The organism is Streptomyces sp. NPDC059861 (assembly GCF_042731435.1).
In the GTDB taxonomy this organism is placed as follows: domain Bacteria; phylum Actinomycetota; class Actinomycetes; order Streptomycetales; family Streptomycetaceae; genus Streptomyces.
The window spans coordinates 1-57,671 of sequence record NZ_JBHWJQ010000019.1 but is presented as its reverse complement, the minus strand read 5'-3'; the positions used below and the strand labels follow the sequence as shown (position 1 = coordinate 57,671).

General features: G+C 71.7%; 46 protein-coding genes and 1 tRNA gene (1 of these 47 running past the window's edge). 14 read left to right on the top strand and 33 right to left on the bottom strand.

Annotation, left to right across the window (positions count from 1 at the left end; all coding sequences use genetic code 11):
- Positions 1–2,259, bottom strand: partial view of a BTAD domain-containing putative transcriptional regulator gene (locus ACFV6X_RS18520; protein ID WP_385384790.1) — the 5' portion only. It extends 1,341 nt beyond the left edge of the window; only the first 2,259 of its 3,600 coding nucleotides appear in the window; it begins with the start codon at positions 2,257–2,259; its stop codon lies off the left edge, out of view.
- A gap of 485 nt (positions 2,260–2,744) precedes the next feature.
- Between ACFV6X_RS18520 and ACFV6X_RS18515 the strand changes: the two genes are divergently transcribed.
- On the top strand, positions 2,745–3,704 hold the full coding sequence (locus tag ACFV6X_RS18515; RefSeq protein ID WP_385384607.1) for a D-2-hydroxyacid dehydrogenase family protein: 960 nt from the start codon (positions 2,745–2,747) through the stop codon (positions 3,702–3,704).
- An 18-nt stretch (positions 3,705–3,722) separates the two neighbouring features.
- On the opposite strand, the gene ACFV6X_RS18510 is transcribed toward ACFV6X_RS18515, so the two are convergent.
- From ACFV6X_RS18510 to bldG, 14 genes are all read right to left on the bottom strand, one after another.
- Positions 3,723–4,391, bottom strand: coding sequence for a histone deacetylase (locus ACFV6X_RS18510; RefSeq protein WP_385384604.1), 669 nt, complete (start codon positions 4,389–4,391; stop codon positions 3,723–3,725).
- The gene (locus ACFV6X_RS18505; RefSeq protein WP_385384601.1) at positions 4,388–4,993 is read right to left on the bottom strand and encodes a TetR/AcrR family transcriptional regulator; all 606 of its coding nucleotides are present in this window, start codon (positions 4,991–4,993) and stop codon (positions 4,388–4,390) included. The genes ACFV6X_RS18510 and ACFV6X_RS18505 overlap by 4 nt, the downstream gene beginning before the upstream one ends.
- A 104-nt stretch (positions 4,994–5,097) precedes the next feature.
- Entirely contained in the window at positions 5,098–5,565 is a 468-nt protein-coding gene (locus ACFV6X_RS18500) for a hypothetical protein (protein WP_385384598.1), read from the bottom strand.
- 87 nt (positions 5,566–5,652) lie between these two features.
- Positions 5,653–5,726 (bottom strand) — tRNA-Thr (locus ACFV6X_RS18495).
- Between the two features lie 107 nt (positions 5,727–5,833).
- A complete protein-coding gene (locus ACFV6X_RS18490; RefSeq protein WP_385384595.1) occupies positions 5,834–7,441 on the bottom strand; it encodes an alpha/beta hydrolase in 1,608 nt (535 codons plus the stop codon).
- A 168-nt stretch (positions 7,442–7,609) separates the two neighbouring features.
- Positions 7,610–8,815: a DNA polymerase III subunit delta' gene (locus tag ACFV6X_RS18485; RefSeq protein ID WP_365450374.1), complete on the bottom strand. Its 1,206-nt coding sequence runs from the start codon at positions 8,813–8,815 to the stop codon at positions 7,610–7,612.
- A gap of 110 nt (positions 8,816–8,925) precedes the next feature.
- Positions 8,926–12,159, bottom strand: a complete 3,234-nt coding sequence (gene tmk / locus ACFV6X_RS18480; protein WP_385384592.1) for a dTMP kinase — start codon at positions 12,157–12,159, stop codon at positions 8,926–8,928.
- Positions 12,160–12,331: 172 nt separating this feature from the next.
- Positions 12,332–15,154, bottom strand: coding sequence for a type I DNA topoisomerase (gene topA, locus ACFV6X_RS18475; protein ID WP_385384589.1), 2,823 nt, complete (start codon positions 15,152–15,154; stop codon positions 12,332–12,334).
- Between the two features lie 266 nt (positions 15,155–15,420).
- Entirely contained in the window at positions 15,421–15,618 is a 198-nt protein-coding gene (locus ACFV6X_RS18470) for a hypothetical protein (protein WP_385384586.1), read from the bottom strand.
- 617 nt (positions 15,619–16,235) lie between these two features.
- On the bottom strand, positions 16,236–17,756 hold the full coding sequence (locus ACFV6X_RS18465) for a methyltransferase (protein ID WP_385384583.1): 1,521 nt from the start codon (positions 17,754–17,756) through the stop codon (positions 16,236–16,238).
- A 38-nt stretch (positions 17,757–17,794) separates the two neighbouring features.
- On the bottom strand, positions 17,795–18,385 hold the full coding sequence (locus ACFV6X_RS18460; protein ID WP_385384581.1) for a small secreted protein: 591 nt from the start codon (positions 18,383–18,385) through the stop codon (positions 17,795–17,797).
- 193 nt (positions 18,386–18,578) lie between these two features.
- Positions 18,579–20,990, bottom strand: coding sequence for a sodium-translocating pyrophosphatase (locus ACFV6X_RS18455; protein WP_385384578.1), 2,412 nt, complete (start codon positions 20,988–20,990; stop codon positions 18,579–18,581).
- Positions 20,991–21,302: 312 nt separating this feature from the next.
- Positions 21,303–21,743 (bottom strand): ATP-binding protein, encoded by a 441-nt coding sequence (locus tag ACFV6X_RS18450; RefSeq protein ID WP_385384575.1) that lies wholly within the window; start codon positions 21,741–21,743, stop codon positions 21,303–21,305.
- Between the two features lie 103 nt (positions 21,744–21,846).
- Positions 21,847–22,188 (bottom strand): anti-sigma factor antagonist BldG, encoded by a 342-nt coding sequence (gene bldG, locus ACFV6X_RS18445; protein ID WP_024885807.1) that lies wholly within the window; start codon positions 22,186–22,188, stop codon positions 21,847–21,849.
- 79 nt (positions 22,189–22,267) lie between these two features.
- Between bldG and ACFV6X_RS18440 the strand changes: the two genes are divergently transcribed.
- Complete coding sequence (locus ACFV6X_RS18440; protein WP_385384572.1) at positions 22,268–24,778, top strand: DEAD/DEAH box helicase; 2,511 nt, start codon at positions 22,268–22,270, stop codon at positions 24,776–24,778.
- 110 nt (positions 24,779–24,888) lie between these two features.
- On the opposite strand, the gene ACFV6X_RS18435 is transcribed toward ACFV6X_RS18440, so the two are convergent.
- From ACFV6X_RS18435 to ssd, 7 genes are all read right to left on the bottom strand, one after another.
- Positions 24,889–25,326 (bottom strand): Rv3654c family TadE-like protein, encoded by a 438-nt coding sequence (locus ACFV6X_RS18435; RefSeq protein ID WP_385384569.1) that lies wholly within the window; start codon positions 25,324–25,326, stop codon positions 24,889–24,891.
- Positions 25,327–25,568: 242 nt separating this feature from the next.
- On the bottom strand, positions 25,569–25,958 hold the full coding sequence (locus ACFV6X_RS18430; protein WP_385384566.1) for a TadE family type IV pilus minor pilin: 390 nt from the start codon (positions 25,956–25,958) through the stop codon (positions 25,569–25,571).
- Positions 25,945–26,154, bottom strand: coding sequence for a DUF4244 domain-containing protein (locus ACFV6X_RS18425; protein WP_365450396.1), 210 nt, complete (start codon positions 26,152–26,154; stop codon positions 25,945–25,947). The genes ACFV6X_RS18430 and ACFV6X_RS18425 overlap by 14 nt, the downstream gene beginning before the upstream one ends.
- 123 nt (positions 26,155–26,277) lie before the next feature.
- Positions 26,278–27,066: a type II secretion system F family protein gene (locus ACFV6X_RS18420; protein ID WP_385384563.1), complete on the bottom strand. Its 789-nt coding sequence runs from the start codon at positions 27,064–27,066 to the stop codon at positions 26,278–26,280.
- Positions 27,063–27,923: a type II secretion system F family protein gene (locus ACFV6X_RS18415; protein ID WP_385384560.1), complete on the bottom strand. Its 861-nt coding sequence runs from the start codon at positions 27,921–27,923 to the stop codon at positions 27,063–27,065. The genes ACFV6X_RS18420 and ACFV6X_RS18415 overlap by 4 nt, the downstream gene beginning before the upstream one ends.
- Entirely contained in the window at positions 27,916–29,160 is a 1,245-nt protein-coding gene (locus ACFV6X_RS18410) for a TadA family conjugal transfer-associated ATPase (protein WP_385384557.1), read from the bottom strand. The genes ACFV6X_RS18415 and ACFV6X_RS18410 overlap by 8 nt, the downstream gene beginning before the upstream one ends.
- Positions 29,157–30,260: a septum site-determining protein Ssd gene (ssd, locus tag ACFV6X_RS18405; protein WP_385384554.1), complete on the bottom strand. Its 1,104-nt coding sequence runs from the start codon at positions 30,258–30,260 to the stop codon at positions 29,157–29,159. The genes ACFV6X_RS18410 and ssd overlap by 4 nt, the downstream gene beginning before the upstream one ends.
- A gap of 590 nt (positions 30,261–30,850) precedes the next feature.
- On the opposite strand from ssd, the gene ACFV6X_RS18400 reads away from it, so the two are divergent.
- Complete coding sequence (locus ACFV6X_RS18400; protein ID WP_385384552.1) at positions 30,851–31,684, top strand: HAD family hydrolase; 834 nt, start codon at positions 30,851–30,853, stop codon at positions 31,682–31,684.
- 357 nt (positions 31,685–32,041) lie between these two features.
- On the opposite strand, the gene ACFV6X_RS18395 is transcribed toward ACFV6X_RS18400, so the two are convergent.
- Complete coding sequence (locus tag ACFV6X_RS18395) at positions 32,042–32,866, bottom strand: oxidoreductase (RefSeq protein ID WP_385384549.1); 825 nt, start codon at positions 32,864–32,866, stop codon at positions 32,042–32,044.
- A gap of 99 nt (positions 32,867–32,965) precedes the next feature.
- On the opposite strand from ACFV6X_RS18395, the gene ACFV6X_RS18390 reads away from it, so the two are divergent.
- Positions 32,966–33,946 carry an ATP-binding protein gene (locus ACFV6X_RS18390; RefSeq protein WP_385384546.1) on the top strand — a complete coding sequence of 327 codons (981 nt, stop codon included), beginning with the start codon at positions 32,966–32,968 and terminating at the stop codon, positions 33,944–33,946.
- Between the two features lie 6 nt (positions 33,947–33,952).
- On the opposite strand, the gene ACFV6X_RS18385 is transcribed toward ACFV6X_RS18390, so the two are convergent.
- Positions 33,953–35,215 carry a hypothetical protein gene (locus tag ACFV6X_RS18385; RefSeq protein WP_385384544.1) on the bottom strand — a complete coding sequence of 421 codons (1,263 nt, stop codon included), beginning with the start codon at positions 35,213–35,215 and terminating at the stop codon, positions 33,953–33,955.
- 410 nt (positions 35,216–35,625) lie between these two features.
- On the opposite strand from ACFV6X_RS18385, the gene ACFV6X_RS18380 reads away from it, so the two are divergent.
- The 6 genes from ACFV6X_RS18380 to ACFV6X_RS18355 all read left to right on the top strand — a co-directional run bounded on the left by ACFV6X_RS18380 (position 35,626) and on the right by ACFV6X_RS18355 (position 44,257).
- On the top strand, positions 35,626–38,481 hold the full coding sequence (locus ACFV6X_RS18380) for a SulP family inorganic anion transporter (RefSeq protein WP_385384541.1): 2,856 nt from the start codon (positions 35,626–35,628) through the stop codon (positions 38,479–38,481).
- 274 nt (positions 38,482–38,755) lie between these two features.
- The gene (gene acs / locus ACFV6X_RS18375) at positions 38,756–40,711 is read left to right on the top strand and encodes an acetate--CoA ligase (RefSeq protein WP_385384538.1); all 1,956 of its coding nucleotides are present in this window, start codon (positions 38,756–38,758) and stop codon (positions 40,709–40,711) included.
- 216 nt (positions 40,712–40,927) lie between these two features.
- Positions 40,928–42,349 carry a Na+/H+ antiporter NhaA gene (gene nhaA / locus ACFV6X_RS18370; RefSeq protein WP_385384535.1) on the top strand — a complete coding sequence of 474 codons (1,422 nt, stop codon included), beginning with the start codon at positions 40,928–40,930 and terminating at the stop codon, positions 42,347–42,349.
- An 89-nt stretch (positions 42,350–42,438) separates the two neighbouring features.
- Positions 42,439–42,954, top strand: coding sequence for a phage holin family protein (locus tag ACFV6X_RS18365; RefSeq protein WP_385384532.1), 516 nt, complete (start codon positions 42,439–42,441; stop codon positions 42,952–42,954).
- The gene (locus ACFV6X_RS18360; protein WP_385384529.1) at positions 42,951–43,889 is read left to right on the top strand and encodes an alpha/beta fold hydrolase; all 939 of its coding nucleotides are present in this window, start codon (positions 42,951–42,953) and stop codon (positions 43,887–43,889) included. The genes ACFV6X_RS18365 and ACFV6X_RS18360 overlap by 4 nt, the downstream gene beginning before the upstream one ends.
- A 188-nt stretch (positions 43,890–44,077) precedes the next feature.
- Complete coding sequence (locus tag ACFV6X_RS18355; protein ID WP_365450424.1) at positions 44,078–44,257, top strand: hypothetical protein; 180 nt, start codon at positions 44,078–44,080, stop codon at positions 44,255–44,257.
- 36 nt (positions 44,258–44,293) lie between these two features.
- On the opposite strand, the gene ACFV6X_RS18350 is transcribed toward ACFV6X_RS18355, so the two are convergent.
- The 3 genes from ACFV6X_RS18350 to nth form a co-directional block, all read right to left on the bottom strand.
- Positions 44,294–45,493: a MarP family serine protease gene (locus ACFV6X_RS18350; RefSeq protein WP_365450427.1), complete on the bottom strand. Its 1,200-nt coding sequence runs from the start codon at positions 45,491–45,493 to the stop codon at positions 44,294–44,296.
- Between the two features lie 77 nt (positions 45,494–45,570).
- Positions 45,571–46,266, bottom strand: a complete 696-nt coding sequence (locus tag ACFV6X_RS18345; RefSeq protein WP_385384525.1) for an NUDIX hydrolase — start codon at positions 46,264–46,266, stop codon at positions 45,571–45,573.
- 81 nt (positions 46,267–46,347) lie between these two features.
- Entirely contained in the window at positions 46,348–47,373 is a 1,026-nt protein-coding gene (gene nth / locus ACFV6X_RS18340) for an endonuclease III (protein WP_385384522.1), read from the bottom strand.
- A gap of 330 nt (positions 47,374–47,703) precedes the next feature.
- Between nth and ACFV6X_RS18335 the strand changes: the two genes are divergently transcribed.
- Positions 47,704–48,378, top strand: coding sequence for a Crp/Fnr family transcriptional regulator (locus ACFV6X_RS18335; RefSeq protein WP_351138581.1), 675 nt, complete (start codon positions 47,704–47,706; stop codon positions 48,376–48,378).
- A 679-nt stretch (positions 48,379–49,057) separates the two neighbouring features.
- Here the strand turns inward: ACFV6X_RS18335 and ACFV6X_RS18330 are convergent.
- The 5 genes from ACFV6X_RS18330 to ACFV6X_RS18310 form a co-directional block, all read right to left on the bottom strand.
- Complete coding sequence (locus tag ACFV6X_RS18330) at positions 49,058–49,522, bottom strand: SRPBCC family protein (protein WP_385384518.1); 465 nt, start codon at positions 49,520–49,522, stop codon at positions 49,058–49,060.
- 77 nt (positions 49,523–49,599) lie between these two features.
- Positions 49,600–50,430 (bottom strand): MBL fold metallo-hydrolase, encoded by an 831-nt coding sequence (locus tag ACFV6X_RS18325; RefSeq protein ID WP_385384515.1) that lies wholly within the window; start codon positions 50,428–50,430, stop codon positions 49,600–49,602.
- Positions 50,427–51,335, bottom strand: coding sequence for an NUDIX hydrolase (locus tag ACFV6X_RS18320; protein WP_385384512.1), 909 nt, complete (start codon positions 51,333–51,335; stop codon positions 50,427–50,429). Before ACFV6X_RS18320 ends, ACFV6X_RS18325 begins: the two co-directional genes overlap by 4 nt.
- Before the next feature lie 69 nt (positions 51,336–51,404).
- Positions 51,405–51,872: a RidA family protein gene (locus ACFV6X_RS18315; protein WP_385384510.1), complete on the bottom strand. Its 468-nt coding sequence runs from the start codon at positions 51,870–51,872 to the stop codon at positions 51,405–51,407.
- A complete protein-coding gene (locus tag ACFV6X_RS18310) occupies positions 51,869–52,030 on the bottom strand; it encodes a DUF4177 domain-containing protein (protein WP_003975360.1) in 162 nt (53 codons plus the stop codon). The genes ACFV6X_RS18315 and ACFV6X_RS18310 overlap by 4 nt, the downstream gene beginning before the upstream one ends.
- Before the next feature lie 107 nt (positions 52,031–52,137).
- Between ACFV6X_RS18310 and ACFV6X_RS18305 the strand changes: the two genes are divergently transcribed.
- Entirely contained in the window at positions 52,138–53,115 is a 978-nt protein-coding gene (locus tag ACFV6X_RS18305; protein WP_385384507.1) for an ArsA family ATPase, read from the top strand.
- Positions 53,112–54,470, top strand: coding sequence for an ArsA family ATPase (locus tag ACFV6X_RS18300; RefSeq protein WP_385384504.1), 1,359 nt, complete (start codon positions 53,112–53,114; stop codon positions 54,468–54,470). Before ACFV6X_RS18305 ends, ACFV6X_RS18300 begins: the two co-directional genes overlap by 4 nt.
- A gap of 48 nt (positions 54,471–54,518) precedes the next feature.
- Here the strand turns inward: ACFV6X_RS18300 and wblA are convergent, their stop codons facing one another.
- Positions 54,519–54,857, bottom strand: a complete 339-nt coding sequence (gene wblA / locus ACFV6X_RS18295; RefSeq protein ID WP_167529677.1) for a transcriptional regulator WblA — start codon at positions 54,855–54,857, stop codon at positions 54,519–54,521.
- A gap of 418 nt (positions 54,858–55,275) precedes the next feature.
- Between wblA and ACFV6X_RS18290 the strand changes: the two genes are divergently transcribed.
- Complete coding sequence (locus ACFV6X_RS18290; RefSeq protein ID WP_385384501.1) at positions 55,276–57,579, top strand: transglycosylase domain-containing protein; 2,304 nt, start codon at positions 55,276–55,278, stop codon at positions 57,577–57,579.
- The last annotated feature ends 92 nt before the right edge of the window (positions 57,580–57,671 follow it).

Below are 57,671 nucleotides of genomic sequence, written 5' to 3'. Positions count from 1 at the left end.
ACCGGAATCGGCGGACCCACCATGAGCGAGCCCAGAGCCGTCGGCCGCGCGATGGGCGGGCCCAGGGGTGGCGCCCGTGGGGTAGGTGTGGTCGGTCGTGGTGGTGGGCGCGTCCGCCGGGGGTGCAGTAGGTGGCTCGGTCATGTCGGTGTGCTCGTCGCCGCAGGTCTCCCGGCGATGCCCACGCGCCGACGGCGCAGCAGTCACCCCGGTGGGCCCCGTGCCGTCGTCCTCGCCGCGTCCACCCGCCGCGGCGAGTTCGCGGGCGAAGTCGCGGACCAGGTCATGGGGTGCGTAGCGGGCGTACGCCGTCTCCTCCAGGAGGGCCACGTCGACCAGCCGGTCCAGCGCGGCCTCGGCGCGACGTTCGCCGGTGCCGGTGAGGCGGGCGATCAAAGGTGCGCCGTACGAAGGCAGGTCGAGCGCGCCGACGCGGCGCAGCGCGAGGGCGGCGTCCCGGTCGGCCTCGCGGTCGGAGGCGGCGAGCGCGTCATGGGCGACGGCGAGGGAGCGCCGTACGCTCAGGTCGTCGTACTCCAGATGGTGCAACCGCCCTTCGGTGGCCGCTAGTTGACCCGCGAGTACGTCCGGCGTGAGCGCCCGGCGGGCGGCGAGCCGGGCGGCGACGACGCGCAGGGCGAGCGGCAGCCGGCCGGTGAGTTCGACGAGCGGGTGCCCGGCGTCGAGCCCGTCCCGTCCGGACACCGCGCGCAGCAGCGCCGCGCTCTCCGCTCCGCTCAGCGGCGTGAGCGGGAAGCGCCGGCCGCCGTCGAGCGCGGTCAGCGGCGAACGGCTCGTGACGATCACCGCGCACCCGGCGCCGGCCGGCAGCAGCGGCCGTACCTGTGCGGCGCTGGCCGCGTCGTCCAGCACCAGGAGCGTGCGCGTGGGGGCGAGCAGCGAGCGCAGCAACGCGGCGGCGGCATCGGGATGTTCGGGGACGCTGCGGGGTTCGACGCCGAGGTCGCGGAGGAGCGCGGTGAGCGCCTGGCCGGCGGTGAGGGGGGTCATGCCAGGGGTGGCGCCGTGCAGATTGACGTAGAGCTGGCCATCGGAGAAACGTTCCGCCAGTGCATGTGCGGCATACAGCGCGAGCGCGCTCTTGCCGACGCCGGCCATGCCGCTGACGACGGCGAGCGCGGCAGGCCTGGCGAGGGTCCGGAGCAGGGCGTCGCGCACCGGTGTGCGACCGGTGAAGTGGGCTGGTGGCGGTGGGAGTTGGGACGGCCGGGGTGCGCAGCCCCCCGGGCCGTGCACGTCCGCTCGCGCCGCGCTCCCGCCGGGCACCGGCACGCCGCCCGAATCGTCGCGCTCGGCCCCGTCCCCCTTCGCGACCCCCCGCAACACCTCCACATGAGCCGCGCGCACCCCCGCTCCCGGCTCGACCCCGAGCTCCTCGACGAGCCGCCACCGCAGATCGCGGTGGACGGCGAGGGCCTCGGCACGGCGGCCGGTGCGGTGCAGGGCGAGCATGAGCTGGCGGTGGTACGCCTCATGGAGCGGATGCTCGGCGGCGAGTGCGGCCAGCTCGGGGACGAGCCCGGCCAGCCGGTCACCTCCGGCCACCCGCTCCGCCGCCAGGGCGAGCTCGGCGTCGTACCGCCACTCCAGTACCAGCAGCCGCGCCTCGACCAGCCGTTGCACGAACGCGTACCCGCCCACCTCGCCCGGCAGCCCGCTCAAGGGCGCACCCCGCCACAGCGCGAGCGCCCGCGCGCACTCGCGCACCGTCCGCTCCCACTCCCGACCCGCGTGCGCGGCGCGCGCCTCGGCGACGTGGCTCTCGAAGACATGGACGTCCAGCTCACCCCGCTCGACCCGCAGCAGATATCCGGGCGGCACGGCACGCACGCGCCCGGGATCGTCGAGCATCCGGCGCAGTCGGGCTACGTGGTTGTGCAGGGAGGCCTGCGCGGAGGCGGGCGGCGCGCCACCCCACAGGGTGTCCTTGAGCGACGCGACGGGCACGACCCGACCGGCTTCGAGGAGCAAGGCAGCGAGGAGGACCCGTGCCATGGGGCTGCCGACGGGGCGCACGGCAGGTCCGGGTGACGCGGCCCCTGCCCCTGTCTCCAGACCTGAACTCGCGCCCGCGCCCCCGACGTCGTCGGACCCGTCGGGCGTCGCCGGCTCGCCGCCGGCCTCCCGTGTCTCTCCGTCGAAGGGCTCCCCGCAGCACGGTTCCCCGCCGCACGGCCCATACAGAACAGGCGGCCCCAGCAGCCCGAACCGCAGTCCGAACCGAGGTCCGCACCGCATCACACCGCCCACAGCCTTCCCACGCACGCGCCCACGCCCGAGCGCGGGCCCGAGCCGGGCCACGCTCCACCACACAAGACGGACCCCTCCTGGCGAGTTCCCGCCCCCGCCCCGGCACTTTTCCGTCACCGGCACCCGGGCGACCACCACCGGAACCCGCCACCGTTCCGGCAGGTGAAGGCACCGCCGTCACGGCTGTTCCCCGCGTCCGCCCGGCGGCTTCACGCCGGCCCCAGGCCGACGCCAAGGAAAACCATTGGCCACATGTTAGCGATCCGTTGGTGCGGCCTGATGTGATCACATCATCGGATCTGGCCCGACGGCGCACGCGTACGTCCGCGCAACTCGGGGGAGTGTCGCCGCCGCGGCCGGGTCCGGGACGCCAGTGGGCCCCGGTCGGCAGAGGTGAACGACGGGGGCCCGCGTCCGAACACGAGGCGCACCCGCCACCCTGGGGAGAGACACCCGCCCCCGGAGGACGAGACATGCGCTACCGCTGCGCCGTACTGGACGACTACCAAGGGGTCGCGACCACCGTCGCCGACTGGACCCCGCTCGGCGACCGTGTGGAGGTCGTGACCTTCCCCGGCCACTTCCCCACCGAGGACGAACTGGCCACGGCTCTCGCCCACTTCGACTTCGTGGTCACCCTGCGCGAACGCGTCCCCTTCACCGCATCGCTCCTGGACCGGCTCCCCCGCCTCAAGCTCCTCGTCGCCTCCGGCATGCGCAACTCGGTGATCGACTACGCCGCCGCGCACGCGAACGGGGTCACCGTGTGCGGCACCGAGAGCTCCTCCACTCCCCCGGTCGAGCTGACCTGGGCCCTGATCCTGGGTCTGGCCCGCGGAGTCGTCCAGGAGAACACCGCCCTGCGCACCGGCGGCCCCTGGCAGTCCACCGTCGGCGCGGACCTGCACGGCCGCCGCCTGGGCCTGCTCGGCCTCGGCAAGATCGGCAGCCGGGTCGCCCGGATCGGCCTGGCCTTCGGCATGGAGGTCACGGCCTGGAGCCAGAACCTCACCGAGGAGCGCACCGACGAGATCGGGGTCCACCTTTCCCCGACGAAGGAGGACCTCCTCGTCAGCAGCGACTTCGTCTCGGTCCATCTGGCCCTGAGCGATCGCACCCGAGCCCTCCTGGGCCCGGCGGAACTGGCCCTCCTCAAGCCCACCGCCCACCTGATCAACACCTCCCGCGCGGCGATCGTCGACCAGGAGGCCCTCCTCGCGGCCCTGCACGGGGGCCGCATCGCCGGCGCGGCGGTGGACGTCTTCGACAGCGAGCCCCTGCCGGACAGCCACCCGATGCGCGAGGCCCCCCGTCTCCTCGCCACCCCGCACCTGGGTTACGTCTCCCAGGCCAACTACCGGCGCTACTACGGCCAGGCCGTCGAGGACATCGAGGCCTACCTCGCCGGCACCCCCGTCCGCCTCCTCGGCTGACCGGGCCTCGCCCCCGCCCTACGTGCCTGGGCTCAACAGATCGGCGAGGGCCTGCTCCGACCAGCGACCGGACGCGCCCGGGCAGGCGGCGACGTACGACGTGATCGCCTCCATGTCCCACGCACCCGCCGACAGCAGGCCCGAGGTCAGATACCGCACGTAGGCGGTCGAGGGCGGGACCCACGGCACCTCGTCCATCCGCCAGGGAGCGGTGAAGGTCAGCACAGGCAGCCCGGCGACCTGACCGGCGCACACCAGGGTCTCGTAGCGCCCCTCCCCCAGCACGGCACGTCCGTTCGTCAGTACGTCGACCAGGTCGAGGTCCATGCCGGGATCCCGGTACATCTCCTGGGCGGCGATGTCGAAGAACTGGTCGGCGGTCACCAGGTGCGCCCTGGCGAGCACCCGGCCATCGGCCCGCGGGTCGTAGAAGGCCCGGCCACCGCCCCACACCGGGGACCTGGTGGCGAAGTACATGGCTCCGGTCAGCTCCACCGGGATCGACCGGGTGGGCATCGCCGGGTTGCGGCACCCCGGGTACTCCCGCACGCCACCGACCGGCCGGCCGCCCCTGATGTAGCAGGCGAGCCGGTCGAGATGCGTGTTGGAGCCGTAGGAGGTGTACCAGACCCGCTCGGGGTGCTGGTCCGTCGGCGGGGTGGGGTCGATGCTCGCGAGGGCCTTCACGCCGGCTTGTCCCTCACAGCGGGCTGCCTCTGCTCGGCGGCGAGGTGGAGACCGTCCAGCAGCGAGGCCAGATAGCGGCGGGCGGTCTCGACGCGGTCGGCGGTGCCGCTGCGGACGTTCGCGGCGTGGACGATTCCGCACATCAGCGGGACCAGGTCGTCGCCGGTCAGGTCGGCGCGTACGGCCTCCGCCGCGTGGGCCCGGTCGAGCAGTTGTCCCCCGACCGACCTCAGAATCCGCTTCAGTTCGGTGGTGCGCGGCAGGGCGTCCGTGGCCGAGGCGGTGACCGTGGCCAGGGAAGCGTCGGTGACCTGCGCCTCGACGGTGCGGGTCAGGAAGCGGGCGAGGGCACGCCCGGAATCGTCGTCGGCCGGCGCCTGCTCACCGTAGGCGATGAGTGCCTCCAGGCCGGGCGTCGCGACGGTCTCCAGGAGCGCCTCGGCGGTGGGGAAGTGGCGGTAGACGGTGCCGACGCCGAGGTGGGCGCGGCGGGCGACGTCGTTCAGCTGCAGTGGTGCGCCCTCGTCCACGAGTTCGCGGGCCACGGTGACGATCCGCTCCCAGTTACGGGCGGCGTCCTTGCGCTGGGGGGCGCTCGTCATGCGACGAGTCTAATCGGATACCTCATCCACATCCTTGTGGGCAAGAACCGGCGCCACCGTGGCGAGGCGCTCGGCTGTCCGCCTCATCGCCCGGAGGCCACGCGTCAGGCGATCCACTCCGCGCCGCGTCGATACCGGCCCAGCTCCACGGCGGAGAACTCGTCCTGACCGGCGCCCGCCACGACGCCCAGCCGCCGCAGCGCCTGAGAGACCGGACTACCGGCGGGCGGAAACGGCGCGCCCTCCTCCAGGTGGAGCGGCCCCAGCACGAGGGCGCCGCCGTCCCACACGGCCGCCTGCTGTTCCCCCGCACCGCCGAAGTACTCGGCTTCCACGTAGGCCACCGGCCCACCGGCCGAACACCCCGCGAGGACCTTCTCGAACCCTCCCGGCAACCGCCAGAAGCCCCACACACCCTCATCGCTGCCGTCCGCGACGGAATCGAACACCGCGTCCGTCATCGGCATCAGCCACAGGCCCTGCCCGACCGAGGCCAGCCGAGCGGCAGGCAGGTCCCGCGCCACGTCACGCAGCACCGCCTCCTCGGCGATCACCGCTTTCAGGTCGTACACCTCAACACCCCCTCCGGACAGCGCCGTCACGCGTCCGGTGAACAAGAAAGCCCAGCACAGACAGTGTCTGGGCTGGGCTTCAGAAAGAGCCGCCTTCGGGATTCGAACCCGAGACCTACGCATTACGAGTGCGTTGCTCTGGCCATCTGAGCTAAGGCGGCGCGCTGTCCGCACTATGGTGCGATCAGCAACGTCGGTAAGTCTACACAGTTTCCGGGGGTGCTCCGTACCGGCCCCGGAGCGCGCGGCTCCGGGGCTGGGGGCGGCTCTAGGAGCAGCGCTTTCCGTCCGTGGGCGCCGTGCCGCGGAGGAGGTACGCGTTGATCGTACGGTCGACGCACGCGCTGCCGCGCCCGTACGCGGTGTGGCCGTCGCCGTCGTAGGTGAGGAGACGGCCGGAGGCGAGCTGGCGGGACAGGCTCCGCGCCCAGTGGTACGGCGTCGCCGGGTCGCGGGTGGTGCCGACCACGACGATGGGCGCCGCGCCCCTCGCCTCGATGCGGTGCGGCTCGCCCGTGGGCGCGACCGGCCAGTACGCGCAGTTCAGGGCGGCCCAGCCGAGGGACTCACCGAAGACCGGGGACGCCTTCTCGAACGCGGGCAGCGACTTGCGTACGTCGTCCGGGGTGTCGAAGGAGGGCGGGAGGTCCAGGCAGTTCACGGCGGCGTTGGCGTACATCAGGTTCGAGTAGCGGCCGTCGGCGTCCCGCTCGTAGTAGCCGTCGGACAGGGCGAGCAGCGTCGCGCCGTCGTTCTTCTTCACGGCCGCGGTCAGCGCCTCGCGCAACTGCGGCCAGGCCGCCTCGTCGTACATCGCCGCGATCACCCCGGTGGTGGCCAGGGACTCGGTGAGGCGGCGGCCGGCCCCGTCACCCGTGGGCAGCGACTTCGCGTCGATCCTGTCGAAGAACGCCTTCAGGTTCCGGCCGACCTGCTCCGGCTTCGCCCCACGCCCGCCGACGGCGCAGTCCGCATGCCGTACGCAGTCCTTGGCGAACGCCTTGAACGCCGTCTCGAACCCGGCGGTCTGGTCCAGGTTCAGCCTGCGGGCCGACAGCATGGGGTCCATCGCGCCGTCCAGCACCAGCCGCCCGACCTGCTTCGGGAAGAGCCCGGCGTACGTCGCACCGAGCAACGTCCCGTACGAGGCCCCGACGTACGTCAGCTTCCGGTCCCCCAGCGCCGCCCGCACGATGTCCATGTCCCGGGCCGCCTCGACCGTCGAGACATGCCGCAGCAGATCGGGCGCGTCCGCCCCGCACCCCTCGGCGAAGCCCTTGTAGGCCGCCACCAGCCCGTCGACCTCGCGCCCGTCGTCGGGCGTGATGTCGGTCTGCGTGTACGCGTCCATCTCCCGCCCGTCGAGGCACTCGACGGGCTCGCTGCGGGCGACTCCGCGTGGATCGACCGCGACCATGTCGTACTGGGCACGCACCTCCTGCGGGTAGCCGATCCCGGCGTACGACTGGAGGTACCCGACCGCCGAACCGCCCGGCCCGCCCGGGTTCACCAGCAGCGAGCCCAGCCGCTTGCCCGGCCCCGCGGCCTTCTTCCGGGCCACCGCGAGCCGCACGTCGCCGGCGTCGGTCCTGGCGTAGTCGAGCGGCGCCCGCAGCGTGGCGCACTCGAAGCCGGGGACACCGCAGGAGCGCCAGCTGGGCTTCTGCCCGTAGTACGACGCCAGCGCGGAGGAGGCCGCCTCCGGCAGCGCCGCGAGCGCCGCCGCCTGGGCCGCCGACGAACTGGCGGAACTCGTCGAGCTCCCGGAGGAGCAGGCGGATGCGACCAGCGCCGCGAGGGCGAGGAAGGTGGCTCCGGTGCGTGACCTGACGCTGAACACGGTCCTGGACCTGCGGTGGGTGCGCCTTGTGTGCATCCCGCGAGAGTAACGCTGCGCGATCGCCTGGATGCCCTGCGTGCGCCTTGTGCCTCGGACGAGTGCAGGCTGTCCCACGGATGTCCCACGGACGAAGTACACCGTCAACGAAGAGCGTGGGGTGTGAAGCCGTGGCCCGGCGCAACCCGCTGTGCCCGGTGGGACCGGTCAGCCCGCCCTGAGTGCCATGGTCATCGCCTCCACCGCGAGCAACGGCGCCACGTTCCGGTCGAGCGCGTCCCGGCACGCGGCGATCGCCTCGATGCGGCGCAGTGTGGATTCGGGTGCGCTGCTTCGCGCGAGCCGCTCCAGCGCGTCCTCGGCGTCCGTGTTGGCGAGCGCGACGCGGGAGCCGAGCTGGAGGGCGAGGACGTCACGGTAGAAGGCGGTGAGGTCGGTGAGGGCGAGGTCGAGACTGTCGCGCTGCGTACGGGTGCGCCGGCGCTTCTGCTTGTCCTCCAGGTCCTTCATCACGCCCGCCGTACCCCGCGGCATCCGGCCCCCCTGAACCGCGCCCAACGCCGCCTTCAGCTCCTCGGTCTCCTTGCCGTCGACCTCCTCGGCGAGTTGCTTGGCGTCCTCCGCGGCCGCGTCCACCAGCTCCTGCGCCGCCCTCAGGCAGCCGCCGACGTCGTCGACGCGCAACGGCAGCTTCAGCACGGCCGCCCGGCGCTCCCGCGCCGCCGGGTCGGTGGCGAGGCGGCGGGCCCGGTCGACGTGCCCCTGCGTGGCGCGGGCGGCCGCGGCGGCCACGGCGGGCTCGACGCCCTCGCGGCGTACGAGCATGTCCGCGATGGCGTCGACCGAGGGCGTGCTCAGGTTCAGGTGGCGGCAGCGGGAGCGGATGGTGGGCAGGACGTCCTCGATCGAGGGGGCGCACAGCAGCCAGACCGTACGGGGAGCGGGCTCCTCGACGGCCTTGAGGACGGCGTTGGCGGACTTCTCGTTCAGCCGCTCGGCGTCCTCGACGAGGATGACCTGCCAGCGGCCGTTCGCCGGCGAGGTGAACGACTTGCGGACCGTGTCCCGCATGTCGTCGACCAGGATCTGCGCGCCGACCGCGACGACCGTGGAGACGTCGGCGTGCGTGCCGACCAGCGCCGTGTGGCACCCGTCGCAGAACCCGCACCCCGGTGCGCCGCCCAGCGCGCGGTCCGGGCTGACGCACTGCAGTGCCGCCGCGAACGCCCGCGCGGTCTGGATCCGTCCCGCGCCGGGCGGTCCCGTGAACAGCCACGCGTGCGTCATCTTGGACGCCTCGGGCGGCGGGGTGCCGGCCGTGGCGGCCGTGACCAGGGCGTCGGCATCACGGGCAGCGGCGGTGAGCTGCTCGCTCACCCTCTCCTGCCCGACGAGGTCGTCCCAGACGCTCACGGGTCACGCCGCCCTTCCGTCACACTGCGCGGTACGCCCTCCATTGTGCGGGCGCCCACTGACAACGACGGACGGCCCCGGCTGCCCCGGCTCTGCCCAGCCGCCCTGTGTCAGCGCCCGCGTCCCTTCCCCCGACGCCCGTCCTGCTCGTCGTCGTACCCGTCGTCATGCGACCCGAGCAGCTCGTCCGCCAGCGACGGCAGGTCGTCCAGGGGGGTCTCCTCGGCCCAGTCCGGACGCGGCCGCGGCTGCGGCCTGCCGTCGGCGTCGACCTGGGGGAGCTCCCGCGTGCGGTCCTCCGTCCCGTCAGGTCCCGGGCCCTGGTGCTCGTCCCGGAAGAACCCCGGCGGCACCCGGTCGGCAGGATCCTCGCCCCGCACGGGCGGCAGCACCGCGGTCTCGTCGGCGGCACCGGGCACGACCGGCGGCAGCACGGCGGTCTCGTCGGCGGCACCCGACGGCCGGACCGGCGGCAGCACGGCCGTCTCGTCGGCCGCACCCGGGGTCGTCCCCGGCTGCGGCAGCTCCGCCGTCACCTCGGCGTCGGACCCGGACCCACCGGCGTCGGCCCGTGCCTGCGGCGCCTCGGCCGCGGGCCGCACCGGCCGCAGTACCGCCGTGTCCTCCACGGGCCCGCCGGAAGCGTTGGTCGGCGTCACCACCGGCGTCGGCACGGTCGCCGCGTCGGTCGGCACCGCGGGCGTCGCGGGAGCCGCCGGCCGGGGACCCGCCGCTGCCGCCGACGCGGCCTCCTCGGCAGCCCGGCGTGCCTCCTCGGCCCGCAGCAGCGCTTCCTCGGCCTTGCGCTGCTTCTCCAAGCGGCGCTCCTCGGCCTCGGCGCGCAGCCGTGCCTCCTCCTCGGCCTGCTGCCGGCGCCGGTCCTCCTCGGCCTTGCGGCGGGCTTCCTCCTCGGCGCGCGCCTGCTCCTCGGCGAGGAGCCGGACCCGCTCCTCCTCGGCGCGGCGGCGCGCCTCCTCGGCCCGCTGCCGGGCCTCCTCCGCCTGCCGCTCGGCCTCGCGTCGCTGCGCCTCCTCCAGCTCGCGCCGCTTGCGCTCCTCCTCCTCGGCGCGCAGCCGGGCGAGCTGCTCCTGGCGCTCCCGCTCCAGGCGCTCCTCCTCGGCCTTGCGGGCGGCCTCTTCCTCCGCCTTGCGCCGGGCCTCCTCCTCGGCCTTGCGGCGCGCCTCCTCCTGGGCCTCGACCTCGGCCTCGGACAGCGGCAGCAGCTGGTCGAGCCGGTGCCGGATCACGGTCGTGACGGCCTCGGGCTCCTGCCCGGCGTCCACCACCAGATACCGCCCGGCGTCGGCCGCGGCCAGCGTCAGGAAGCCGGAGCGCACGCGCGCGTGGAACTCGGCCGGCTCCGACTCCAGCCGGTCGGGCGCCTCCGTGAACCGCTCGCGCGCGGCCTCCGGCGAGACGTCCAGCAGGACGGTCAGATGCGGGACGAGACCGTGGGTCGCCCAGCGGTTGATGCGGGCGATCTCGGTCGGGGACAGGTCGCGGCCCGCTCCCTGGTAGGCCACCGAGGAGTCGATGTACCGGTCGGAGATCACGACCGCGCCGCGCTCCAGGGCGGGCCGCACCACGGTGTCCACGTGCTCGGCACGGTCCGCCGCGTACAGCAGCGCCTCGGCGCGGTGCGAGAGCCCGGCGCTGGAGACGTCCAGCAGGATCGAGCGCAGCCGCTTGCCCACCGGGGTCGCCCCCGGCTCACGGGTCAGCACGACCTCGTGGCCCTTGGCCCTGATCCACTCGGCGAGCGCCTCGGCCTGGGTGGACTTGCCGGCGCCGTCGCCGCCCTCCAGGGCGATGAAGAACCCGGTGGCGGCCGGCGTCGGCTCCGGGTCGTCACCGCCGAGCAGCGCGTGGCGCACGTCCTGGCGCAGCGGCACCCCGGAGCGGTCGTCGAGCTTCGCCAGCACCAGCGCGGCCACCGGCAGCAGCAGCGCGCCGACCAGCATCAGCGTGAACGCCGCCCCACCGTGCGCGAACACGAACTTGCCGTTCTCCAGCCGGTGCGGCCCGATCAGTGCCGCCACCAGGGGCGCGATCAGCGCGCCGAGCACCACGAAGACCCGCACCATCGCGTGCAGGTGCTCGGTCGTGCGTGCCCGCCGGAAGTCCTCGGCCTCCTGGTCGAGCAGCGTGTGCCCGGTGTTGGCGGCCACACCCGCGCCGGCACCCGCCACGGCGACGATCAGCAGCACGGTGGCGACGTCCGGGACGAGCCCGGCGGCCAGCAGCGCGACGCCGGTGAAGGCGATCGCCAGCGCCAGCAGCCGGCGCCGCGACAGCGACACCAGCACCTTCGGCGCCGTACGGACACCGACGACGACACCGCCGGTGAGCACGCCCACCAGCAGCCCGTACGTCACCGGGCCGCCACCCAGGTCCTTGGCGTGCAGCACGGACACCGCGACGACGGCGGCCACCGCGCCGGCGACGGCCGCGCAGGCGAGCACCAGCAGCGGCATCGCGCCCGTGCGGCCCTTGTCGGCGCCCTCGGCCGTGCGAGGACGGCGCAGCCCCTCCAGCGGGGAGCGCGCGCGGGGGGTGCGTGTGCCGGGCACTTCCAGGAAGGTCAGCACGGACAGGGACGCGGCGAACAGGCCCGCCGCGACGTATGAGGCGAGGGCCGCCTGGTGCTGGCCGAACCAGTCGATCCCGGCACCCAGCAGATTGTTGAACAATCCCGCGACGACCAGTGCGGCAGCCGCGAGGGGCACGGTCACGAAGGCCGTACGCAGCGACAGGCGGCGCAGCGCGTCCATGTGGTCCGGCAGCGGCCGTACCGTCGCGCCCTCCGGCGGTGGCGCGGGCAGCAGCGCGGGCGCGGCGCTCTCGCGGCACACTGTCCAGAACCGCTCGGCGACGCCTGTGACGAACACGGTCACCAGCAGCAGGGCGAGCGCGTCGTCCGGAGTCCAGTCGATCCACAGCGGCGCGATGATCAGCAGGGCGACCCGCAGACCGTCGGCGCCGACCATGGTCCAGCGGCGGTCCAGCGGGCCGTCCTGCGAGGTGAGCGCGGAGAGCGGCCCGAGGAGTACGGCACCGAAGAGCAGCGTCGCGAGGACGCGCACCCCGAAGACCGCCGCCACGGCGAACGCCACGCCCCGGTACCCGCCACCGAACGACCCCTCGGCGATCGCCGCCTGGAGGACGAGGAGGACCAGCACCAGAAGCGCCAGCATGTCGCCGATGCCGCTGACGAGCTGTGCGCTCCACAGCCTCTTCAGCTGTGGCCGGCGCAACAGCGCGCGCACGGCACGTTCGCGGGAGTCCGCGACCAGGGCGTCGTCGGGGGCCGGGTGATGGGCCGTTGGCTGCTCGGCTCGCGTCATGCTTTCAGCCTATCGGGCCGGACCGACACTCCAGTGCGCCCGCCCGAACGTCCGCACGCCCCGTCACCGATGTGGTGCCGGGGCGGGCGTCTCGCGAACGTTGCGTGAAGGAAGGGCCGTTGCCGGCCGAGGCGGGTTCGTCCGGCCGCTCGAAGTGCCGGACCCCGCCCGCTCACTCCTCCGACGTCGTCTTGGAAGCGGTCGCCTTCTTCGCGGCCGTCTTCTTCGCGGTCGTCGTCTTCTTCGCCGCCGTGGTCTTCTTGGCGGCCGTCTTCTTCGTCGCCGTGGCCTTCTTCGCCGGAGCCTTCTTGGCGGGGGCCTTCTTCGCCGTCTTCTTGACGGGGCCCTTCGCGCGCTTCTCGGCGAGCAGTTCGAAGCCGCGCTCCGGCGTGATCGTCTCGACGCTGTCACCGGACCGCAGGGTCGCGTTGGTCTCGCCGTCCGTGACATACGGACCGAAGCGACCGTCCTTGACGACCACCGGCTTGGCGCTGACCGGGTCGTCGCCCAGCTCCTTCAGCGGCGGCTTGGCGGCGGCGCGGCCACGCTGTTTCGGCTGGGCGTAGATCGCGTCGGCCTCCTCCAGCGTGATCGTGAAGAGCTGGTCCTCGGTCTGCAGCGACCGCGAGTCCGTCCCCTTCTTCAGGTACGGCCCGTAGCGCCCGTTCTGCGCGGTGATCTCGACGCCCTCCGCGTCCTTGCCGACGACACGCGGCAGCGACATCAGCTTGAGGGCGTCCTCCAGCGTCACCGTGTCCAGCGCCATCGACTTGAACAGCGAGGCCGTCCGCGGCTTCACGGCGTTCTTTCCGGTCTTCGGGGTGCCCTCGGGCAGGACCTCGGTGACGTAGGGGCCGTAGCGACCGTCCTTGGCGACGATCGTGTGGCCGGTGGACGGGTCGGTGCCCAGCTCGAAGTCGCCGCTCGGCTTGGCGAGCAGTTCCTCCGCGAGCTCGACGGACAGCTCGTCCGGCGCCAGGTCGGCCGGGATGTCGGCGCGCTGGTGCTGCTCGGTGTCCTTCTCGCCACGCTCGATGTACGGGCCGTAGCGCCCGACGCGCAGCACGATGTCGCCGCCCACGGGGAACGAGGAGACCTCGCGCGCGTCGATCGCGCCCAGGTCGGTCACCAGTTCCTTGAGGCCACCGAGGTGGTCCCCGTCGCCGTTGCCGGCGTCCGCGGCGACGCCCGCGACGGTGCCCTCGCCGAAGTAGAACCGCTTCAGCCACGGCACCGCCTGTGCCTCACCGCGCGCGATGCGGTCGAGGTCGTCCTCCATCCTGGCGGTGAAGTCGTAGTCGACGAGCCGGCCGAAGTGCTTCTCCAGCAGGTTGACCACGGCGAAGCTCAGGAAGGACGGGACGAGCGCCGTGCCCTTCTTGAACACATAGCCGCGGTCGAGGATCGTGCCGATGATCGACGCGTACGTCGACGGGCGGCCGATCTCGCGCTCTTCCAGCTCCTTGACCAGCGAGGCCTCGGTGTAGCGGGCCGGCGGCTTGGTGGCGTGGCCGTCGACCGTGATCTCCTCGGCCGACAGCGGGTCGCCCTCGCCCACCTGTGGGAGCCGGCGCTCGCGGTCGTCCAGCTCCGCGTTCGGGTCGTCGGCGCCCTCGACGTAGGCCTTCAGGAAGCCGTGGAACGTGATCGTCTTGCCGGACGCGCTGAACTCGACGTCCCGGCCGTCGGCCGCGGTGCCGGCGATCTTCACCGTCACGCTGTTCCCGGTCGCGTCCTTCATCTGGGAGGCGACCGTCCGCTTCCAGATCAGCTCGTAGAGCTTGAACTGGTCGCCGGTCAGGCCCGTCTCGGCGGGCGTGCGGAAACGATCACCCGAGGGCCGGATCGCCTCGTGCGCCTCCTGCGCGTTCTTGACCTTGCCGGCGTACGTCCGCGGCCGGTCCGGCAGGTAGTCGGCGCCGTACAGCTGCGTCACCTGGGCACGGGCGGCCGACACCGCCGTGTCGCTCAGGGTCGTGGAGTCCGTACGCATGTACGTGATGTAGCCGTTCTCGTACAGCTTCTGCGCGACCTGCATGGTCGCCTTCGCGCCGAAGCCGAGCTTGCGGCTGGCCTCCTGCTGGAGCGTCGTGGTACGGAACGGGGCGTACGGCGAGCGACGGTACGGCTTGGACTCGACCGAGCGGACGGAGAACCGGGTGTCCTCCAGGGCGGCGGCGAGGGCGCGGGCGTTCGCCTCGTCGAGGTGGAGGGTGTTCGCGCTCTTCAGTTGCCCCAGGGAGTCGAAGTCGCGGCCCTGCGCGACCCGCCTGCCGTCGACGGTCTGGAGGCGGGCGACCAGCGACGACGGGTCCGACGAATCTCCCGCGCGGCCGGTCGCGAAGGTGCCCGTCAGGTCCCAGTACTCAGCCGAACGAAACGCGATGCGCTCGCGTTCCCGCTCGACCACGAGCCGGGTGGCCACCGACTGGACGCGGCCCGCCGACAGCCGCGGCATGACCTTCTTCCACAGCACCGGCGAGACCTCGTAGCCGTAGAGGCGGTCGAGGATGCGGCGGGTCTCCTGGGCGTCGACGAGCTTCTGGTTGAGCTGGCGCGGGTTGGCCACGGCGGCCTGGATCGCGGCCTTGGTGATCTCGTGGAAGACCATCCGCTTGACCGGGACCTTGGGCTTGAGGACTTCCTGGAGGTGCCAGGCGATCGCCTCGCCCTCCCGGTCCTCATCGGTGGCGAGGAAGAGCTCGTCGGAATCCTTCAGCAGATCCTTGAGCTTTTTGACCTGCGCCTTCTTGTCGGCGTTGATCACATAAATGGGCTGGAAGTCGTGCTCGACGTCCACGCCGAGGCGGCGGACCTCGCCGGTGTACTTCTCCGGCACCTCCGCCGCGCCGTTGGGGAGGTCGCGGATGTGCCCGACGCTCGCTTCGACGACGTAGCCGGGGCCGAGGTAGCCCTTGATCGTCTTCGCCTTGGCAGGCGACTCGACGATGACGAGTCGGCGGCCGCCCTGTGCGGTCTCGCTGGTCGGGGACAACTTCGCTCTTCTCTCCGGTCGACGCTGGGGCCTCCCCAGGCCTTGCACTCCCGGGGTCAGGGCACCTTTCATGGCTCACTCGCTGGTGACGCTGCGGAGTGTGACGGTACATCCCGCCCCCGTGTCAAACGGGAAAAGCCCGCAACGGCCACTCGAACGGTAACCCGACTACCGCCATTCCTGCCGCCCGGAGTGTCTGCCGAACCGACCGGTTCCATCCGGAGCGTGTCCTACCGATTACCCCAGGTGGAACGCCTCGCGGGCTGTCAGAGCTGGGTGAAGCACCACGCGCCCAGGGTCAGCGCGATCACCGCGGCGACGGTCGAGAGGGTCGCCGATGCGACGGGGTTCACACCGTGGGCGACCGGCTCGCGACGGCGCACCCGACTCGCCGTCCACACCAGCAAGCCGCCTCCGAACAGGGCGAACACCATTCCCGCGAAGATCGCCGGTCCACTCTCCATGGCTCCGCGTGCCCCTTTTTCCCGTCGGCGGGTGTTCAATTCCCGGGAGGTTGACACGCACGGGCTGCGTCCAGGCGAACCTGACGTGAACGGGGGGTCGACGGGGCCCTGCGTCTGCTTTCGGCCAAGGCCTGACTTCATCACGCCAGGGCTTTCGAAAGTTTTTTCAGCAGTTTTCGGCCGCCGCTTCCTCGGACGGTCCCCGGCCATGATCAGGATGACCTCGCCGCATGATCCCGCCGGCCCTGCGTTCCATGGTTGGCCGGTTTTCACATCCTGCGCTCATGGCGGCAGCGGCATTGGATTCCGTACGACCGTCCGAAGATCGACGGCGCCCGGCGCGAGCTCGCCGGCGTCCTGTCCTGATCCGCGTCTCCTCCGAGCGCACCGGCGCGCGACCCCGTCTCAGCGCCCCCGCACCCCAGCGCGCACCCCCTCCGCGGGCGCCTCCCCTCGCACACCGCGCCTCTCCCTGGCGCCCGCTCCGGCGTACGGGCCCCTCACAGCCGCCCCGCTCCGGCGCGCACACCCCGTCCCCGCGCGCCCCGCCTCACCCCGCGGGCTCCGGACCCACCCACGCGCCCCGGGCGCCTCACCCCACGCGCCCCGGCCTCACCTCACTCCGCGGGCTCCAGGAACCCCTGCTCCACCAGCAACCGAATCTGCGCCGGCGTCCGGTCCCGCAGCAACACCGGATCCTCACCCACCAGTTGGGCGATGGCGTCCAGGATCCGCCCCGCGGTCAGCGACCCGTCGCACACGCCGGCGAACCCGGCGCCCACCGTGTCCACCTTGGTGGCGCGCCGCATCCCGCGGTTCTGCCGCAGCACGAGATGCTCCGGGTCCTCCGCCCCGGGCAGCCCGACCTGCTCCTGCACCACCTCGACGGCCAGCCGGAAGCGCTCCTCCAGCAGAGCCGCGTCGTCCCGTGACCGCAGATAGTCGAGCCGCTCGAAGTGCGCCCGGACCGTCTCGCCGAGCGGCTGCTCGACCGGATGCGGCCACTCCTCCACGGTGATCGAGGGCACCGCCGCCCCCCGCTTGCGCAGGGTGATCCACCCGAACCCGACCGCCCGCACCTTGCGCGCCTCGAACTCGTCCAGCCAGGCGTCGTACCGCGCCTGGTACTCGGCCACGTCACCCCGGTGGTCGCCCGCGTCGCGCAGCCACAGCTCTGCGTACTGCGTGACGTCCTGCACCTCGCGCTGCACGATCCACGCGTCGCAGCCACGCGGCACCCAGGACCTCAGCCGCTCCTGCCAGTCCTCCCCCTCGACGTGCTGCCAGTTGGCGAGGAACTGCGCGAACCCGCCCTCGTTCAGCCGCTCCCCCGCTCGCTGAACGAGCGTGCGGCACAGATCGTCCCCGCCCATGCCGCCGTCGCGATAGGTCAGCCGGGCGCGGGGGGAGATCACGAAGGGCGGGTTCGACACGATCAGGTCGAACGTCGCGTCGTCCGCGAGCGGCGCGAAGAGCGAGCCCTCGCGCAGTTCCGCGGCCGGCGCGCCGGACAGCGCGAGGGTGAGCGCGGTGATGTGCAACGCGCGCGGGTTGACGTCGGTCGCCGTCACGCGCGTGGCGTGCTGTGCGGCGTGCAGCGCCTGGATGCCTGACCCGGTGCCGAGGTCGAGGGCCGCGGGGACGGGCGTACGGACCGTGATCCCGGCCAGCGTCGTCGACGCGCCGCCGACGCCCAGCACGACGCCCTCGTCCCGGCTTCCGATGCCACCGGCGCCACCGACCGCGCAGCCCAGGTCGGACACGATGAACCAGTCCTCGCCGTCGAGCCCGCCGTAGGGCCGGACGTCCACGGCCGCGGCGACCTCGGCACCGCCGACACGCGTCAGCCACCCGCTCTCCAGGCACGCGTCGACGGGCAGAACGCCCTCCACGCGCGCGTACGGCACGGGCTGCTGCAGGAGGAACAGCCGTACGAGCACCTCCAGCGGTGTGTCCCCGCGCGTCGCCCGGAGCGCGGGAACGACCTCGCTGCGCGCCAGCGCCGCGTAGGCGGGCGCGCCGAGCAGTTCGAGCAGTCCGTCGGCGGTGAAGGCGGCCCCCAGGAGGGCCTCCCGCAGTCGCGCGGTGACGTCGGGGCGGTCGGTGGCGGGCAGGGCGGAGAGGCTGGCGTTGCTCACGCCCCCATTGTGACCGTGCGGCACGGCCGTCGCGAACGTCAGCCCTGCGTGGCCGACGGCGCGGACGACGCGCTCTTGCAAGTGTCCTGCTTGGCCATCGCCTGGCCGACCTCACCCTCCTCCAGGGTCGTCAGCGCGTCGTTGCCGCTCTGGCTGAGCTTGTCGAGTTCCGTGGCGATCTCCTTGAGACCGTCGGCGAACTTCGCCTGGTCCTTCGTGTCGAGGTCGTCGACCTGCTTGCGCAGGGAGGCGTAGGACGAGGAGATGGTGTTGAGCTCCTTGACCGCGTCCTGCTGCTTCTTGTCGCCGTTCTCGACGTCGGGCGCGCCGGCCTTGCTCACGGCGGCGCCGATCGCCTTGTAGGCGTCGGACATGTCCTGGAAGGCCGCCGCGTCGGTCTTCTGGACCTCTTCCGGCGTGCTGTTGTCCGAGGTCTCCTTCTGGATCGCGGAGTTGGCGGCCGCGATCTTCTTGGCCTGCGGCTGCAGGTCGTCACAGACCTGCTTGGCCCACGCGTCCAGCTTCTCGTTGCCGTCGTCGCTGCTGCATCCCGACAGCGCCAGCACCAGTACCGCACCGCCGGACAGTGCGGCCGCGAGCTTCTTGTTCACCGGTTTGGCCCCTTCCATGGCTCTCGGCCCCGGAACATACACGCCAAGCGCACAGCAAACGCATGACCCAGGTCCTATATTCACCTTATTGCAACCATTTGCACCAAGGGAGAGAAGGCTCACGGCGCGGGCGCGCGCACAACGGGGCGGGCGGGCGACGCGTCAATACGCGCCGTCCGCCCGCCCCTTGGGTCGAGCCGGGTGCGACGATCTACGAAACCACCGCCGGATCGGCCGACTTGGCCGTCGGCTCGGCGTCGTCGTCGCCCATGGCGATGCCGCGCCGCTTGGAGACGTACACCGCCACGACGATCACGACCAGGGACAGTACGGCGATCAGGATCCGTATGCCGAGGCTCGCGTCGTCCCCGTAGCTGAACTTGATCACCGCGGGCGCGATGAGCAGCGCGACCAGGTTCATCACCTTCAACAGCGGGTTGATCGCCGGGCCGGCGGTGTCCTTGAAGGGGTCACCGACCGTGTCGCCGATCACCGTCGCGGCGTGGGCCTCGCTGCCCTTGCCTCCGTGGTGGCCGTCCTCCACGAGCTTCTTGGCGTTGTCCCAGGCACCGCCGGAGTTGGCGAGGAACACCGCCATGAGGGTGCCGGTCCCGATCGCGCCCGCCAGATACGCGCCGAGCGCGCCGACGCCGAGCGTGAACCCGATGAAGATCGGCGCCATCACCGCGAGCAGACCTGGCGTGGCCAGCTCCCGGAGCGCGTCCCTCGTACAGATGTCGACGACTTTCCCGTACTCCGGTTTCTCTGTGTAGTTCATGATCCCGGGCCGCTCGCGGAACTGCCGCCGCACCTCGTACACCACCGAACCCGCCGACCGCGAGACCGCGTTGATCGCCAGTCCGGAGAAGAGGAAGACGACCGCCGCGCCCGCGATGAGGCCGACGAGGTTGTTGGGCTGCGAAATGTCCATCGCCAGGGTCATCGGCGCGCCCTCACCGCTGAGCTCCTCGCCCACGTCCCGCACGCCGGTGGTGATCGCGTCACGGTACGACCCGAAGAGCGCCGCGGCCGCGAGGACGGCGGTGGCGATGGCGATGCCCTTGGTGATGGCCTTGGTGGTGTTGCCGACGGCGTCCAGGTTGGTGAGCACCTGCGCGCCCGCGCCCTCGACGTCGCCGGACATCTCGGCGATGCCCTGCGCGTTGTCGGAGACCGGCCCGAAGGTGTCCATGGCGACGATCACACCGACCGTGGTCAGCAGCCCCGTACCGGCCAACGCGACCGCGAACAGGGCGAGCATGATCGACGTACCGCCGAGCAGGAAGGCCCCGTAGACACTGAGGCCGATCAACAGGGCGGTGTAGACGGCCGATTCGAGGCCGACGGAGATACCGGCGAGGACGACGGTGGCCGGGCCGGTGAGCGAGGACTTGCCGATGTCCCGCACCGGGCGCCGGTTGGTCTCCGTGAAGTAGCCGGTGAGCTGCTGGATCACGGCGGCGAGCAGGATGCCGATGGCCACCGCGACGAGCGCGAGGATCCGCGGGTCGCCGCCCTGGGCCAGGATCGCGGCATCGGTGACGCCGTCGAGCTCGGCGTAGGACGAGGGCAGGTAGGCGAAGGCGGCGATCGCCACCAGGGCGAGGGAGATCACCGCGGAGATGAAGAACCCGCGGTTGATCGCGCTCATCCCGCTGCGGTCGGCGCGCCGCGGGGCCACGGCGAAGATGCCGATCATCGCGGTGATCACACCGATCGCCGGGACCAGCAGCGGGAACGCCAGCCCGAAGTCGCCGAAGGCCGCCGTGCCCAGGATCAGCGCGGCGACCAGGGTCACGGCGTACGACTCGAACAGGTCGGCCGCCATGCCCGCGCAGTCGCCGACGTTGTCGCCCACGTTGTCGGCGATGGTCGCGGCATTGCGCGGATCGTCCTCCGGAATGCCCTGCTCGACCTTGCCGACCAGGTCGGCGCCGACGTCGGCGGCCTTGGTGAAGATGCCACCGCCCACCCTCATGAACATCGCGATGAGGGCGGCCCCGAGGCCGAATCCCTCCAGCACCTTCGGCGCGTCGGCCGTGTAGACCAACACGACGCAGGAGGCGCCCAGCAGACCGAGGCCCACCGTGAACATGCCGACGACGCCGCCCGTGCGGAAAGCGATCTTCATGGCTTTGTGCGAGACGAGGGTGAGATCCTTTTCCGGCTCACCCTGCGCCGGAGTCGCTTCCCGGGCGGCCGCGGCGACCCGGACATTGCTGCGCACGGCGAGCCACATGCCGATATAGCCGGTGGCCGCCGAGAACCCCGCGCCGATCAAGAAGAACACCGATCTTCCGGCGCGCTGATTCCAGTCGTCCGCGGGCAGCAGCATGAGCAGGAAGAACACGACGACGGCGAATACGCCGAGCGTGCGCAACTGCCGGGCCAGATAGGCGTTGGCGCCTTCCTGCACGGCCGCCGCGATCTCCTTCATGCTGTCGGTGCCCTCGCCTGCCGCGAGCACCTGACGCAGCAGCACGCCGGCGACGACCAGGGCGGCCAGGGCGACGGCCGCGATGACCATCACCATGACGCGGTTGCCGTCGGTCAGCACTGCGGCTGCGAAGGTTGTGGAGTGGTCCAGATGGTCCAACCGATGAGGGGTAGAAAGCCCCGCCATTCGTCCTCCTTGACGCTTGGGCTGAGCTCAAGATGTGGACGGATTGTAGGGAGCCGGTCCTGATCAAAACAGGGCGCGGCAAGCGGAATTAGTCGTCCCGTACTCACCGCAAATGATCGCAGGAAGGTCGCGAACCCGAAAGTGGTAATGCCCCAGAGGTGTGCATGCTTGATCGAATTGCGGCGTCGCTGATCAGCCGATTGATCCACACCGATCGTGAATTCCTTCACGAATTCGGGGGCGTTTCACACGTAAAACAGCGAGGGCCCCGCCGAGCGGGGCCCTCGCTGTGATTACTCCGATGGGGTGACGTCAGGGCAGCACCGCGGTCGACTGCGGCGTGGTGGGCCAGGTCATACGGATCAGGCCGCCGTGCTGCCCGGCGGTCACCTCGACGTCGTCGACGAGGCCGCTGATGACAGCGAGGCCCATCTCGTCCTCCTCGGTCTCCGCGTCGGGGTCGTCGGCGGCTGCGCCGGATGTCCGGACCCCGGTAGGAGCATGCGGCGCCTCGTCGCCGACCTCGATGGAGAACTGTTTCTCCTCCTCGATCAGCGCCACCTTCACCGGCGCCGTGATCCCGCTGAGCTGATGCAGCCCGACGGCACGTGAGCAGGCCTCACCGACGGCGAGCCGGACCTCGTCGAGGACGGCCTCGTCCACCCCGGCCCTGCGTGCCACCGCCGCCGCCACCAGCCGGGCGGTCCTGACGTGCTCGGGCAGCGCGCTGAAGCGGAGTTCGACGGTGGCCATGCATCCCCCTCTGAGCTACGGGCGTGCTCGGGGTCCGGGCCCCCGAAAGCCCGGACCCCCTCTACGAATCTGCCGCCCCGGGCACAGGGCCCGGGCGCGGTGATCAGTCGGTGGCCGCCACCGCTTCCTCGACCGAGGTGTGAATCGGGAACACCTTGGTGAGGCCGGTGATGCGGAAGATCTTCAAAATGCGCTCCTGGTTGCAGACCAGGCGCAGCGAGCCCTCATGGGCACGCACCCGCTTCAGTCCGCCGACCAGCACGCCGAGCCCGGTGGAGTCGAGGAAGTCCACGCCCTCCATGTCGACGACGAGGTGGAAACTGCCGTCGTTCACCAGCTCGACCAGCTGCTCGCGCAGCTTTGGCGCGGTATATACGTCGATTTCGCCACCGACCCTGACGATCGTGCGATCGCCGATGGTCTCGGTCGACAGAGACAGGTCCACGGATCCTCCAGCACCTTGCTATCGAGCGGTCGTCCTTGGGACATCTCGGCAGATCCCCCTGGACGGTTCGCCAGCCGCGATGGCATTCAATCACTTACCGGCAGGCGTGCACGACGCCTTGGTCCCATTGTCCGTCAAGCCGGTGACACACTCGGTGCCGATGGCCAAGAATCACCGATCCGATCGATCCCCGACGGACACCGCATCCCGCCCCGCTCCGGGCACGGTCCTGGACCGGCTCGCCTCGGGACCGAACAGGGCTTCGCGCATCACTCATACGGAGCACTTGCCCCCGCGCGCCGGTCGGCATGCAGTCTGGCCGGACCGGATCCGATCCGAGGTCATCGCCGCGGTACAGGCCGCCGGCATCGAACACCCCTGGGCCCATCAGGCACGGGCCGCCGAACACGCGCTGGACGGCCAGTCCGTGGTCGTCGCCACCGGCACGGCGTCCGGCAAGTCCCTGGCGTATCTGGTCCCGGTCTTCTCGACGCTGATGGACGGCGCCGAGGCCCCGAACGGGCGCGGCGCCACCGCCCTGTACCTGGCCCCCACCAAGGCCCTCGCGGCCGACCAGTGCCGAGCCGTGAAGGAACTTTCACATCCGCTGGGCCAATCGGTGAGGCCGGCGGTCTACGACGGCGACACTCCGTTCGAGGAGCGCGAGTGGATCCGCCAGTACGCCACGTACGTCCTGACCAACCCCGACATGCTGCACCGGGGCATATTGCCGTCCCACCCCCGTTGGGCCTCCTTCCTGAAGTCGCTGAAGTACGTCGTCATCGACGAGTGCCACACCTACCGCGGCGTCTTCGGCTCGCACGTCGCCCAGGTACTGCGCCGCCTGCGCCGCCTCTGCGCCCGCTACGGCTCCTCCCCGGTCTTCCTGCTGGCCTCCGCTACCGCCGCAGAGCCTGCCGTCGCCGCGCGCCGCCTCACCGGCCTCCCGGTCGTTGAGGTCGCCGACGACGCCTCCCCGCGCGGGGAACTGGTCTTCGCCCTCTGGGAGCCCCCGCTCACCGAACTCCAGGGCGAGAAGGGCGCCCCCGTCCGCCGTACCGCCACCGCCGAGACCGCCGACCTCCTGACCGACCTCACCCTCCAGAACGTCCGTACGGTCGCCTTCGTGCGCTCCCGGCGTGCCGCCGAGCTGATCTCGGTGATCACCCAGGAACGGCTCGCGGAGATCGACCGCTCCCTGCCCCGGCGCGTCGCCGCCTATCGCGGCGGCTACCTCCCCGAGGAGCGCCGCGCGCTGGAACGGGCCCTGCACTCCGGCGAACTCCTCGCGCTGGCCGCCACCACCGCCCTGGAGCTGGGCGTCGACGTCTCCGGCCTGGACGCGGTCGTCATCGCCGGATACCCGGGCACGCGCGCGTCCCTGTGGCAGCAGGCGGGCCGGGCCGGCCGCTCCGGTCAGGGCGCGCTGGCCGTCCTGGTGGCCCGTGACGACCCGCTGGACACCTTCCTGGTCCATCATCCGGAGGCCCTGTTCGACCAGCCGGTGGAGTCGACCGTCCTCGATCCCGACAACCCGTACGTCCTCGCGCCCCACCTCTGCGCGGCCGCCGAGGAGCTTCCCCTGGTCGAGGACGACCTGGAGTTGTTCGGCCCCGCCAGCGCGGGGCTGCTCCCGCAGCTGGAGGCCGCGAAGCTGCTGCGCCGGCGCACGAAGGCCTGGCACTGGACCCGCCGGGAGCGGGCCGCCGACCTGGCCGACATCCGGGGTGAGGGCGGCAGGCCGATCCAGATCGTGGAGGCCGGCACCGGACGCCTCCTGGGCACGGTCGACGCGGGCGCCGCGCACACGTCCGTCCACGAGGGCGCGGTCCACCTCCACCAGGGCCGCACGTACCTCGTGCGCTCCCTCGACCTGGACGACTCGGTCGCCCTGGTCGAGGAGGCCAGCCCGCCGTACTCCACGGTGGCCCGCGACACCACGTCGATCTCCGTCCTGGAGACGGACGTCGAAGTGCCCTGGGGCCACGGCCGCCTCTGCTACGGCTCCGTGGAGGTCACCAACCAGGTCGTCTCCTTCCTGCGCCGCCGCCTCATCACCGGCGAGGTACTGGGCGAGACCAAACTCGACCTCCCTCCCCGGACGCTGCGCACGCGCGCGGTGTGGTGGACGGTCACCGAGGACCAGCTGGACGAGGCCCGCATCAGCCCGGAGATCCTCGGCGGCGCCCTGCACGCCGCCGAGCACGCGTCGATCGGCATGCTGCCCCTCTTCGCGACCTGCGACCGCTGGGACATCGGAGGCGTGTCGATCCCGCTGCATCCCGACACGCTCCTCCCGACCGTCTTCGTCTACGACGGCCACCCGGGCGGCGCGGGCTTCGCGGAACGCGCCTTCCACACCGCCAAGGCCTGGCTCACCGCCACCCGTGAGGCGATCGCGTCCTGCGAGTGCGACAGCGGCTGCCCGTCCTGCATCCAGTCCCCCAAGTGCGGCAACGGCAACGAGCCGCTGCACAAGCGGGGGGCCGTGCGGCTGCTCACGGTGCTGTTGCGGGGGGCGCCGGAGGAGAAGCTGGCGGGTGCGGAAGGGGCCCGGAGGGGGCGGGAGGGGACCCTGAAGGGGCGGTGAAGGAGCCGGAGGGGGCGGGAGGGGACCCTGAAGGGGCGGTGAAGGAGCCGGAGGGGGCGGGAGGGCACTCTGAGGGGGCGGTGGAGGAGCCGGAGGGGGCCCAGGTGCGGTCAGAGGGGCTCAAGGTGGACCTGGAGGGGACCCCGCGAGCCCTGCGCAGCCGCAGCCCCGAGAGGCGCCCGAGGGGCCACGGGAGGAATCGGATCCGCTGCCTCCGCAGGGCCCGCCCGCGCCCTGACCTCCACCGTGAAGGGCCCCCTTCCCGACGCGGCCGTCACGTCGGAGACCTCGCCCACGATGGCGCACCGCACCAGGCGCGTGCCCTGGTCCCGTGCCGCCCGTTCCGCCCGGGCACAGGCCGCCCCGGGGCCCTCCGCCCAGTGATCCGCCGCCGCGAGCGCCGCGAGGTCCGCGCCGCCTGCCGCGCGGTGCCGGGACACGGCGGCCTGTCCCAGGGCGAGCAGGACGCCGAACACGACACACAGGACGGCGATCGCACCGACGCTCCACACGGTGGCGGATCCGCGATCCCCGTCACCGCCCCTCATCCGCCCGCCGCCACCGGGCCTACCGGCTCCGCCCCTCACCGGAGCGCCCCCACCGGGCCTACCGGCTCCGCCCCTCACCGAGCCGCCCCCACCTGGCGCACCGGCTCCGCCCCTCACCGGCCCGCCCCCACCGGGCCTACCGGCTCCGCCCCTCACCGGCCCGCCCCCACCTGACCCGCCACCTCCGCCCCACACCGGCCCGCCTCCACCTGGCGCACCGCCACCGCGCCCGTCACCTCCCGTCACCGGCCCGCCTCCCTCTGCCCCGTCGCCACCGTCTCCTCGGCGAGCGCGACGGCCTCCTCCCGCAGCTCGTACGAGAGCCGGCCCAGCGCAGGTGCCCTGGCCACGACGACGACCCGGACCCGATCGCCGTCCCGGTCGAGCGTTACCTTCGCGCCGCGCGGGGCCACCTCGCGGGTCACCTCCACCACCGCGTCGTGCGGGTCCTGGCGGGCCGCCGCGCGGGCGCCCGTCCGGGCCGCGTCCACGCACTGGATCTGCGCGGCCACCACGAGCAGCGCCCAGACCAGCCCCATCGCGAACGTCACCAGCACGGGCAGCACCAACGCCGCCTCCGCCGTCACGAACCCACGGTCCGCGCCCCGCCCCCACCACCTACATCCGCGCATCGAGGGCTTCCTTCACGATGCTCTGCAGCTCCGCGCTGACCTGCCCGCTCGTCACGACCTTGTAGAGCAGCACCGCGAAGGCCGCCGCCGCGACGATCCCCACCGCGTACTCGGAGGTGACCATCCCGGCCTCCTTCCGCGTGCCGCGCATCCGCCACACCAGAGCACGCGCGCGTGCCCGTACCGCCTTGCACATCTCAACCCCCGTGAGGTTCCGTTCCATCTGTCCGTTCGTCGGCCTCAAGCTGTTCGCCCATAGCCGTTCGCCTCAAGCCGTTCGTCCCTGTGCCAACCGCGCTCGCGCGCCCTCGGCCGCTCCTCAGCCGCCACCCCCTCCCAGCACCCCTCCCGCCAGCCCGATCACCACGGGCAGCACACCGACCGCGATGAAAGCGGGGAGAAAGCACAGGCCCACGGGCGCGGTGACCAACACCGCCGCACGCCGTGCCCGTACGGTGGCGGCGCGAGCCCAGTCGGCGCGGGCGTCCGCGGCGATCCGCGCGACCGGTGCGGCCGCGGGGAGTCCGGACACGTCGGCCCGTTCCAGCAGTCGCGCCAGCGCGTCGGCGCCCGGTGCGGCGGCCAACCCGCGCCATGCCGCCGCCGGTTCACCGCCGAGCCGTACTTCCGCCGCCCCGCGCGCCAGCGCCTCTCCCACCGGACCACCCAAGGCCTCGCCCACCGCCTGCGCGGCGATCACAGGACCGGCGCCGGCCGCGATGCAGGCAGCCACGAGATCGGCGGCGAGCGGCAGTTGCCGGGCCGCCTCACGCAGGTCGAGTGCCTCACCCGCGGCCGCCACCGCTGACTGCCGCCGGCTCCGACGCCACAGCCCGACCGCGGCGGCCAGGCCCAGGACGAGACCCACGCCGCCGCCGACGAGCACCCACCCGGCGCCGACCCCGGCGACCGTCGGCCACCAGCGCCGTACCACCTCCGCGACCTCGAAGCGCGGCCCCTCGGCAATGGTTCGGCGGCCCAGCAACTCGGCCAGCCGCTTCCGCGCCCGGCGTTCCCGCCGTATGCCGACCGCCCGGTGCACGAGCCACGCCAGGGCGAGCGCAACACCCAGGGCCACCCCCAGCCTGTGGACGACTTCCGTGTTCACGCCGCCTCAGCTCCCCTCACGATCCGCAGCGCCCACCACAGCCCCACGCCCTCCAGCACCCCGCCGACCAGCAGGCAGCCCAGCCCCGCGCCGGTATGCAGCAGCACGTGCAGCGGGTCGGCGCCGAGCGCGGTGCCGAGGACGATCCCCAGGGCCGGAAGCGCGGCGAGCATCACGGCCGTGGAGCGCGAGCCGGCCAACTGGGCCCGGAACTCCGCACGCTGGTCGCGCTCCGCCCGCAGGGCCGCCTCCAGCCGGTCGAGGCCGGCCGCGAGGCCCGCGCCCCGGTCGACCGCGACCCGCCAGCACGCCGCGAGTCCCAGCAGCCCGTCGGCGCCCGGCTGCCGTGCCGCCACCGCGAGCGCACCCGGTACATCACCGCCGAACCGCGCCGCCGCCAGCACCGACGCCTGTGCCTCACCGAGCCCTCCGGCGTCCCACGCGGCCCGCAGCAGAGCCTCTCCCGGTTGCCGTCCGGCCCGTACCTCCCCGGCGAGCGCCGAGCACAGCGCGATCACCGCGTCGCCTCGCCGCTCCCGCGCCCGCCGTGCCTCCCCGGCCAGCCGCACCCGCCGCAGCACCGGCATCCCGGCCGCCCCCGCGACGATCGGCAGCACCGACGACCCCAGCACCCCGAGCACCACCCCGGCGACCGGCGCCCACCACTCGGCCCGCAGCCGCCGACGGATCCGCCGTAACTCACCGCTCCAGCGCCGCCAAACAAGAGGCCCACTGCCCGCCACCCCGCCTCCGGCCAGCAGCAGTTGCGCCCGCCGGGCGCCCGAATGCCATCCGCCCAAGAGCCAAGCGGCCGCCCCGGCACACACCAGGGCCGCGCTCATCGCCGTCTCACCCATCCCGCTCACCACTCCCCCACGGCAGTCGCCGCTCGTCCTGCACACACCCGTGCTCGCCCTCGACCGCGTCCGGACCCGCCTCGCCCCCACCGCAGAGCAACGCCCGCAACCGCCCCCATCCCCGCTCCCGCACAAAGGCCTCCGTGCCCCACCGCAGGGCCGGCACCGTCCGCACCAGCCCCGAGGCATCCCGCTCCAGCACATGCACCTCCGCGATCCGCCGCCGCCCGTTCCGGTCCCGCGCCAGGTGCAGCACGACCGACAGCGCCGCCGCCAACTGGCTGTGCAGAGCCGCCCGGTCGAGCCCGGCCGCCGTACCGAGGGCCTCCAGGCGGGCGGGGACGTCCGCGGCGGCGTTGGCGTGGACGGTCCCGCAGCCGCCTTCGTGACCGGTGTTCAGGGCGGCCAGCAGATGCACCACCTCCGCACCGCGCACCTCACCGACCACCAGCCGGTCGGGCCGCATCCGCAGCGCCTGCCGGACCAGGTCCTCCAGCGTCACGAGCCCGGCGCCCTCCTGGTTGGCGGGCCGGGTCTCCAGGCGCACCACGTGCGGATGGTCGGGGCGCAGCTCCGCCGAGTCCTCCGCGAGCACGATCCGCTCGTCCGGCCCGACCAGGCCCAGCAGCGCACTCAGCAAGGTCGTCTTGCCGGTGCCGGTGCCCCCGCTGATCAGGAAGGACAACCGCGCCTCCAGCAGCGCCCGGAGCACCCGGTCCCCGCCCGGCGGGACCGTGCCCGCCGCCACCAGCTCGCCGAGTGTGAACGCGCGGGGGCGTACGACGCGCAGCGACAGGCAGGTGCTGCCGACTGCGACGGGTGGTAGCACCGCGTGCAGCCGGGTGCCGTCCGGCAGCCTGGCGTCGACCCAGGGCCGGGCGTCGTCCAGACGCCGCCCGGCGACGGCGGCCAGGCGCTGCGCGAGGCGCCGTACGGCCGCCGCGTCCGGGAAGGACACGGACGTGAGCTCCAGGCCGCCGCCCCGGTCCACCCACACCCGGTCCGGCGCCGGGACCAGCACGTCGGTCACCGACGGATCGGCGAGCAGCGGCTCCAGTGGCCCGCTGCCGACCAGCTCGGACCGCAACTGCTCGGCCGCGCCCAGGACTTCCGCGTCGCCCAGCACCCGGCCCTGCTCCCGCAGTGCCTGGGCCACGCGCGCGGGTGTGGGCTCGGCGCCGCTCTCCGCCAGCCACTGCCGCACGCCGTCCAGCAGGGAGCCCGCGAAGGTGCTCATGCCGCACCCGCCTCGACCAGCGCCCGGTCCCAGAACTCCCGGCAGAACCGGGCCAGCGGGCCGCGCCCGCCCGCACCGGGCGGCGTCCCGCCCTCGGCCGGGCGCTGCAATCCGGACTCCACGGGCAGCTCGCCTGCCAGGGGCAGGCCGAGCAGCCGAGCCACCTCGCGGTCGTCGAGACCGCACGCGTACGGCCCGCGGACCGCCACGCGTAGATCGCGCACGACCATGCCGACCGCGGACGCCACCCGCCCGGCCGCCGCGACCGCGCGCAGTTCGGCGGGGACCACGAGGAGCCCGATGTCGAGCTGGGCGAGGGCCTCGGCGCTCCCGTCGTCGATCCGGCGCGGCAGGTCGACCACGACCGCGCCGCCCCGGCGCCGGGCGGCGGCCAGCACCGCCCGTACCGCCTGGGGCGGGACGGCGACGCAGTCGCCGCGGTCCCAGCTGAGCACCCTCAGCGAGTGCAGCTCGGGGAGGGACTCCTCCAGGGCGCCGCTGCCGACCCGGCCGCGGGAGGCCGCGAAGGCGGGCCAGCGCAGGCCCTCGGCGGTCTCGCCGCCGAGGAGCACGTCCAGTCCGCCGCCCAGCGGATCGGCGTCCACGAGCAGGGTGCGCAGTCCCTCACGCGCGGAGGTGACGGCGAGCGCGCAGGCCAGCGTGGACGCACCGGCGCCGCCCCGGCCGCCGATCACGCCGACGGTGAGCGCGGGCCGGCCCACGCCCTCGGCGACGTCGGCGATCCGGTCGACCAGCCACTGCTCGCCGTCGGGCAGCATCAGGACATGATCGGCGCCGATCTGGACGGCGCGTTTCCACACCCCGGGGTCGTCCTGGTCGCGGCCGACCAGCACCACTCCTCGTCTGCGCGCGGCCCCGCGCACGCGCCGCGCGGCGTCGTCGCCGACCAGGACCAGCGGCGCGGCCTCCCAGCCTCCGCTGCGGTCCGGCACGGTGTGGTGGACCTCCGGTGTGGCTCCGGCCGCCGCGCACAGGCGCAGCAGATCGTCGAGCAGTTCGGCGTCCTCGGTGACGATCAGCGGTCGGCTCTGCCGTCCTCCGGCGGCGGACTGCGGATCGTGTGTGACGGTTCCGGCCACGGTTTGCTTCCCCCTTCGCTGCTTGTGCCTCGCGCTCGCGCAGCCCCTGCGGCCCCGCGATTCGCATACATGTGAAGAACCGGCAACCGGCCTCCATATGAACGGCCGACGCAATCCGGCCATGCGCGCCCGGCAATCAGAACGGCCAGGAACTCGCCGCGAGCGGGCCGCGCAGGAATCACGGTGCAGCGATCCGGGAAATCGTGTGGATCTTGGTCGATAACTGTGGACAACTCGATGGTTGTGAATATCGCTGTCACCCATACCGGTGACCCCGGCACCATCTCCTGTGCGAGTTCCGCAGAGCAGTCCGACGACTACGCACCGTGACTGATCGAGGACATGCGAAAGAGGCGGCCGCAGCCGCCTCGATGCGGCTTCACGGCCGCGAAAAGAGGGGAAAAACCCACCCGGACATGCGACGACCCCCGCCGGGGGGGAGAGCGGGGGTCGTCCCCACGGCCGACTCGGGGGGGGAGGAGTCGGACCGGGTTAGCACGGTCGCGAACGATCCGTGACTTCCATGGTGTACCCGAGAGCCCTCTCAGGCAAACCCACACGCTCGAGCTTACGCCGAATGGGCTGCCCCTATGCTCTGGGTCGTGGAAAACCACTCGATGCCCCGCACAGCGGCCTTCTTTGACCTGGACAAGACGGTCATTGCGAAGTCGAGCACGCTCACCTTCAGCAAGTCGTTCTACCAGGGCGGTCTGATCAACCGCCGCGCCGTGCTGCGCACCGCGTATGCCCAGTTCGTCTTCCTCGCGGGTGGCTCCGACCACGAGCAGATCGAACGCATGCGCGCGTACCTGTCGGCGCTGTGCCGCGGGTGGAACGTACAGCAGGTCAAGGAGATCGTCGCCGAGACGCTGCACGACATCATCGACCCGATCATCTACGACGAGGCCGCGTCCCTCATCGAGGAGCACCACATCGCCGGCCGTGATGTGGTGATTGTGTCCACGTCAGGCGCAGAAGTGGTCGAGCCGATCGGCGAGCTGCTCGGCGCGGACCGCGTGGTGGCGACCCGCATGGTCGTCGGTGACGACGGCTGCTTCACGGGCGAGGTGGAGTACTACGCCTACGGCCCCACGAAGGCGGAGGCGATCCGGGAGCTGGCCGAGTCCGAGGGATACGACCTTTCACGCTGCTACGCCTACAGCGATTCGGCGACAGATCTTCCGATGCTGGAGTCGGTGGGAAATCCGCACGCGGTGAATCCCGATCGCACACTGCGCCGTGAGGCACTCGCGCGCGGATGGCCGATTCTTGATTTCCACCGTCCGGTCAGACTCAAGCAGCGGTTGCCCGCGTTCTCCGTACCGCCGCGTCCGGCTCTGGTCGCGGCGGCGGCCATAGGTGCCGCCGCGGCCACCGCCGGCCTTGTCTGGTACGCGAATCGGCGCCGGGTGGCGACCGCTTGACCTGCTGCACCTTGATGCCCGAACCGCTTCAGAATATCGGCAACCGCTCCCCACATCGTTGAATTCACAAGTAAAGAAGTAGGGCCAGAGCTTCCGCTTGTCCCTCACGTGGAGTACAAAGGAGACAACGGCCCGCGAGACCAAGGACATCCGAGAGGATCACCTTTTAAACGCATTCGGCCACACGGACCGAGCATGAACACCAGGCACCCACGCGACGTCGACCCGTCGATTACGGGCCAGCCGCACCAGGTGACGGGCAAAGATCCCCACCTGATGGGCAACATTTCGAGGACGCTTGGTAACCGGGTGCGCATGCCAGCGGCGGTACGACAACTCGTACCGCCGCAACCCTGTTCAGGCCGCCCCGCGCTGAAGCGCCTCGCACACCGCCGTCGACTCGCGCGCCCCCAGCTCCACCGCCCGGCCGCAGTGCGCGATCCACGCCGCCATGCCCTCGGGGGTGCCGGAGAGATAGCCCTCGAACGCCGCCAGATAGGCCGTGCGGCCCAGTTCGGCGTGCCCCACCTCGGCCGGACAGACCGACTTCGGGTCGAGGCCGCTGCCGACCAGCACGATCCGCTCGGCCGTGCGTGCCACCAGGCCGTTGTGGGAGACGAACGGGCGCAGTGCGAGCAGCTCGCCGTGCACGACGGCGGCCATGACCAGCGCGGGCGCCGAGCTTCCCGCGATGATCAGCCCGGACAGCCCCTCCAGCCGCCCGGACACCTCGTCGGCGCCCGGCAGCGGCTGCTCGACCAGCGGCTCCTCGACCGGTTCACCCTGCTGCCGGGGCCGCCCCACCTGGTCGGCCTTGTCCGCCGCCGCCACCAGATGCAGCCGGGCCAGCACCCGCAGCGGTGACTGCCGCCAGATCGACAGCAACTGGCCCGCCTCGGCGCTCAGCCGGAGCGCGGCGCCCACGGCCCGCGCCCCGTCGTCGCCGCTGAAGTCGGTGCGCCGGCGCACCTCTTCGAGGGCCCAGTCCGCACCGGACAGCGCGGCGGAACCTCGGGCCGCGCGCAGCGCCGCCTCGGAGGTGATCTCGTTGCTGCGCCGGCGCATGATCCGGTGACCGTAGACCCGGTCCACGGCCTTGCGCACGGACTCCACGGATTCGGCCACACCGGGCAGCGAGCCCAGGGCGGCGAGCGGATCGGCGGTAGCGCCTGTCGTACTCATGAGTACGACCCTACGCACCCACCGTGGAAACCCCACGAAGGAGTGGTCTTCTTCACGCAAAGCAAGGTCCCGTACCGAGCACCACTACGCTTGATGAACATGAAAATTGCTTTCGTCGGCAAGGGCGGCAGCGGAAAGACGACCCTGTCCTCCCTGTTCATCCGCCATCTCGCGGCCGTCGGCGCCCCGGTCGTCGCGGTCGACGCCGACATCAACCAGCATCTGGGCACCGCGCTCGGCCTCGACGAGCCGGAGTCCGCCGGGCTGCCCGCGATGGGCGACCGGCTGGCGCTGATCAAGGACTACCTGCGCGGCACCAACCCGCGCATCGACTCCGCCGAGTCGATGATCAAGACCACGCCCCCCGGTGAGGGCTCGCGGCTCCTGCGGGTACGCGAGGAAAATCCGGTCTACGACGCCTGCGCCCGGCCGGTGGAACTCGACGGCGGGACCGTCCGTTTGATGGTCACCGGCCCCTTCACGGACGCCGACCTCGGGGTCGCCTGCTACCACTCCAAGACCGGAGCGGTGGAGCTGTGCCTGAACCACCTGGTGGACGGGCCCGACGAGTACGTCGTGGTGGACATGACGGCGGGTTCGGACTCCTTCGCCTCCGGCATGTTCACCCGCTTCGACGTCACGTTCCTCGTCGCCGAGCCGACCCGGAAGGGGATCTCCGTCTACCGCCAGTACAAGGAGTACGCCCGCGACTTCGGCGTCGAGCTGAAGGTCGTCGGCAACAAGGTGCAGGGCCAGGACGACCTCGACTACCTCCGCGCCGAAGTCGGGGACGACCTGCTCGTGACGGTCGGGCACTCCGACTGGGTACGCGCCATGGAGAAGGGCCGGCCGCCCCGGTTCGAGCAGTTGGAGGACGTCAACCGCCGCGCCCTGGACGTGTTGCGGACGACCGCGGACGCGACGTACGAACGACGCGACTGGGAGCGCTACACCCGCCAGATGGTCCACTTCCACCTGAAGAACGCCCAGTCCTGGGCCAACGAACGGCACGGGGCCGACCTGGCCGCCCAGGTCGACCCCGACTTCGTTCTCAGCGAGGGCGTCGTCGCCCCCGCCTGACGAGGCCTAGATTCGGTCCGCCGGCGCCCCGGGCGCACCCTTCGGGGCCGGGGCGGGGCGGGCGGACAGGTAGGACTCCCAGCCCTGCTTCGGAGCCTCGCCGACCTTCAGCGTGCGCAGCTTCGCGAGGATCTTCGGGTCCTGGGCGTCCAGCCAGTCGACCAACTGGCGGAACGACACGCAGCGCACCTCGGGCTTGGTGCACACCTGCTCCACCACGTCCTCGATGGCGCGCATGTACGTGCCGCCGTTCCAGGACTCGAAGTGGTTGCCGATGATCAGCGGCGCGCGGTTGCCGTCGTACGCCCGCTGGAAGCCCTGGAGCAGGCCGTCGCGCATCTGGTTGCCCCAGTACTCGTACTTGTCGGGGTCGCCCTGGGTGTTGGTGCCCGACTGGTTGACCATGAAGTTGTAGTCCATGGTCAGCTGCTCGTAGTTGTGCCCGGGGAAGGGCACCAGCTGCATGGACAGATCCCACAGGCCCTCCTTCTTGCCGGGCCACACCTGGTTGTTGACGCCGCTCGTGTCGTAGCGGAAGCCCAGTTCCCGGGCGGCCTTGCGGAAGTTGGCCTGGCCCTCCAGACAGGGGGTGCGGGCGCCGATGAGTTCCCGGTCGTAGTCGAAGGGCAGCGGGGCGGCGTCCGTCATGCCGCTGTTGGTCTTCCAGGACTTCACGAACTGCTTGGCCTGGGTGATCTCGTCCTTCCACTCCGCCACCGACCACTGCCCGACACCGCCCTCGGGGCCGCAGAAGTGGCCGTTGAAGTGGGTGCCGACCTCATTGCCCTCCAGCCACGCCAGCCGCAGTTGCTTCACGGTGTCGGCGATGCCCTGCCGGTCGTTGAAGCCGATGTCGGAGCGGCCCGGTGAGTGCTGCGGCGGCCTGTAGAGGTCGCGCTTCTCCTCGGGCAGCAGATACACACCGCTGAGGAAGTACGTCATGGTGGCGTTGTTGGCCTTGGCCACCTCGCGGAAGTGGGAGAACAGCCGCTGGCTGTCCTCGCCCGCCCCGTCCCAGGAGAACACCACGAACTGGGGCGGTCTCTGACCGGGCTTCAGCCGCTCCGGGCGGGACAGATGGGGCTGCGCGCCGGTGAACGCGGTGGAGCCGTCCCCGATCAGCCGGACCGCGCTCTTGGGTGCCGGCGCACCCTGCGGGCCGGAGACATCTCCTTGCGAACGGTCGGAGCCGGTCCCGCAGCCGGCGAGTGACAGGGCACAGACCGCGGCGCCCATGGCGCCCGCGGCGATCCTCTGGGTGGCGGCCATCCCGCCCACCTTCCTTCTCCAGTCGATGAGTCGGCAGCGCGGTCAAGGTCGCACGGGACCGAGAAGGAATTAGTACGACAAGCCGATGAAATGGCCACATCACACTCCGGAGTGATTGGTTAACCCATTTGCCCGGAAAATCCATGCTCGTCCTTTACTCTGCATTACGATTCGTTTACTGAAAGTTGCTGATCCCGCCGCTGCACGCCGTGACCCACGGCCGCGACCCCCCACCCCGCCCCGGCGGGGGACCACTTGTCCCCGCGACCGCGCTGCCCCGGAGGAGACGGGAAAACATGTCAGCCTGCGTCCCCACTCGCGCCCCCGACCCCCACCGACCCAAGCAAGTCCACCCACCCCACAGTCCGCCGCCCGACCGGCGCTTCCGGTTCCGTATCGCCGGATCCGACGTGTCGGCCTCCCTCTCCGTCTTCCTGATCGCACTGCCGCTGTCCCTGGGCATCGCGCTCGCCACCGGCGCGCCGCTCCAGGCCGGGCTCGTCGCCGCGGCCGTGGGCGGTCTGGTCGCCGGCCGGCTCGGCGGCTCCCCGCTCCAGGTGAGCGGCCCGGCGGCCGGCCTCACGGTCGTCACCGCCGACCTCATCCATCGCTACGGATGGCGTACGACCTGCGCGATCACCGTCCTCGCCGGGCTCGCCCAGCTCGGGCTGGGCTGCCTGCGCGTGGCCCGCTCCGCGCTCGCCGTCAGCCCCGCGATCGTCCACGGCATGCTGGCCGGCATCGGTGTCACCATCGCCGTCGCCCAGTTGCACATCGTGCTCGGCGGCACCCCGCAGAGCGCCGTCCTGGACAATCTGCGCGCGCTGCCCGCACAGCTGGCCCACCTGCATCCGGCCGCCGTCACGACGAGCGCGCTGACGCTCGCCCTGCTGCTGGCCTGGCCCCGGCTGCCCGGCCGGGCGGGCCGCCTGCTGCGCAAGGCGCCGGCCGCGCTCGTCGCCGTCGCCGGCGCCACCGCGGCGGCCTCGCTGGTCGGCCTCACCCTGCCCAAGGTCGAGCTGCCCAACTGGAGCAGCCATGCCCTGGCCGGGCTGCCCGAGGGCCCCGTGCTCGGCCTGGTCGCGGCCGTGCTCACCACCACGCTGGTGTGCAGCGTGCAGTCGCTGCTCGGCGCGGTCGCCGTCGACAAGATGGCCGCGGCCCGGCCCGGCCTGGCCGCCCGCGTCCCGCGTTCCGACCTGGACCGCGAACTGCTCGGTCAGGGCGCCGCCAACATCGTCTCCGGCGGGCTCGGCGGGCTGCCGGTCGCCGGCGTGGCGGTGCGCAGTTCCGCGAACGTGCAAGCCGGCGCCCTGAGCCGGAACTCCACGATGCTGCACGGCGTTCTCGTAGTGATCGCCGCGCTGCTGATGGTGTCGGTCCTGGAGCTCATCCCCCTTGCCTCACTGGCCGCCCTGGTGATGGCCGTCGGCATCCAGATGGTGTCGCTGAACCACATCCGCACGGTGACCCGCCACCGTGAGGTGCTGGTCTACGTGGTCACCACCCTCGGCGTGGTGCTCCTCGGCGTCCTGGAGGGCGTGGCGCTCGGGATCGCCGTGGCCGTCGGCGTCGCCCTGCACCGCCTCACCCGCACCCGGATCACCCATGAAGTGACGGAGGGAGTCCATCACGTACAGGTACGAGGCCAGTTGACCTTCCTCGCGGTGCCACGGCTCAGCCGGGCCCTGCATCTCGTTCCCCAAGGGGCCGACGTCCTGGTCGAGCTGGACGGCTCGTTCATGGACCACGCGGCCTACGAGACGCTGCAGGACTGGCAGAACACCCACACCGCGACGGGCGGCGCCGTCGAGCTGACCGGCCGCCGCGCCGGTGTCCGCATCGCCGAGCCCATGAGCATCCCCGGTCGCCACGGGGACGTCTGGGCCGATGACCCGGACCCCGCCGGCGGTTGCCGCTGCAGCCCGTGGACACCGTGGCGCAACCATCAGTGCGAGGTGCAACCCACGCTGCTCGAAGCACCGATGGGTGCCCGGCGGCATGGAGAGCCGGACAGTTCCGGTGGCCCGGCGCTTGCCACGGGCTCGGTGAGCTCGGAACGGGCCAAGGGCTTCGTGGGCTGGAAGGCGTCCGCGAGCACCGAGCACTCCAAGGGGCTCGCGAGCTGGAAGGCCTCCGCGAGCAGCGAGGGCGCCAAGGCCTTCGTGGGCTGGAAGAGGTCCGCGCGCACGGAGGGCCCCTTGAGTTCCGTGAGCTGGAACGGTTCCGTGGGACCGGAGGGCTCTGCGGTCCGAGAGCGCTCCGGGGTCCGAGAGGGCTCAGCGGTCCCAGTAGGCTCAGCGGTCCCAGAAGGCTCCGCGGTCCGAGAGGGCATGCCAGGCCTGGGCGGCTTCGCGGCTCCGCAGAGCTCCGCAGGTCCGGGCGGCTCCACTGCACCCGAGGGCTTCGCAGGTCCAGAAGGCTCCGCAGGCCCAGGGGGCTCCGCAGGACCGAACGACTCCGCTGCCCCGCAGGGCTCCGCAGGCCCATACGCCTGCTCCACTGCTCCAGAGGGCTCCGCGGCCCCGGAGGGTCCCGCAACCCCGGACGGCCCCGCAAACCCCCACACCCCCACCGACCCCCTCACCGATACTTCCGGCAACCACCAACTGGCCCGAGGCATCAGCGCGTTCCAGAGCAACACGGCCCCGCTGGTCAGAGGCGAACTCGCGCGGCTGGCCCGCGAGGGGCAGCGTCCCGATCAGCTGTTCCTCACCTGCGCCGACTCCCGCCTGGTCACCTCGATGATCACTTCCAGTGGTCCGGGCGACCTGTTCGTGGTGCGCAACGTCGGCAACCTGGTGCCACGGCCGGGCGAGGAGAGCGGCGACGACTCGGTGGCGGCGGCGATCGAGTACGCGGTGGACGTGCTGAAGGTGCGGTCCATCACCGTGTGCGGCCACTCGGGATGCGGAGCCATGCAGGCGCTGCTCGACTCCGAGCCGGGCACCGCCCGCACACCCCTGCGGCGATGGCTGCGGCACGGACAGCCCAGCCTGGAGCGCATCGCCGGTGACGGCCGGTCCTGGCCCCGGTTGGCCGGCCGGCCACCCACCGACGTGGCCGAGCAGCTGTGCCTGACCAACGTCGTGCAGCAACTGGAGCACCTGCGCGCTCACGAGTCGGTGTCCCGGGCGCTGCGCGAGGACGCGCTGGAGCTGCACGGGATGTACTTCCACGTCGGGGAGGCGCAGTCGTATCTGCTCACCGACACGGCTGACGGGCTCGTGTTCGACACCGTCCGCGCGGCGGGCCTGTCCGCCTGAGCGGAGCCCGGACCGCCCATCCGTGCCGCGTGCACGGGTGGGCGGTCCGGGATGTGAGGGGTGCAACACGGCTGAACCGGCTCCGGGCGCCGTCCGTGGGAAGGGATGACCGGGTGCGTAAACGGTCCGGAGCCCGCCTGGCCACGCCGGGGCATGCCATGACCAGCCCCTCGACAGGTCTAAACCAATTTTCCGTCGACCCTTGTCATCGGGCCACCAGGTCTGATGAGCTGTGGCCTGGGACACAACGGACACCCTTCGAGAGGGAGATGTCGTGAGCAACGAGAGCCTGGCCAACCTGCTCAAAGAAGAGCGCAGGTTCGCGCCACCCGCCGACCTGGCCGCCAACGCCAATGTCACGGCGGAGGCGTACGAACAGGCCAAGGCTGACAGGCTCGGCTTCTGGGCCGAGCAGGCCCGCCGCCTGGCCTGGGCCAAGGAGCCGACGCAGACGCTGAACTGGTCGAACCCGCCGTTCGCCAAGTGGTTCGAGGACGGCGAGCTCAACGTCGCGTACAACTGCGTGGACCGGCATGTCGAGGCCGGGCACGGCGACCGCGTGGCCATCCACTTCGAGGGCGAGCCCGGCGACACCCGCGCCCTCACCTACGCCGAGCTCAAGGACGAGGTCTCCAAGGCCGCCAACGCTCTGCTGGAGCTGGGCGTTCGCAAGGGCGACCGGGTCGCCGTCTACATGCCGATGATCCCCGAGACCGCGGTCGCGATGCTGGCCTGCGCCCGGATCGGCGCCGCGCACTCCGTGGTCTTCGGCGGCTTCTCGGCCGACGCGCTCGCGACCCGTATCCAGGACGCGGACGCCAAGGTCGTCATCACCTCCGACGGCGGCTACCGGCGCGGCAAGCCGTCCGCCCTGAAGCCGGCCGTGGACGAGGCGGCCGACAAGGCGGGCAACGTCGAGCACGTCCTCGTCGTGCGCCGGACCGGCCAGGAGGTCGCCTGGAACGAGGGCCGGGACGTGTGGTGGCACGACCTCGTCGACGGTCAGTCCGCCGAGCACACCCCGGAGGCGTTCGGGGCGGAGCACCCGCTGTTCATCCTCTACACGTCCGGTACGACGGGTAAGCCGAAGGGCATCCTGCACACCTCCGGCGGCTACCTGACCCAGACGTCGTACACCCACCACGCGGTCTTCGACCTCAAGCCGGAGACGGACGTGTACTGGTGCACGGCCGACGTCGGCTGGGTGACCGGGCACTCGTACATCGTGTACGGGCCGCTCGCCAACGGCGCGACCCAGGTGATGTACGAGGGCACCCCGGACACCCCGCACCAGGGCCGCTTCTGGGAGATCGTGCAGAAGTACAAGGTCACGATCCTCTACACCGCGCCGACCGCGATCCGTACGTTCATGAAGTGGGGCGACGACATCCCCGCGAAGTTCGACCTCTCCAGCCTGCGGGTGCTGGGCTCGGTCGGTGAGCCGATCAACCCCGAGGCCTGGATCTGGTACCGCAAGCACATCGGCGCCGACCGCACCCCGGTCGTGGACACCTGGTGGCAGACCGAGACCGGCGCGATGATGATCTCGCCGCTGCCCGGCGTCACCGAGACCAAGCCCGGTTCGGCGCAGACGCCGCTGCCCGGCATCGCCGCCACCGTCGTGGACGACGAGGCGAACGAGGTGCCCGACGGCGGCGGTGGCTATCTGGTCCTCACCGAGCCGTGGCCGTCGATGCTGCGCACGATCTGGGGCGACGACCAGCGGTTCCTCGACACGTACTGGTCGCGCTTCGAGGGCAAGTACTTCGCCGGTGACGGCGCGAAGAAGGACGACGACGGCGACATCTGGCTGCTCGGCCGCGTCGACGACGTCATGCTCGTCTCGGGTCACAACATCTCCACCACCGAGGTCGAGTCCGCGCTGGTCTCCCATCCCTCGGTCGCCGAGGCGGCCGTGGTGGGCGCGGCGGACGAGACGACCGGGCAGGCCATCGTCGCCTTCGTGATCCTCCGGGGCAGCGCCGCGGAGACCGAGGGCCTGGTCGCCGAGCTGCGGGGCCACGTCGGCGCCACCCTCGGCCCGATCGCCAAGCCCCAGCGGATCCTGCCGGTGGCGGAGCTGCCGAAGACCCGCTCCGGCAAGATCATGCGTCGTCTGCTGCGCGACGTCGCGGAGAACCGCCAGCTCGGTGACGTCACCACGCTGACCGACTCCACGGTCATGGACCTGATCCAGGCGAAGCTCCCGACGGTGGCCGGCGAGGACTGAGCCCGGCCGACAGGGGGCACCCGGCGACTGGCGCGCGCGAGGCGGGCGACAGTCGTGCCGGGTGCCCCTTTTGCGCGTAACGTGAAGATCACCTGACCGGCCCGCCGCATCTTAGGTAAGCTAAGGAACGCGTCAACAACGCGACAAGGGTCAAAGGTGCGCCGGGAAGTCTGGTCGGCATGTCGTTCGTGCTGCCCACCGACCGGAGGTCTTCGCGTGACCGTCCCCCGCCCCGCCCGCAAGGTTTTCGCCCGGCTGTCCCTGCCCGAGCGGAACTTCGTCGCGGACGCGCTGCGCACCGAGACGGTCGGCGGTGTGCTGCTCCTCGTCGCCGCGGTCACCGCGCTGATCTGGGCGAACATACCCGGGCTCGGGGACAGCTACGAGACCGTTGCGGACTTCCACATGGGCCCCGCCGTGCTCGGCCTCGACCTCTCGATCGCGCACTGGGCCGCCGACGGTCTGCTGGCGGTCTTCTTCTTCGTCGCCGGTATCGAACTCAAACGTGAGCTGGTCGCCGGCGATCTGCGTGACCCCAAGGCGGCCGTCCTGCCGGTGGTCGCCGCCCTGTGCGGGATGGCCGTACCGGCGCTGGTCTACACCCTCACCAACGGTCTCGGCGGTGGCTCCCTGGCGGGCTGGGCGGTGCCCACGGCCACGGACATCGCCTTCGCGCTCGCCGTGCTCGCCGTCATCGGTACGTCGTTGCCGAGCGCCCTGCGCGCCTTCCTGCTGACGCTCGCCGTGGTGGACGACCTGTTCGCGATCCTGATCATCGCGGCCTTCTTCACCAGCTCCCTCAACTTCGCCGCGCTCGGCGGCGCACTCGTCGGGCTCGTCGTCTTCTGGCTGCTGCTGCACAAGGGCGTCCGCGGTTGGTACGTCTACGTCCCGCTGGCGCTGGTGATCTGGGCGCTGATGTACAACAGCGGCGTGCACGCCACGATCGCCGGCGTCGCCATGGGCCTGATGCTGCGCTGCACCACCCACAAGGGCGAGGAGCACTCGCCCGGCCAGCACATCGAGCATCTGGTGCGCCCCCTGTCGGCGGGCCTCGCGGTGCCGCTGTTCGCCCTGTTCAGCGCGGGCGTCTCGGTCTCGGGCAGCGTCCTGGGGGACGTGTTCACCCAGCCGGAGACGCTGGGCGTCGTCCTCGGTCTCGTGGTCGGCAAGACCGTCGGCATCTTCAGCGGCACCTGGCTGACCGCCCGCTTCACCCGCGCCTCCCTGAGCGAGGACCTGGAGTGGGCGGACGTCTTCGCCGTCGCCTCGCTCGCCGGCATCGGCTTCACCGTCTCGCTGCTCATCGGCGAGCTGGCGTTCGAGGGCGACGCGGCGCTGACGGACGAGATCAAGGCCGCCGTACTGGCAGGCTCGCTGATCGCGGCGCTGATCGCGACGGTGCTGCTGAAGCTGCGGAACGTCAAGTACCGCAGGCTCTGTGAGGACGAGGAGCGCGACGACGACCTCGACGGCATCCCGGACATCTACGAGGAGCACGACCCGGCCTACCACCTGCGGATGGCGGAGATCCACGACCGCAAGGCGGCCGAGCACCGCCGGCTCGCCGAAGTCAGGGCCGCCGAGCTTGCCGAAGTGGGCGGCGGGGCAGGCGATGAGGGCGACGGTCCGGCATGATCTGACGAGACGGTACAAAAGACGGGACCGTACACAGTCAGACACCGACGGACCCCGTACGCAGCAGTACGCAGAAGAGGGAGACCGCGATGAGCGCACCCGACGGCAGCCCGGTCGGCGCCGAACGCAGCATCGGCCAGCTGTTCGCCTCGGCGACGGCCGACATGTCGGCGCTGGTGCACGACGAGATCGCGCTGGCCAAGGCCCAGCTGAGGCAGGACGTCAAGCGCGGTGCGACGAGCGGTGGCGCGTTCACGGCGGCCGGCGGGCTGCTCCTGTTCTCCCTGCCGATGCTCAACTTCGCGCTGGCGTACGGCATCCGGACCTGGAGCGGGTGGAACCTCGCGGTCTGCTTCCTGCTGTCGTTCGCGGCCAACGTCCTGATCGCCCTCGTGCTGGCGCTGATCGGTGTGGTGTTCGCGAAGAAGGCCAAGAAGAGCAAGGGCCCGCAGAAGGTCGCCGCGTCGGTGAAGGAGTCGGCGGGCGTCCTGCAGAAAGCCAAGCCGCACCCTCGTCCCGAGCGGACCGAGCAGCCCGCGCTGCCCGCGCTTCCCCGGGACCGCGCGCCGCAAGCCATCGAGGCTGTGGCACGCTCGTCGTCATGACGGAACCCGACACCCCTTCGGCGCATCCCGCCTCGGTCGTCCGGCCCGAGGGCCCCTGGACGCACCGGGACGTGGCGGCGAACGGCGCGCGCTTCCACATCGCGGAGCTGGGCGACGGGCCGCTGGTGATGCTGGTGCACGGCTTCCCGCAGTTCTGGTGGGCCTGGCGGCACCAGCTGGTCGCGCTCGCCGATGCCGGTTTCCGGGCCGTCGCCATGGATCTCCGGGGCGTCGGCGGCAGCGACCGCACGCCTCGCGGCTACGACCCGGCCAACCTCGCCCTCGACATCACCGGCGTGATCCGCTCGCTGGGCGAGCCGGACGCGGCGCTGGTCGGGCACGACCTCGGGGGCTATCTGGCCTGGACGGCGGCCGTGATGCGGCCGAAGCTGGTACGGCGCCTGGCGGTGTCGTCGATGCCGCATCCCCGGCGCTGGCGCTCGGCGATGCTGGCCGACGTGCGGCAGACGGCGGCCAGTTCGCACATCTGGGGGTTCCAGCGGCCGTGGATCCCGGAGCGGCAGCTCGTCGCGGACGACGGGGCGCTGGTGGGCCGGCTGATCCGGGACTGGGCCGGGCCGCGGCTGCCGGAGGACGAGACGGTGGAGACGTACCGGCGCGCGATGTGCATCCCGTCCACGGCGCACTGCTCGGTCGAGCCGTACCGGTGGCTGGTCCGCTCGCTGGCTCGTCCTGACGGCATCCAGTTCAACCGCCGGATGAAGCGTCCGGTCCGGGTGCCGACCCTGCATCTGCACGGCTCCCTCGACCCGGTGATGCGCACGCGCAGCGCGGCCGGCTCCGGCGAGTACGTCGAAGCCCCCTACCGCTGGCGCCTGTTCGACGGTCTCGGCCATTTCCCGCACGAGGAGGACCCGGTGGCGTTCTCCCACGAGCTGATCAGCTGGCTGAAGGACCCGGAGCCGGACCGCTGAGACCCCCCTGAGCGGGCCCGGGCCACGCCCATCCGGTGAAGGGCTCCGCACCCGATGGCGCGGCGAACCGATGCGCCCGGCATGCGGAGCGGTACGCCTGTACTACGAACTGCCAATTGCCTGGCGCATAAGCCAATTGGGGGCCGCGGGGGCGGTTATGGACCTTGGGACGGGGCAGACGTCGGGGTATGGGCTGGACGCACGACTACAGTGACGCAGCACGCACTCGCCGCTCGGCCAACGGTCCGGGCACCCACCGCCGGGGAACCCCCCAACTGGCGGCCACGGATCCGAGGGTGGGCATCCCGCGCATTCTGCGCCGCCGGGCCCGCTGGGTCTCGGTACGGCTGCGCCACCCGCGCGGCTGATCCCCCGGCGGCCCGACGGCCGGGTACTCCCACGAGCTACAGGGCGCAGCTGTCGCTGCCCACCTGCTGGTTCGCCGTACGCCCCTTGGTGATGTCCTCGCGGATCTCGTCCACGGTCAGCGCGTATCCCGTCTCGGCGTCGTCGAGGGACTTCGCGAAGACCACACCGTAGACCTCGCCGTCGGGAGTCAGCAGTGGGCCGCCGGAGTTGCCCTGGCGGACGGTCGCGTACAGGGAGTAGACATCGCGGCGGACCGTGCCCCGGTGGTAGATGTCCGGGCCGTTCGCCGTGATGCGCCCCCGCACGCGCGCGGAGCGCACGTCGTACGCGCCGTTCTCCGGGAAGCCCGCGACGATCGCGCTGTCGCCGCTCACCGCGTCCTCGCCGGCGAACTTCAGGACGGGCGCGTCCAGATCGGGTACGTCGAGTACCGCGATGTCGCGCTGCCAGTCGTAAAGGACGACCGTCGCGTCGTAGCGCCGGCCCTCTCCGCCTATCTGGACGGTGGGTTCGTCGACGCCACCCACCACGTGCGCGTTGGTCATCACGCGGCGCTCGCCGAACACGAAGCCGGTGCCCTCCAGAACCTTGCCGCAGCTCTGCGCGGTGCCCATCACCTTGACGATGGAGCGCTGCGCGCGGGCGGCGACGGCGCTGCCCGCGAGCGCCGGGTCGGGCGGCTTCACGTCGGTGATGGGCTCGTTGGCGAACGGACTGAAGACCTGCGGGAAGCCGTTCTGCGCGAGGACGGCGGAGAAGTCCGCGAACCATGTGTCGGCCTGCGTGGGCAGCGCCCGGGAGACACCGAGCAGCACCTTGGAGCTGCGCACCTCCTTGCCGAGCGTCGGCAGGGTGGTGCCGGCCAGCGCCGAGCCGATCAGCCACGCCACCAGGAGCATGGCGACGACGTTGACGAGGGCGCCGCCGGTCGCGTCCAGGGCGCGGGCCGGGGACCATGTGATGTACCGGCGCAGTTTGTTGCCCAGATGGGTCGTCAATGCCTGGCCCACGGAGGCGCACACGATCACGACGACCACCGCGACGACGGCGGCGGTGGTGCTCACCTCCGCGTTGGCGGTCACCGCGTCCCAGATGACGGGCAGTGAGTAGACGGCGACGAGGCCACCGCCGAGAAAGCCGATCACCGACAAGATGCCGACCACGAAGCCCTGGCGGTAGCCCACGATCGCGAACCACACGGCGGCGACCAGCAACAGGATGTCCAGCACGTTCACCGCTTCAAGCCTCGCCTCATCACTCCGCGTTCACACCTGGTCGGCCGGGGACCCGGCAACAGCACTAGGTCACCCTGTCATGACCGCCAGTCGAGCGGGACCTGCTTGTCGCGGTCCCACGGTCTCTCCCAGCCCGCGTAGTGCATCAGCCGGTCGATGATTCCGGCCGTGAAGCCCCAGACGAGGGCCGATTCGACCAGAAATGCCGGACCTCGGTGGCCGCTGGGATGAAGGGCCGTGGCGCGGTTGGCGGGGTCCGTGAGATCCGCCACGGGGACCGTGAAGACGCGGGCCGTCTCGTTCGGGTCGACGACGCCCACCGGACTCGGCTCCCGCCACCAGCCGAGCACGGGCGTCACCACGAAGCCGCTGACCGGGATGTAGAGCTTGGGGAGCACGCCGAACAACTGCACACCGGCCGGGTCCAGGCCCGTCTCCTCCTCGGCCTCGCGAAGAGCCGCCCACAGCGGGCCGTCGGCCTTCGGGTCGCCGTCCTCCGGGTCCAGGGCGCCGCCGGGGAAGGAGGGCTGCCCCGCGTGCGAGCGCAGCGAACTCGCCCGCTCCATCAGCAGCAGCTCGGGGCCGCGCTCGCCCTCGCCGAACAGGATGAGCACGGCGGACTGACGGCCGGCGCCGTCCTTCGGCGGCAGGAAACGGCTCAGCTGGCGCGGCTCGACCGTCTCGACGGCGCGCACCACGGGGTCCAGCCACTCGGGCAGCCCGTCGCTGCTGAGCGCCACCGAGCCACCCCGTGTCTCACTCGCCCGTGCCATCGCCACCCCCGTCGTCCTGATGGTCCAACGCGGCACGGCACCGAGATCGTTCCGGGCGGGGCGTACGCGTCACTGCTTCCGTCATCCGGACCCCAGCGGCGGGGCCGGCTTGCCGCCCGCGTCCAGGTAGGCCTGCGGGGGCTTCAGACGCTGGCCGGGGAAGCCGCCCTTCTCGTACTTGAGCAGCTTCCTCGCCTTCTCGGGGTCCGTGTCGCCCTCGCCGTACGCCGGGCAGAGCGGGGCGATGGGGCAGGCGCCGCAGGCGGGCTTGCGGGCGTGGCAGATGCGGCGGCCGTGCCAGATGACGTGGTGCGAGAGGTCGGTCCAGTCGCTCTTCGGGAACAGCGTGCCGACGGCGGCCTCGATCTTGTCGGGGTCGGTCTCCTCGGTCCACCGCCAGCGCCGGACCAGCCGCTGGAAGTGCGTGTCCACGGTGATGCCGGGGCGGCCGAAGGCGTTGCCGAGCACCACGAAGGCGGTCTTGCGGCCGACGCCGGGCAGCTTGACGAGGTCTTCGAGCCGACCCGGGACCTCGCCGCCGAAGTCCTCCGTGAGGGCCTTGGACAGCCCGATCACCGACTTGGTCTTGGCCCGGAAGAAGCCGCACGGCCGGAGGATCTCCTCGACCACCTCGGGGTTGGCGGCGGCCAGGTCCTCGGGGGTCGGGTACTTCGCGAACAGCGAGGGGGTGGTCTGGTTGACGCGCAGGTCGGTGGTCTGGGCCGAGAGGACCGTGGCGACCAGGAGCTGGAAGGGGTTCTCGAAGTCGAGTTCCGGGTGGGCGTACGGATAGACCTCGGCGAGTTCACGGTTGATCCGGCGGGCCCGGCGGACCAGGGCGGTACGGGACTCGCCGCTCGGCGCCTGCGGGGTGGTCACCGTCTTGGCGGGCGCGGCCTTCTTCACGGGGGCGGAGGTCTTCTTGGGAGCGACGGCGGGCTTCTTACGGCCGAGGGTGGCCTTCTTGACCGGGCCGGCGCTCTTGGCGGTGGCCTTCCTGGCGGAGGCGGCACTCTTCGCGGGGGCCTTCCCGGCAGTCGGCGACTTCGCGGGGGCGGCCTTCTTCACGGCGGCCCGTTCGGCCGGAACGGCCTCCTTCGAAACCATCCGTTCTGCTGCCTTTGTCGCTTTCTCTCCGCCGCCGGAATCCTGTTCGCCCACAGCGGAATCTCGACGTACAACCACCCGCGCAGCCCCCTAGGCCTGTGCTCTCACCGGCGTTTTGGACACCCGGCCAGCCTAAGCCCCGGCACCGACATCCGCCCCGGGCCCTGAAGATCAGCGCCCAATTGGACCCCTGCCGCTTACCACTGGACACCGGTGCGGCATCCTTGTGACAGATCACACTGTTTGGACGGTCCGGCAAAATGGGCACCAGGGTGCCTTGGTACACCGGGGGAGAAAGATCCCCTGAGCAGGTCGACAAGGAGAGAACTCGTGGACGACGTTCTGCGGCGCAATCCGCTCTTCGCGGCGCTCGACGATGAGCAGGCCGCGGAGCTGCGCGCCTCCATGAGTGAGGTGACCCTCGCGCGAGGTGACTCCCTCTTCCACGAGGGCGACCCGGGTGACCGGCTCTACGTGGTCACCGAGGGCAAGGTGAAGCTGCACCGCACTTCGCCCGACGGCCGCGAGAACATGCTGGCCGTGGTCGGTCCCAGCGAGCTCATCGGTGAGCTGTCGCTCTTCGACCCGGGCCCGCGTACGGCGACCGCCACCGCGCTGACCGAGGTCAAGATGCTCGGTCTCGGCCACGGGGACCTCCAGCCCTGGCTCAACGCCCGCCCCGAGGTCGCCACCGCGCTGCTGCGTGCCGTCGCCCGGCGGCTGCGCAAGACCAACGACGCGATGTCCGACCTCGTCTTCTCGGACGTGCCCGGCCGTGTCGCGCGCGCCCTGCTGGACCTGTCCCGCCGGTTCGGCGTGCAGTCCGAGGAGGGCATCCACGTCGTCCACGACCTCACGCAGGAGGAGCTGGCCCAGCTGGTCGGCGCGTCCCGCGAAACGGTCAACAAGGCGCTGGCCGACTTCGCCCAGCGCGGCTGGCTGCGGCTGGAGGCCCGCGCGGTGATCCTCCTGGACGTGGAGCGCCTCGCGAAGCGCTCGCGCTGAGGCCTGCCAGGACCGAGGAACCGGGTCCGGGAAACCGGCACCGCGTCGACAACGCCCGCCAAGGGCCTCGACTCCGAGGGCCTGCTCGTGCGCGAGGGCTCGCGCGCGTGCAGGCCCCCTTCCGTCCCGTCGTCACCGCCGCCCGAAAACGGCTTCCGGACGTGTTCGGCGAACGGCTGCACGGCGCGTACCTGTACGGGTCGATTGCGCGCGACACCGCGCGCGTGGGGCGCAGCGACCTGGATCGCTGCTCGCGCTGCGGGAGGGCCCGGCGACGCGGACCGCGAGGACGCCCGTGCCCTCGGGGAGAAGCTGGACGGTGAGTTCCCCGAGCTCGCCGGGGTCGGGACGCTGCTGTACGGCCGCGCACGGCTGCTGAGCGACCTGGAGAGGTACGACCTGGGATGGTTGGTCGCCTGCCTGAGTACACCGCTCGGGGACGGACCTCGCCGAGCCGCTGCCGCGCTACCGGCCCGCCAGCCTTCTCGCGCGCGAGACCGACGGCGACCTCGCCCTGCTGCTCCCCCGCGCGTACTACCCCTCGCGCCCTCGCGCGCGAAGCAGATGCGTGCGGCGGCCGTCCTCGGGTAGGAGCCGACCGGCGAGCGCGCCGTCCTCCAGGCTTACGTCGACGACCTCGGGCCCTGGCTCGCCGAGGAGTACGCGCGCGTGCACGGGGTCAAGGCGCCGAGGCCCTGCTGAGCGGGCGCCGGCCTTCGGTCACCGCGATGCGCGCAAGTTTCGTCAGCATCATGCCGTTGCGGACCTTGACGACGTAGTCCACGGGAAGTCCGTGCATCCGGATGCCGGGGCCCCGCAGGGGGTGCCAGTCGATGGTGAAGAGGGTGGCGTCGCCCCAGGGGAGCAGGGTCATGGCGATGCGGGCCGCGCCGAACGGGTCGGCCCGCGCCTCCAGTTCGAGGCGGCGCTCGGGTTCGCTGATCCGGACGACGCAGGTGTCGTCGAGGGTGAGGGCGCCGACGCCGACGCGGACCTTGAGGCGGGCGCCCACTTCGGGCCAGTGCGGGTCCGCCGCGAGGATCTGCTGGGTCCCCGTCACCCACTCCCCGTAGCGGCGGCCGTCGGACAGCAGGCTCCAGACCTCCGACGGCGAGGTGGGGATCAGACGGCGGTTACGGGCCACGCCGGCCACGCTCCTTCCGCAGGACGCAGGACATGTCCTCCAGGGTGCGGGCGGCGCGGCGCGGACGCACCTCGGCCTCAGATGAGCCCGTGCTCCACGAGGTAGTCCAGCTGGGCCCGTACCGACAGCTCCGCCGCCGGCCACAGGGTGCGATCCACGTCGGCGTACACATGGGCCACGATCTCGGACGGCGTCCGGTAGCCGTCCTCGACGGCCGTCTCCACCTGGGCGAGCCGGTGGGCGCGATGGGCGAGGTAGTACTCCACGGCCCCCTGGGCGTCCTCCAGGATCGGCCCGTGGCCCGGGAGGACCGTGTGGACGCCGTCGTCGACCGTGAGAGACCTCAGGCGCCGCAGGGAGCCCAGATAGTCGCCCAGGCGGCCGTCGGGGTGCGCCACGACCGTCGTACCGCGGCCCAGCACGGTGTCGCCCGTCAGCACCGCCCGGTCGGCCGGGAGGTGGAAGCTCAGCGAGTCCGCGGTGTGGCCGGGCGTCGGTACGACCCTCAGCTCCAGGCCGCCGGCCTTCACGACGTCGCCCGCGCCGAGCCCTTCGTCGCCCAGCCGCAGCGCCGGGTCCAGCGCCCGTACCTTGGTGCCGGTCAGCTCGGCGAAGCGGGCCGCGCCTGCCGCGTGGTCCGGGTGACCGTGGGTCAGCAGGGTCAGGGCGACGCGCTTGCCGGCCCGTTCGGCGGTGTCGACGACGTTGCGCAGGTGCCCCTCGTCCAGCGGGCCCGGGTCGACCACGACGGCCACCGCCGAGTCGGGCTCGGACAGCAGCCAGGTGTTCGTGCCGTCCAGGGTCATCGCCGAGGGATTGGGCGCGAGGACGTTGACCGCGCGCGGGGTGGCGGGTCCGGTCAGGACCCCGCCCCGTGGCCGGCCGGGAAGGGCGCTTGCGTCCGTCATGCGGGGGCTCCACCGGTCGGGATGTGCTTGGTGAACTCGTCGTGCCCCGGCCAGGAGAGCACGAGCTCGTCGCCCTCCAGACGGGCCTGTGCCAGGACGGCCGTCAGATCGCGGCCCGGGGCCGCCGCGAGCGCGTCCGCGGCCGTCCCGTACGCCGTCAGCTGCCGCAGCGTCGCGATGGTGGGCGGCATCATCAGCAGCTCGCCCTTGTCGTACGACGCCGCCGCCTCGGCCGGCCGGATCCACACCGTGCGGTCCGCCTCCGTGGAGGCGTTGCGCGTGCGCTGCCCCTCGGGGAGGGCCGCGACGAAGAACCAGGTGTCGTAGCGGCGGGCCTCGAACTCCGGGGTGATCCAGCGCGTCCAGGCGCCCAGGAGGTCGGAGCGCAGCACCAGGCCGCGGCGGTCCAGGAACTCCGCGAAAGAGAGGTCGCGCGCGACCAGGGCGGCGCGGTCCGCCTCCCAGTCCGGCCCCGTGGTGTCGCCGACGACCGAGTCGGCGTCCGGCCCGGCCAGGAGGACGCCTGCCTCCTCGTACGTCTCGCGTACGGCCGCGCAGACGATCGCCTGGGCTGCCGTCTCGTCGACGCCGAGCCGGTCCGCCCACCACGCGCGCGTGGGGCCCGCCCAGCCGACGTGGCGCTCTGCCCCGGGCTCCTGGCTCCGCTCGGGCAGGGAGAAGCCCCCGTCCCGTGGGTCGACGCCGCCGCCCGGGTACGCGTAGGCGCCCGCCGCGAAGGCCATGGAGGCACGGCGGCGCAGCATGTGGACGACGGGGCCCGAGCCGGTGTCCTTGAGCAGCATGACCGTGGCCGCGCGCTTGGGCGTCACCGGCGTGAGCGAGCCCGCCGCCAGCGCGCGGATCCGGTCCGGCCACTCCGGGGGGTACCACTGACCGTTCGCCATGGGCGCGAGGCTATCCCGTGGTGAGCGGATGTTCGAGAGGCAGTGATCACCTCGCCGATCGCCGGGCGGCTACGGCTGGACGAGCTCCACCTGGATCTCGACCTCGACCGGCGCGTCCAGCGGCAGCACCGCCACACCCACCGCGCTGCGCGCGTGCACGCCCTTCTCGCCGAGAACCTCCCCCAGGAGCTCGCTCGCGCCGTTGACGACGCCGGGCTGGCCGGTGAAGTCGGCGGCGGAGGCGACGAAGCCCACGACCTTCACCACGCGCGCGACCCGGTCCAGGTCGCCGGCGACGGACTTGACGGCCGCCAGCGCGTTCAGGGCGCAGACGCGGGCGAGGTCCTTGGCCTCCTCGGCGGTGACCTCGGCGCCGACCTTGCCGGTGACCGGAAGCTTGCCCTCCACCATCGGGAGCTGGCCGGAGGTGTAGACGTAGGGCCCGCTCTGCACGGCCGGCTGGTAGGCGGCCAGCGGCGGTACGACCGCCGGCAGCGTCAGGCCGAGCTGCGTGAGCTTCGCCTCGACCGCGCTCACGCCTGCTTCTCCCGCTTCAGGTAGGCCACCAGCTGCTCGGGGTTGTTCGGCCCGGGCACGACCTGGACGAGCTCCCAGCCGTCCTCGCCCCAGGTGTCCAGAATCTGCTTCGTGGCGTGGACGAGCAGCGGCACAGTTGCGTATTCCCATTTGGTCATGGCTCCGACTGTATCCGCTGGCGGCGGCGGCCTTCGCGGCCGCCAGGAGCGAGGGTTGTCCACAGGGTGCCGATCGCTTTCCGCGCGAACTGGTTACGCTCGAAGACGTGAGCAGGCTCCAGGTCGTCAGCGGCAAGGGCGGGACCGGCAAGACGACGGTCGCCGCCGCCCTAGCGTTGGCCCTGGCCACCGAAGGGAAGCGGACGCTTCTCGTCGAGGTCGAGGGCCGACAAGGCATCGCACAGCTCTTCGAAACGGAGGCGCTGCCCTATGAGGAACGAAAGATCGCCGTCGCCCCGGGCGGCGGCGAGGTGTTCGCCCTCGCCATAGATCCCGAACTGGCCCTTCTGGACTACCTCCAGATGTTCTACAAGCTGGGGAGCGCCGGACGGGCCCTGAAGAAACTCGGCGCGATCGACTTCGCCACCACCATCGCGCCCGGCCTGCGGGACGTGCTCCTGACCGGCAAGGCGTGCGAGGCAGTCCGGCGCAAGGACCGCGCCGGACGGTTCGTCTACGACTACGTCATCATGGACGCGCCGCCCACGGGCCGGATCACCCGCTTCCTGAACGTCAACGACGAGGTCGCAGGCCTCGCGAAGATCGGCCCGATACACAATCAGGCGCAGGCCGTGATGCGGGTGCTGAAGTCCCGGGAGACCGCCGTCCACCTGGTGGCCCTCCTGGAGGAGATGCCCGTCCAGGAGACCGCGGACGGCATCGCCGAGCTGCGGGCGGCGAACCTGCCGGTCGGCCGGGTGATCGTGAACATGGTGCGGCCCGAGGTGCTGGACGCGGCGGACCTGGACCTCGTACGGACGATGCCGCGCGCCGATCTCGCGCGGACGCTGTCGGCCGCCGGGCTCGGCGGGGCGCGCCGCGGGCAGAACGCCGAGAAGCTGGTGGACCCGCTGGTGGCGCAGGCCGAGGAGTACGGCGAGCGGTATCTGCTGGAGCACGAACAGCGGGCCGTCCTGGCCGAGCTGGGCCTGCCTCTGCACGAACTGCCGCTGCTCGCCGAGGGCATGGATCTGGCGGGCCTGTACGAACTGGCCACCGAGCTGCGGAAGCAGGACATCTCATGAGTCCGGACGACCCCACATCGGCGCACCACCGTCTCTCCCCCGCGCGCGTGCTCGACGTCGATCCGCTGCTGGACGATCCGAAGACCCGCATCGTGGTGTGCTGCGGCTCGGGCGGGGTCGGCAAGACCACCACGGCTGCGGCACTGGGCCTGCGGGCCGCCGAGCGCGGCCGCAAGGTCGTCGTGCTCACCATCGACCCGGCCCGGCGGCTGGCGCAGTCCATGGGCATCGACTCGCTCGACAACACCCCGCGCCGCGTGAAGGGCGTCGAGGGCGACGGCGAGCTGCACGCGATGATGCTCGACATGAAGCGCACCTTCGACGAGATCGTCGAGGCGCATGCGGACCCCGAGCGGGCCGCGACGATCCTGGGCAACCCCTTCTACCAGTCGCTGTCCGCGGGCTTCGCCGGCACGCAGGAGTACATGGCGATGGAGAAGCTGGGCCAGCTGCGGGCCCGGGACGAGTGGGACCTGATCGTCGTCGACACACCGCCCTCGCGCTCCGCGCTGGACTTCCTGGACGCGCCCAAGCGGCTCGGGTCGTTCCTGGACGGGCGGCTGATCCGGCTCCTGACTGCCCCGGCCAAGCTGGGCGGCCGGGCGGGGATGAAGTTCCTGAACGTCGGGATGTCGATGATGACCGGCACGCTCGGAAAGCTGCTCGGCGGTCAGCTGCTGAAGGACGTCCAGACGTTCGTGGCCGCGATGGACACCACGTTCGGCGGGTTCCGCACGCGCGCGGACGCGACGTACAAGCTGCTCCAGGCACCCGGGACGGCGTTCCTGGTCGTGGCGGCCCCGGAGCGGGACGCGCTGCGGGAGGCCGCGTACTTCGTGCAGCGGCTGGCCGCCGAGGACATGCCGCTGGCCGGGCTGGTGCTCAACCGCGTCCATGGCAGCGGCGCCGACCGGCTGTCGGCCGAGCGGGCGCTCGCCGCAGCGGAAAATCTTGAAGAGCCCGGCATTGTGGATCAGGGGGGCGGGAAAGCTGGACTTCGTAACTCTCCCGACATGTATGGCAGTTCAGATTCACCCGCTTCCGAGGCACCGGCTCGCACCGAAGGCTCCCCCAGCGCCACGGACAGGGACGACTCCCCCGTCGTCACGGACGAGCACACCTCGCAGCGCCCCGTCGACCAGCTCACCGCAGGCCTGCTGAGGCTGCACGCGGAACGTATGCAACTCATCGCACGCGAGCAGCGCACGCGTGACCGCTTCACCTCGCTGCACCCCGAGGTGGCGGTGGTCGAAGTGGCCGCGCTGCCGGGCGATGTGCACGACCTGACGGGACTGCGGAACATCGGCGACCGGCTCGCGGCCCACCGGCCGGAGCTGCCGGTCGAAGACGTCTGAGGGCGGGCTCCCCGCAGGGGACGCCCGCAGTCCTCAGCCCCGTGGCGCTCAGCTCACCGCCGCGTAGTTCTCGTACACCTCGTCGTCGTCGAGGGGCACCAGGCCGGCACCCCGCTCGTACTCCGTCCGCGCGGTCTCCAGGAGCCGGCGCCAGGAGGTGACGGTCGGGCGCCTGCGCAGCAGTGCGCGGCGCTCGCGCTCGGTCATTCCTCCCCACACGCCGAACTCGACGCGGTTGTCCAGCGCGTCGGCCAGGCATTCCGTGCGTACCGGACATCCGGTACACACCGCCTTGGCCCTGTTCTGCGCTGCTCCCTGAACGAACAGTTCATCCGGATCGGTAGTGCGGCAGGCCGCCTGCGCACTCCAGTCGGTTACCCAGCCCATACCGGCGCCGTCCTCTCCCGAATCGAGGCTCCCCCACGGCGGCAGCGGCATATTCACCGCCGCCAGTTGAGGACGTTACGGAAGGTGGGCACGGCGCAACACCCCCAGCGGGCCCAATCTTGAATGGCCCGAACGGACTATGCGTAAGCGGCAGATCACCCGGGGGAGTGAGCCTGCGACATGCGCGACAATCCCGGCAAATGGGGATGGTTCAGTTACGCCACAACGGACGCCAAGTGACACACAAGGCCGATTCGGGCACCCGCCCAACACGCCTCGGCAAAAAAGGCCGAGGGGATCCGGAACGATTCGGGGTCGCCGGACGTATTGATACGTAGCCCTACTGCTGTGACAGTTGAGAGCAGCTTAGGCCAAGGCATATACGCGTGTCCGGCGAATGAGAACGTAGGCTGCCCTCATGCCAAAGAAGCGCTCGGGCGGTGGTCTGTCGCCAACGCAACAGGCCGCCAAGTTCCTCGGTGTCAGTGTGCTCGCGGGAGCCGTCATGGCCGGCATCGCGCTGCCCGCCGTCGGCGCGCTGGGCCTCGCGGCGAAGGGATCGGTGGAGAGCTTCGACGAGCTCCCCGCCAACATGCGGACCCCGCCGCTCAGCCAGCGGACCACCATCCTCGACTCGCGCGGCGACGACATCGCCACGGTCTACTCGCGCGACCGCACGGTGGTCGAGCTCAAGGACATCTCGCCGTACATGCAGAAGGCGATCGTCGCGATCGAGGACTCGCGCTTCTACCAGCACGGCGCGGTCGACCTCAAGGGTGTCCTGCGCGCGCTGAACCGCAACGCGCAGAGCGGCGGCGTCGCCGAGGGCGCGTCCACGCTCACCCAGCAGTACGTGAAGAACGTCTTCGTGGAGGAGGCCGGCGACGACCCGACGAAGGTCGCGCAGGCCACCCAGCAGACCCTCGGCCGAAAGATCCGCGAACTGAAGTACGCGATCCAGGTCGAGGAGGAGCTCGGCAAGAAGAAGATCCTCGAGAACTACCTGAACATCACGTTCTTCGGCCAGCAGGCCTACGGCGTCGAGGCCGCCTCCCAGCGGTACTTCTCCAAGTCCGCCAAGGACCTCACCCTCCCGGAGGCGGCCCTCCTCGCGGGCATCGTCCAGTCGCCCAGCCGGTACGACCCGGTCAACGACGAGGCGGAGGCCACCAAACGGCGCAACATCGTCCTGCAGCGCATGGTGGAAGTCGGCGACATCTCCCAGGCGGACGCCGACAAGGCGATGAAGGTGCCGCTGGAGCTCGAGGTCAGCCGGCCGCAGAACGGTTGCATCACCGCCGTCAAGGGCGCCAGCTTCTTCTGCAAGTACGTCGAGAAGGTCTTCCTCAACGACCCGGTCTTCGGCAAGACCAAGGAGGACCGCGCGAAGATCTGGAACCAGGGCGGTCTGACCATCAAGACCACCCTGGACCCGCAGGCCCAGGAGTCGGTGCAGGCCTCGCTCAAGGATCACGTCAACCAGGACGACCAGGTCGCCGCCGCGACCACCCTGGTCGAGCCCGGTACCGGCAAGATCCTCGGCATGGGCCAGTCGAAGGCGTACGGCTACGGCAAGAACGAGACGGAGTACAACTACTCGGTCGACTCCGCCTGGGGCGGCTCGAACTACGGCTTCCCGACCGGTTCGACGTTCAAGCCCTTCGTCGCGGCGGCCGCCCTGGAGCAGGGCCGGCCGGCCTCGCAGGAGTACTCGTCGCCCTACGACATGGACTACCCGAGCCCGGTCCAGACGTGCTCCGGCAAGCCGTGGCTGAACACGGGCCCGAAGAAGGCGACCGTCGAGAACGAGGACGAGTCCGAGGTCGGGCCGTACCGGCTGGAGGAGGCGATGGCCAAGTCGGTCAACACCTACTTCGTGCAGATGATCTCGGACATCGGCCTCTGCCCGGTCATGAAGATGACCGAGAACCTGCACGTCGTGCAGGGCAACGGCGACAAGATGCCCGAGGTGCCCGCGATCGCCCTCGGCTCCAAGGGCATCTCCCCGCTGACCATGGCGACCGCGTACGCGGCCTTCGCCTCGCGCGGTACCTACTGCACGCCGGTCGCCATCGAGTCGATCACGCAGAAGATCGGCAACGAGCAGAAGTCGCTCCAGGTGCCGAAGTCGACCTGCTCACGGGCCATGTCCGAGAAGACCGCCGACACCATCAACGCCCTGCTGGGCGGCGTGATCGACTCGGGTACGGGCCAGGAGGCGGGCCTCACCGACCGCGACAGCGCGGGTAAGACGGGCACGACGGACGAGCGCAAGAACGCCTGGTTCGTCGGCTACACGCCCAACCTCGCGGGCGCGGTCTGGGTCGGCAGCGCCACCCAGCAGGTCCAGATGGAGAACATCAACATCGGCGGCGTCTACCACGACAAGGTCTACGGCGGCCGCGTCCCCGGCCCGATCTGGCGCGACGCCATGACCGGCGCCCTCACGGGCAAGGAGGCGGCGTCCTTCAACCACATCGACCTCCCGGAACCCGAAAAGGACCGCGACCGCGAGGACGGTGACGGCGGGCGTGGCCGCGGTGACGGCGACAACGACAACGGGAACGGTGACGACCAGGGCGGCCTGATCGAGGGCCTGATCAACGGGGGGACGGACGGAGGGCCGGACCCGAAGCCGTCCTTCTCCCTCCCCGAGGGCTGGATCCAGGGCGGGGACAACGGTGGGAACAACGGCAACGGCAGCGGTGGCAACTGGCCGTGAGGACGGGGCCGGCGGTGGTCACCGGCCGGTAGCCGTAGGCCGTAGGCCCGTAGGCGGTGGTACGGCGATGGGGGCGCCCCTTTCAGGAGGGG

Excerpts from the sequence above, each read along its gene's own strand:
- ACFV6X_RS18425 (WP_365450396.1), bottom strand. The coding sequence starts at position 26,154 with ATGTGCAAGGCGGTACGGGCACGCGCGCGTGCTCTGGTGTGGCGGATG.
- ACFV6X_RS18430 (WP_385384566.1), bottom strand. The coding sequence starts at position 25,958 with ATGCGCGGATGTAGGTGGTGGGGGCGGGGCGCGGACCGTGGGTTCGTG.
- ACFV6X_RS18515 (WP_385384607.1), top strand. The coding sequence starts at position 2,745 with ATGCGCTACCGCTGCGCCGTACTGGACGACTACCAAGGGGTCGCGACC.
- ACFV6X_RS18345 (WP_385384525.1), bottom strand. The coding sequence starts at position 46,266 with ATGGCACGGGCGAGTGAGACACGGGGTGGCTCGGTGGCGCTCAGCAGC.
- ACFV6X_RS18290 (WP_385384501.1), top strand. The coding sequence starts at position 55,276 with ATGCCAAAGAAGCGCTCGGGCGGTGGTCTGTCGCCAACGCAACAGGCC.
- ACFV6X_RS18320 (WP_385384512.1), bottom strand. The coding sequence starts at position 51,335 with ATGGCGAACGGTCAGTGGTACCCCCCGGAGTGGCCGGACCGGATCCGC.
- tmk (WP_385384592.1), bottom strand. The coding sequence starts at position 12,159 with ATGACGCGAGCCGAGCAGCCAACGGCCCATCACCCGGCCCCCGACGAC.
- nth (WP_385384522.1), bottom strand. The coding sequence starts at position 47,373 with ATGGTTTCGAAGGAGGCCGTTCCGGCCGAACGGGCCGCCGTGAAGAAG.
- ACFV6X_RS18325 (WP_385384515.1), bottom strand. The coding sequence starts at position 50,430 with ATGACGGACGCAAGCGCCCTTCCCGGCCGGCCACGGGGCGGGGTCCTG.
- ACFV6X_RS18385 (WP_385384544.1), bottom strand. The coding sequence starts at position 35,215 with ATGGCCGCCACCCAGAGGATCGCCGCGGGCGCCATGGGCGCCGCGGTC.
- ACFV6X_RS18355 (WP_365450424.1), top strand. The coding sequence starts at position 44,078 with ATGGGCTGGACGCACGACTACAGTGACGCAGCACGCACTCGCCGCTCG.
- ACFV6X_RS18310 (WP_003975360.1), bottom strand. The coding sequence starts at position 52,030 with ATGACCAAATGGGAATACGCAACTGTGCCGCTGCTCGTCCACGCCACG.
- ACFV6X_RS18490 (WP_385384595.1), bottom strand. The coding sequence starts at position 7,441 with ATGCACACAAGGCGCACCCACCGCAGGTCCAGGACCGTGTTCAGCGTC.
- ACFV6X_RS18415 (WP_385384560.1), bottom strand. The coding sequence starts at position 27,923 with ATGGGTGAGACGGCGATGAGCGCGGCCCTGGTGTGTGCCGGGGCGGCC.
- ACFV6X_RS18455 (WP_385384578.1), bottom strand. The coding sequence starts at position 20,990 with ATGGCGGGGCTTTCTACCCCTCATCGGTTGGACCATCTGGACCACTCC.
- ACFV6X_RS18435 (WP_385384569.1), bottom strand. The coding sequence starts at position 25,326 with ATGAGGGGCGGTGACGGGGATCGCGGATCCGCCACCGTGTGGAGCGTC.
- ACFV6X_RS18470 (WP_385384586.1), bottom strand. The coding sequence starts at position 15,618 with ATGGAGAGTGGACCGGCGATCTTCGCGGGAATGGTGTTCGCCCTGTTC.
- ACFV6X_RS18410 (WP_385384557.1), bottom strand. The coding sequence starts at position 29,160 with ATGAGCACCTTCGCGGGCTCCCTGCTGGACGGCGTGCGGCAGTGGCTG.
- wblA (WP_167529677.1), bottom strand. The coding sequence starts at position 54,857 with ATGGGCTGGGTAACCGACTGGAGTGCGCAGGCGGCCTGCCGCACTACC.
- ACFV6X_RS18395 (WP_385384549.1), bottom strand. The coding sequence starts at position 32,866 with ATGAGTACGACAGGCGCTACCGCCGATCCGCTCGCCGCCCTGGGCTCG.
- ACFV6X_RS18450 (WP_385384575.1), bottom strand. The coding sequence starts at position 21,743 with ATGGCCACCGTCGAACTCCGCTTCAGCGCGCTGCCCGAGCACGTCAGG.
- ACFV6X_RS18440 (WP_385384572.1), top strand. The coding sequence starts at position 22,268 with ATGGCATTCAATCACTTACCGGCAGGCGTGCACGACGCCTTGGTCCCA.
- ACFV6X_RS18360 (WP_385384529.1), top strand. The coding sequence starts at position 42,951 with ATGACGGAACCCGACACCCCTTCGGCGCATCCCGCCTCGGTCGTCCGG.
- ACFV6X_RS18460 (WP_385384581.1), bottom strand. The coding sequence starts at position 18,385 with ATGGAAGGGGCCAAACCGGTGAACAAGAAGCTCGCGGCCGCACTGTCC.
- ACFV6X_RS18400 (WP_385384552.1), top strand. The coding sequence starts at position 30,851 with ATGCTCTGGGTCGTGGAAAACCACTCGATGCCCCGCACAGCGGCCTTC.
- ACFV6X_RS18505 (WP_385384601.1), bottom strand. The coding sequence starts at position 4,993 with ATGACGAGCGCCCCCCAGCGCAAGGACGCCGCCCGTAACTGGGAGCGG.
- ACFV6X_RS18365 (WP_385384532.1), top strand. The coding sequence starts at position 42,439 with ATGAGCGCACCCGACGGCAGCCCGGTCGGCGCCGAACGCAGCATCGGC.
- ACFV6X_RS18390 (WP_385384546.1), top strand. The coding sequence starts at position 32,966 with ATGAAAATTGCTTTCGTCGGCAAGGGCGGCAGCGGAAAGACGACCCTG.
- ACFV6X_RS18300 (WP_385384504.1), top strand. The coding sequence starts at position 53,112 with ATGAGTCCGGACGACCCCACATCGGCGCACCACCGTCTCTCCCCCGCG.